The 57,671-nt window shown below is 57.4% G+C and carries 48 protein-coding genes, 1 tRNA gene and 2 pseudogenes (1 of these 51 running past the window's edge); 33 read left to right on the top strand and 18 right to left on the bottom strand.

Annotation, left to right across the window (positions count from 1 at the left end; all coding sequences use genetic code 11):
* Positions 1-280: 280 nt before the first annotated feature.
* Positions 281-604, bottom strand: coding sequence for a hypothetical protein (locus G6041_RS15595; protein WP_012125901.1), 324 nt, complete (start codon positions 602-604; stop codon positions 281-283).
* Between G6041_RS15595 and G6041_RS15590 the strand changes: the two genes are divergently transcribed.
* On the top strand, positions 584-1,036 hold the full coding sequence (locus tag G6041_RS15590) for a YhcH/YjgK/YiaL family protein (RefSeq protein ID WP_012125897.1): 453 nt from the start codon (positions 584-586) through the stop codon (positions 1,034-1,036). The two genes, G6041_RS15595 and G6041_RS15590, sit on opposite strands and share 21 nt — an antisense overlap.
* 334 nt (positions 1,037-1,370) lie before the next feature.
* On the opposite strand, the gene argF is transcribed toward G6041_RS15590, so the two are convergent.
* Complete coding sequence (gene argF, locus G6041_RS15585; protein ID WP_012125896.1) at positions 1,371-2,375, bottom strand: ornithine carbamoyltransferase; 1,005 nt, start codon at positions 2,373-2,375, stop codon at positions 1,371-1,373.
* 163 nt (positions 2,376-2,538) lie between these two features.
* On the opposite strand from argF, the gene rraB reads away from it, so the two are divergent.
* From rraB to G6041_RS15570, 3 genes are read left to right on the top strand one after another with little or no spacing between them, the layout of a single operon-like run.
* A complete protein-coding gene (rraB, locus tag G6041_RS15580) occupies positions 2,539-2,958 on the top strand; it encodes a ribonuclease E inhibitor RraB (protein WP_007854269.1) in 420 nt (139 codons plus the stop codon).
* Positions 2,959-3,005: 47 nt separating this feature from the next.
* Positions 3,006-3,770, top strand: coding sequence for a tRNA isopentenyl-2-thiomethyl-A-37 hydroxylase MiaE (gene miaE / locus G6041_RS15575; RefSeq protein ID WP_007854271.1), 765 nt, complete (start codon positions 3,006-3,008; stop codon positions 3,768-3,770).
* Positions 3,771-3,814: 44 nt separating this feature from the next.
* Entirely contained in the window at positions 3,815-4,621 is an 807-nt protein-coding gene (locus tag G6041_RS15570) for a hypothetical protein (protein ID WP_012125895.1), read from the top strand.
* 48 nt (positions 4,622-4,669) lie between these two features.
* On the opposite strand, the gene G6041_RS15565 is transcribed toward G6041_RS15570, so the two are convergent.
* Positions 4,670-5,173: a GNAT family N-acetyltransferase gene (locus tag G6041_RS15565; protein WP_015387054.1), complete on the bottom strand. Its 504-nt coding sequence runs from the start codon at positions 5,171-5,173 to the stop codon at positions 4,670-4,672.
* A 194-nt stretch (positions 5,174-5,367) separates the two neighbouring features.
* On the opposite strand from G6041_RS15565, the gene G6041_RS15560 reads away from it, so the two are divergent.
* On the top strand, positions 5,368-6,570 hold the full coding sequence (locus G6041_RS15560; protein WP_012125894.1) for a YjgN family protein: 1,203 nt from the start codon (positions 5,368-5,370) through the stop codon (positions 6,568-6,570).
* Between the two features lie 115 nt (positions 6,571-6,685).
* Here the strand turns inward: G6041_RS15560 and G6041_RS15555 are convergent, their stop codons facing one another.
* The 3 genes from G6041_RS15555 to pepA all read right to left on the bottom strand — a co-directional run bounded on the left by G6041_RS15555 (position 6,686) and on the right by pepA (position 11,698).
* Positions 6,686-9,541 (bottom strand): valine--tRNA ligase, encoded by a 2,856-nt coding sequence (locus G6041_RS15555; protein WP_007854281.1) that lies wholly within the window; start codon positions 9,539-9,541, stop codon positions 6,686-6,688.
* A 2-nt stretch (positions 9,542-9,543) separates the two neighbouring features.
* The gene (locus G6041_RS15550; protein ID WP_012125892.1) at positions 9,544-10,005 is read right to left on the bottom strand and encodes a DNA polymerase III subunit chi; all 462 of its coding nucleotides are present in this window, start codon (positions 10,003-10,005) and stop codon (positions 9,544-9,546) included.
* A gap of 181 nt (positions 10,006-10,186) precedes the next feature.
* A complete protein-coding gene (gene pepA, locus G6041_RS15545) occupies positions 10,187-11,698 on the bottom strand; it encodes a leucyl aminopeptidase (RefSeq protein ID WP_007780838.1) in 1,512 nt (503 codons plus the stop codon).
* 269 nt (positions 11,699-11,967) lie between these two features.
* On the opposite strand from pepA, the gene lptF reads away from it, so the two are divergent.
* The 5 genes from lptF (at position 11,968) to G6041_RS15520 (ending at position 18,629) form a co-directional block, all read left to right on the top strand.
* Positions 11,968-13,080 (top strand): LPS export ABC transporter permease LptF, encoded by a 1,113-nt coding sequence (gene lptF / locus G6041_RS15540; RefSeq protein WP_007891270.1) that lies wholly within the window; start codon positions 11,968-11,970, stop codon positions 13,078-13,080.
* Positions 13,067-14,149: an LPS export ABC transporter permease LptG gene (gene lptG / locus G6041_RS15535; protein WP_007891268.1), complete on the top strand. Its 1,083-nt coding sequence runs from the start codon at positions 13,067-13,069 to the stop codon at positions 14,147-14,149. Before lptF ends, lptG begins: the two co-directional genes overlap by 14 nt.
* 64 nt (positions 14,150-14,213) lie before the next feature.
* On the top strand, positions 14,214-14,681 hold the full coding sequence (locus tag G6041_RS15530; protein ID WP_012125891.1) for a hypothetical protein: 468 nt from the start codon (positions 14,214-14,216) through the stop codon (positions 14,679-14,681).
* 60 nt (positions 14,682-14,741) lie between these two features.
* Complete coding sequence (locus G6041_RS15525) at positions 14,742-16,385, top strand: dihydroxyacetone kinase subunit DhaK (RefSeq protein WP_166491670.1); 1,644 nt, start codon at positions 14,742-14,744, stop codon at positions 16,383-16,385.
* A 579-nt stretch (positions 16,386-16,964) separates the two neighbouring features.
* Entirely contained in the window at positions 16,965-18,629 is a 1,665-nt protein-coding gene (locus G6041_RS15520) for a DnaJ-like cysteine-rich domain-containing protein (RefSeq protein WP_012125888.1), read from the top strand.
* A 413-nt stretch (positions 18,630-19,042) separates the two neighbouring features.
* Here G6041_RS15520 and ahr read toward each other — a convergent pair whose 3' ends face one another.
* The 3 genes from ahr to G6041_RS15505 form a co-directional block, all read right to left on the bottom strand.
* Positions 19,043-20,062: an NADPH-dependent aldehyde reductase Ahr gene (gene ahr, locus G6041_RS15515; RefSeq protein WP_012125887.1), complete on the bottom strand. Its 1,020-nt coding sequence runs from the start codon at positions 20,060-20,062 to the stop codon at positions 19,043-19,045.
* A 108-nt stretch (positions 20,063-20,170) separates the two neighbouring features.
* Entirely contained in the window at positions 20,171-20,749 is a 579-nt protein-coding gene (locus G6041_RS15510) for a class I SAM-dependent methyltransferase (RefSeq protein WP_012125886.1), read from the bottom strand.
* Positions 20,749-21,765, bottom strand: coding sequence for an HNH endonuclease domain-containing protein (locus G6041_RS15505; RefSeq protein ID WP_012125885.1), 1,017 nt, complete (start codon positions 21,763-21,765; stop codon positions 20,749-20,751). Before G6041_RS15505 ends, G6041_RS15510 begins: the two co-directional genes overlap by 1 nt.
* Positions 21,766-22,024: 259 nt before the next feature.
* Here G6041_RS15505 and G6041_RS15500 point away from each other — a divergent pair.
* The 5 genes and pseudogenes from G6041_RS15500 (at position 22,025) to G6041_RS15480 (ending at position 24,688) form a co-directional block, all read left to right on the top strand.
* Positions 22,025-22,109, top strand: a tRNA-Leu gene (locus G6041_RS15500).
* Between the two features lie 531 nt (positions 22,110-22,640).
* The gene (locus tag G6041_RS15495; protein ID WP_012125884.1) at positions 22,641-23,339 is read left to right on the top strand and encodes a hypothetical protein; all 699 of its coding nucleotides are present in this window, start codon (positions 22,641-22,643) and stop codon (positions 23,337-23,339) included.
* A 2-nt stretch (positions 23,340-23,341) separates the two neighbouring features.
* Positions 23,342-23,767 (top strand): hypothetical protein, encoded by a 426-nt coding sequence (locus G6041_RS15490; RefSeq protein ID WP_012125883.1) that lies wholly within the window; start codon positions 23,342-23,344, stop codon positions 23,765-23,767.
* 346 nt (positions 23,768-24,113) lie between these two features.
* A pseudogene (locus tag G6041_RS15485) lies at positions 24,114-24,365 on the top strand (STM2901 family protein); the annotation flags it as partial.
* Positions 24,362-24,688: a DUF1493 family protein gene (locus tag G6041_RS15480; RefSeq protein WP_012125882.1), complete on the top strand. Its 327-nt coding sequence runs from the start codon at positions 24,362-24,364 to the stop codon at positions 24,686-24,688. The pseudogene G6041_RS15485 and the gene G6041_RS15480, both read left to right, overlap by 4 nt.
* Before the next feature lie 129 nt (positions 24,689-24,817).
* On the opposite strand, the pseudogene gldA reads toward G6041_RS15480, so the two are convergent.
* The 3 genes and pseudogenes from gldA to G6041_RS15465 all read right to left on the bottom strand — a co-directional run bounded on the left by gldA (position 24,818) and on the right by G6041_RS15465 (position 27,692).
* Positions 24,818-25,919: pseudogene (gene gldA, locus G6041_RS15475) on the bottom strand (bifunctional L-1,2-propanediol dehydrogenase/glycerol dehydrogenase).
* 193 nt (positions 25,920-26,112) lie between these two features.
* Positions 26,113-26,364, bottom strand: a complete 252-nt coding sequence (locus tag G6041_RS15470; RefSeq protein WP_012125881.1) for a hypothetical protein — start codon at positions 26,362-26,364, stop codon at positions 26,113-26,115.
* Between the two features lie 287 nt (positions 26,365-26,651).
* Positions 26,652-27,692, bottom strand: a complete 1,041-nt coding sequence (locus G6041_RS15465) for a hypothetical protein (protein ID WP_012125879.1) — start codon at positions 27,690-27,692, stop codon at positions 26,652-26,654.
* Positions 27,693-28,311: 619 nt separating this feature from the next.
* Here G6041_RS15465 and G6041_RS15460 point away from each other — a divergent pair.
* The gene (locus G6041_RS15460; protein ID WP_012125878.1) at positions 28,312-28,806 is read left to right on the top strand and encodes a DUF2569 domain-containing protein; all 495 of its coding nucleotides are present in this window, start codon (positions 28,312-28,314) and stop codon (positions 28,804-28,806) included.
* A gap of 7 nt (positions 28,807-28,813) precedes the next feature.
* Here G6041_RS15460 and G6041_RS15455 read toward each other — a convergent pair whose 3' ends face one another.
* A complete protein-coding gene (locus G6041_RS15455) occupies positions 28,814-30,079 on the bottom strand; it encodes a DUF445 domain-containing protein (RefSeq protein ID WP_012125877.1) in 1,266 nt (421 codons plus the stop codon).
* 53 nt (positions 30,080-30,132) lie between these two features.
* Entirely contained in the window at positions 30,133-31,551 is a 1,419-nt protein-coding gene (locus G6041_RS15450) for an aminotransferase-like domain-containing protein (protein WP_032988947.1), read from the bottom strand.
* Between the two features lie 176 nt (positions 31,552-31,727).
* Here G6041_RS15450 and G6041_RS15445 point away from each other — a divergent pair, with 176 nt between their 5' ends.
* The gene (locus G6041_RS15445; protein ID WP_012125875.1) at positions 31,728-31,892 is read left to right on the top strand and encodes a DUF1127 domain-containing protein; all 165 of its coding nucleotides are present in this window, start codon (positions 31,728-31,730) and stop codon (positions 31,890-31,892) included.
* 34 nt (positions 31,893-31,926) lie between these two features.
* Here the strand turns inward: G6041_RS15445 and symE are convergent, their stop codons facing one another.
* Together symE and G6041_RS15435 are read right to left on the bottom strand one after the other, a co-directional pair.
* On the bottom strand, positions 31,927-32,283 hold the full coding sequence (gene symE / locus G6041_RS15440) for an endoribonuclease SymE (protein WP_012125874.1): 357 nt from the start codon (positions 32,281-32,283) through the stop codon (positions 31,927-31,929).
* Positions 32,284-32,420: 137 nt separating this feature from the next.
* Positions 32,421-33,530, bottom strand: coding sequence for an ABC transporter ATP-binding protein (locus G6041_RS15435; RefSeq protein ID WP_012125873.1), 1,110 nt, complete (start codon positions 33,528-33,530; stop codon positions 32,421-32,423).
* A 359-nt stretch (positions 33,531-33,889) separates the two neighbouring features.
* On the opposite strand from G6041_RS15435, the gene G6041_RS15430 reads away from it, so the two are divergent.
* The 6 genes from G6041_RS15430 (at position 33,890) to G6041_RS15405 (ending at position 41,115) form a co-directional block, all read left to right on the top strand.
* The gene (locus G6041_RS15430; RefSeq protein ID WP_007889385.1) at positions 33,890-35,113 is read left to right on the top strand and encodes an extracellular solute-binding protein; all 1,224 of its coding nucleotides are present in this window, start codon (positions 33,890-33,892) and stop codon (positions 35,111-35,113) included.
* 109 nt (positions 35,114-35,222) lie between these two features.
* Positions 35,223-36,506, top strand: coding sequence for a carbohydrate ABC transporter permease (locus G6041_RS15425; RefSeq protein ID WP_012125871.1), 1,284 nt, complete (start codon positions 35,223-35,225; stop codon positions 36,504-36,506).
* A gap of 9 nt (positions 36,507-36,515) precedes the next feature.
* Complete coding sequence (locus G6041_RS15420; protein ID WP_012125870.1) at positions 36,516-37,367, top strand: sugar ABC transporter permease; 852 nt, start codon at positions 36,516-36,518, stop codon at positions 37,365-37,367.
* 4 nt (positions 37,368-37,371) lie between these two features.
* Complete coding sequence (locus G6041_RS15415; RefSeq protein WP_007705440.1) at positions 37,372-38,571, top strand: glycoside hydrolase family 53 protein; 1,200 nt, start codon at positions 37,372-37,374, stop codon at positions 38,569-38,571.
* Between the two features lie 96 nt (positions 38,572-38,667).
* Complete coding sequence (locus tag G6041_RS15410; protein ID WP_012125869.1) at positions 38,668-40,728, top strand: beta-galactosidase; 2,061 nt, start codon at positions 38,668-38,670, stop codon at positions 40,726-40,728.
* Positions 40,729-40,797: 69 nt separating this feature from the next.
* Positions 40,798-41,115: a glucose PTS transporter subunit EIIB gene (locus G6041_RS15405; RefSeq protein WP_007780949.1), complete on the top strand. Its 318-nt coding sequence runs from the start codon at positions 40,798-40,800 to the stop codon at positions 41,113-41,115.
* 205 nt (positions 41,116-41,320) lie between these two features.
* Here G6041_RS15405 and G6041_RS15400 read toward each other — a convergent pair whose 3' ends face one another.
* Positions 41,321-42,589, bottom strand: coding sequence for a maltoporin (locus G6041_RS15400; protein WP_004387099.1), 1,269 nt, complete (start codon positions 42,587-42,589; stop codon positions 41,321-41,323).
* A 272-nt stretch (positions 42,590-42,861) separates the two neighbouring features.
* Between G6041_RS15400 and G6041_RS15395 the strand changes: the two genes are divergently transcribed.
* From G6041_RS15395 to G6041_RS15375, 5 genes are all read left to right on the top strand, one after another.
* Positions 42,862-43,935: a LacI family DNA-binding transcriptional regulator gene (locus G6041_RS15395; protein WP_012125867.1), complete on the top strand. Its 1,074-nt coding sequence runs from the start codon at positions 42,862-42,864 to the stop codon at positions 43,933-43,935.
* A 139-nt stretch (positions 43,936-44,074) separates the two neighbouring features.
* On the top strand, positions 44,075-44,545 hold the full coding sequence (locus tag G6041_RS15390) for a MarR family winged helix-turn-helix transcriptional regulator (RefSeq protein WP_012125866.1): 471 nt from the start codon (positions 44,075-44,077) through the stop codon (positions 44,543-44,545).
* Positions 44,546-44,547: 2 nt separating this feature from the next.
* Positions 44,548-45,615 (top strand): HlyD family secretion protein, encoded by a 1,068-nt coding sequence (locus tag G6041_RS15385; RefSeq protein ID WP_007889362.1) that lies wholly within the window; start codon positions 44,548-44,550, stop codon positions 45,613-45,615.
* A 2-nt stretch (positions 45,616-45,617) separates the two neighbouring features.
* Complete coding sequence (locus G6041_RS15380; protein ID WP_004387096.1) at positions 45,618-46,688, top strand: DUF2955 domain-containing protein; 1,071 nt, start codon at positions 45,618-45,620, stop codon at positions 46,686-46,688.
* A gap of 107 nt (positions 46,689-46,795) precedes the next feature.
* Complete coding sequence (locus tag G6041_RS15375) at positions 46,796-47,197, top strand: putative T6SS immunity periplasmic lipoprotein (RefSeq protein ID WP_012125865.1); 402 nt, start codon at positions 46,796-46,798, stop codon at positions 47,195-47,197.
* Here the strand turns inward: G6041_RS15375 and G6041_RS15370 are convergent.
* Positions 47,179-48,201, bottom strand: a complete 1,023-nt coding sequence (locus tag G6041_RS15370; RefSeq protein ID WP_032988943.1) for a LacI family DNA-binding transcriptional regulator — start codon at positions 48,199-48,201, stop codon at positions 47,179-47,181. The two genes, G6041_RS15375 and G6041_RS15370, sit on opposite strands and share 19 nt — an antisense overlap.
* 310 nt (positions 48,202-48,511) lie before the next feature.
* Here G6041_RS15370 and ascF point away from each other — a divergent pair, with 310 nt between their 5' ends.
* The 5 genes from ascF to G6041_RS15345 all read left to right on the top strand — a co-directional run.
* Entirely contained in the window at positions 48,512-49,975 is a 1,464-nt protein-coding gene (gene ascF / locus G6041_RS15365; protein WP_004386503.1) for a PTS cellobiose/arbutin/salicin transporter subunit IIBC, read from the top strand.
* A gap of 13 nt (positions 49,976-49,988) precedes the next feature.
* A complete protein-coding gene (locus G6041_RS15360; RefSeq protein ID WP_012125862.1) occupies positions 49,989-51,419 on the top strand; it encodes a 6-phospho-beta-glucosidase in 1,431 nt (476 codons plus the stop codon).
* 224 nt (positions 51,420-51,643) lie between these two features.
* Positions 51,644-52,912, top strand: coding sequence for a cytosine permease (gene codB, locus G6041_RS15355; RefSeq protein ID WP_012125861.1), 1,269 nt, complete (start codon positions 51,644-51,646; stop codon positions 52,910-52,912).
* A gap of 33 nt (positions 52,913-52,945) precedes the next feature.
* Positions 52,946-54,181 (top strand): cytosine deaminase, encoded by a 1,236-nt coding sequence (codA, locus tag G6041_RS15350; protein WP_012125860.1) that lies wholly within the window; start codon positions 52,946-52,948, stop codon positions 54,179-54,181.
* A 667-nt stretch (positions 54,182-54,848) separates the two neighbouring features.
* Positions 54,849-57,671 carry the 5' portion of an autotransporter serine protease gene (locus G6041_RS15345; protein ID WP_012125859.1) on the top strand. It continues 225 nt past the right edge of the window, so only the first 2,823 of its 3,048 coding nucleotides appear in the window; it begins with the start codon at positions 54,849-54,851; the stop codon falls past the right edge of the window.

Raw genomic sequence — 57,671 nt, 5'->3', positions numbered from 1 at the left:
AAATAAATAGTAATGGAGCGCTGATTTGATTGTGTGATGAATATCACGAGCGATGCAGTGATTTTATTATTCCGCCGTAATAATGATTTATTTCATGGAAAGTTTAATTAATTTATCGGGCTATATGAATCACTACGCAGAATAGACGGCGCTTATTCCGTGTTGTTAAAAATCTGTTTTTGGACAACAAATAAGCAAATTATTAATTAATTGAAAATTAAGCGTTTTATTTTTTAAAAAAGATGATTATGCAGTTATGGCGCGCGTTTATTTTTGAAGCTCAGGAATAAAGCAAATAATTATGGTGCTGCTGTGCCTGTTTGTGAGGTAAACGAAACGTGATGGTGCCGTCTTTTTTCATTTTCTCGCTGATAAAACAAACACCTACAGCGATGCTGTCAATAGTATTCGCCAGGGTTATGCATAAAACCTGCATAAACGTCTGGCGGGGATTAACAAGCTGGTAACGCGCCGCACGATAACCATGCGCCAGAACAGATTTTACCGAGAAAGCAGTAGCGCCCCGGCACGATAGCTCGTATAACACAATAAAATGAAACGCTGTTTTATATAAGGAGAAGGCATGATTATCGGTAATATTCACGCGTTGGGCGAATGGCTGCCCGCGCCTTTTCGCGAGGCGATTGAGCAGGTGAAGCAGCAGGTAACGCCGCAGACCGCGCCGGGCAAGTACGAACTGGACGGCAATCGCCTCTTTTTTCTGCTTTCGGAAGACACAACCGAGCCGCTGGCGGACCGCCGCGCCGAGTATCACGCGCGTTATCTGGATATTCAGATTGTGCTGGCGGGCCGCGAAGGAATGACCTTCAGCACGTTACCGCCGGGCGCGCCCGACACCGACTGGCTGGCGGATAAAGATATCGCATTTCTGCCCGAAGGCGTGCAGGAGAAAACCGTGGTGCTGGAGGAGGGCGATTTCGTGATTTTCTGGCCGGGGGAAGTGCATAAGCCGCTGTGTGCGGTGGGCGATCCGGCCCCCGTGCGCAAAGCAGTCGTGAAGATGTTGATGGCGTGAGGGAGTTGTAGGGTGGGAACCCGCAGCGCCTTATTAACCACCATCAGCAAGGCGGGTGCGCGGTGCTTACCCGCCCTACGGTGAGCGTTGTTTTGTAGGGTGGGTAAGCGAAGCGCACCCACCGTTCAATTATCAGCAAGGCGGGTGCGCGAGGCTTACCCGCCCTACGGTAAGCATTGTTCTGTAGGGTGGGTAAGCGCAGTGCCTCCACCATTTAATTATCAGCAAGGCGGGTGCGCGGTGCTTACCCGCCCTACGGTGAGCGTTGTTCTGTAGGGTGGGTAAGCGAAGCGCACCCACCATCCAGCTTCTGGCAAGCCGCCTGCCCTGCAAGCTACTCAGACAGCGTCGCCACCATCACCGCTTTGATCGTATGCATCCGGTTTTCGGCCTGATCGAACACGATACTGTGCGCGGATTCAAACACCTCGTCGGTCACTTCCATGCCGCCTTTCAGGCCATACTCCTGCGCCATCTGCTCGCCGAGCGTGGTCTCGTCGTCGTGAAACGCCGGCAGACAGTGCAGGAATTTCACGTTCGGGTTGCCGGTCTGCATCAGCATCTGGCTGTTAACCTGATATGGCCGCAGCAGCGCGATACGCTCAGCCCACTTCTCTTTGGCTTCGCCCATCGACACCCAGACATCGGTATAGATGAAATCCGCGCCCTTCACACCTGCGGCGATATCCTCGGTAAGCATGATCCGCCCGCCGGTCTCTTTCGCCATTGCCTGGCATTCGGCGACAAGCTCGGCGGCAGGCCAGCAGCGCTCAGGCGCGACCAGACGCAAATCCAGCCCCATCAGCGCGGCGGCTTCCAGCATTGAATTGCCCATGTTGTTGCGCGCATCGCCTGCATACACCAGCGTCATCTCGTTAAACGCTTTGCCCGGCAGATGCTCCTGCATGGTCAGCAGATCTGCCAGGAGTTGCGTCGGGTGAAACTCATCGGTCAGTCCGTTCCACACCGGCACGCCTGCGTACTGCGCCAGCGTTTCGACGATTTCCTGGCCAAAACCGCGATACTGAATGCCGTCATACATGCGGCCCAGCACGCGGGCGGTATCCTTAATTGACTCTTTATGCCCAATCTGACTGCCGCTCGGGCCGAGATACGTGACGCGCGCGCCTTGATCATATGCGGCAACTTCGAAAGAGCATCGCGTGCGGGTTGAGTCTTTTTCGAAGATGAGCGCAATATTTTTTCCGGCAAGCTTTTGAACTTCAACGCCATTTTTCTTATCGCTTTTAAGCTTTGCGGAAAGCTCCAGCAGCAGGTGGATTTGAGCGGGCGTAAAATCGAGCAGTTTTAAAAACGATTTCTGGTACAACGCAGACATAATTTCCCTCGCTGGCTGACGCCACTTATTGAATTAATATTCAACATATATGTATGAATATTCATTTGCAACCCCCGATGTTAAAACTTTGCGGTGAAAGGTGGAGGCATTCCCGCGGGTGTGTGAAAATAGAAGGTATCTGCCACACACTGAGGAACGAGCCATGGCAAACCCGGAATTACTGGAAGAGCAGCGCGAAGAGACGCGTCTGATTATTGAAGAGCTGCTTGAAGATGGCAGCGATCCTGACGCGCTGTACACCATTGAACACCATTTCTCGGCAGACGATTTCGACACGCTGGAGAAACTGGCGGTGGAAGTGTTTAAGCTTGGCTATGAAGTGACGGACCCGGAAGAGCTGGAGCTGGAAGAGGGCGGTGAAACCGTCATCTGCTGCGACGCGCTGAGCGAGTGCGCGCTGAACGCCGAACTTATCGACGCCCAGGTTGAACAGCTGATGAACCTGGCGGAGAAGTTTAACGTCGAATATGACGGCTGGGGCACTTACTTTGAAGACCCGGACGGCGAAGAAGACGAAGACGACGACGGCATGGATGAAGACGACGACGGTGTTCGTCACTAAGTCGCAGTTTGCGGCAGCGCTGCGCTGCCGCATTTCAGGAACCCCGCATGAATTACGACGCACTCCTCCTCCCCGTTAAAAATTTCCTTCACTGCGCCACTCCGCAAGCCTGGATAGATGAAGCCAGAGCGCCGGAAAACTTACCGCTGCTGCTGACCGACCACATGATTTGCGAGTTAAAAGCCGCGCAAACCGCGATGCTGCTCATTCGGCGCTATGTGGCGGATAAAAGCGGTTCTGATGAGCTGCTCGGCTGGCTACAGCCCTATGAAGATTTCACCTATCGCGAAGGGCCGGAGCCCGATTTCCTGGCGCTGCATAAGCGCATCGGCAAGAGCGTGATGCCGCACACCGACGATCCGTGGGGCCAGACGCTGATCGATAGCATGGTGCTGCTTATCAAAGAAGAATTACACCACTTCTGGCAGGTGCGCGAAATGATGCAGGCGCGTAACATCCCGTATGTCAAAATCACCGCCAGCCGCTATGCGCGCGGGATGCGACGCGAAATGCGCACGTATGAGCCCGCCACGCTTGTCGACAAGCTGATTTGCGGCGCGTATATCGAAGCCCGCTCATGCGAGCGTTTCGCGGCGCTGGCGCCGTATCTGGACGACGATTTGCAGAAGTTTTACCTGTCGCTGCTGCGCTCGGAAGCGCGCCACTATCAGGATTATCTCTCGCTGGCGCAGCAGATTTCGCCCGAGGACATCGCGCCGCGCGTACAGGCGCTGGGCGAAGCGGAAGCGCGGCTGATTAATCAGCCTGATACCGAATTCCGTTTTCACAGCGGCGTACCGGTAAGCGCGTGAGCCGGCGGGCTTTATAAAAACTATCAATACCAAAGGGATAAAGGATGAACTGGAACCATGTCATGCTCTCCGCGCTGGTGGGCATTGTGCTCGCTGTGGTGGCGTCTGCGCTCTATAAAAAAGGCAAAGTGAATAAACTCGCGGCCGTCGCGATTTTTGTCGTCGGCATTGTGCTGTGGAATATCGCGGACATCGCGTGGCTGAGAAACGCGAACACGTCGCCGGAGCAGGGCTTTGACGAGGTGTTTAACAGCATGCCGTTGTATAAACTCATTAAAGAGAAAGATCCGGCGTTCTACGCGCGCCTGCGTGGTCAGGCGCTGGAAATGGCGAAGCAGGGCAAAACGCAGCAGGATATTATCGACGCGATGCAGGCGAATATGGCCGAGCTTGAGATGCAGCGCATCCAGTTCGCGCCGGATGAAGATGTGATCGCGTATATGCGCGTCAATATGGAACAGACCCGCGAAATGCAGCAGCACAGCGACGACGCCTGTTTCCGCTTCCTGATGCCGCAGGTGAAAGGCGGCGTGAACCCGGTTCAGATGCTGTCGAAAGACGTTATCGCGAAGCGTATGGATGTCGAAACGAAGCTGCTGTCGGCAAGTTACAGCCAGAACGCGCACAAGGTGACGCCGCAGGAGCAGAAAATGGCGGAAGAGACGCTGGCGCCGATTGGTCAGTCGCTGGCGGCGAAATATGGCGACACGATTGAGGTCTTTACCGATCCGCAAAAAGGCGTCGGTCAGGAAAAACAGGTCTGTAATATGGTGCAGGATCTCTGGCATGACGTGCTGGCGCTGCCGCCGGAAAAAGCCGGGCCGGTTATTCGTATCTCCATGCAGCAATAATAAAAAAGCCGGGTCAGCCCGGCTTTTTTATTTCGCGGTTTCACGCGCTCAGAGCGTTTTTAACATTCGCACTTCGCAATCCACATGGCCGGTGCAGCCGAGCGGCTCGGAAATATGCGCGAAGCCCAGGCGTTCATACAGCGCAATCGCCTCTTTTAAAAAGGCGGTCGTTTCGAGATAGCAGCGGCGATAGCCTTGCGAGCGGGCGAAATCCATCGCCTGTAACGCCAGTTTTTTCGCAAGCCCTCTGCCGCGCGCGACGGGCAGAAAATACATTTTTTGCAGCTCGCAGATGTCCGTTTCGCTACAGGCCAGCGGCGCAATACCGCCGCCGCCTACGACTTCACCGTCTAATTCAATCACCCAGTACGCATGGCCTGGCTTGCTGTATTGCGTATACAGCACGTCGAGATTGGGGTCTGCGACGGTGTAGCCTTTATCCGCCGTCAGGCCATATTCCGCGGAAACCTGGCGGATCACTCTGGCGACCGTCGCGTTATCCGCGGCCGTCATTCTGCGCATAATAATGTCTACCGGCGCCTCAACATTCATCATTTACTCTGATGTCATCTGTTCAACATAGTGTTGTGCTTAATACCACTACAGGAAGAGTGACGCAAGCCCAGGAATATTGGCTGCTATTATTCTTTCCGGGGCTTTATTACACTAAAGTACGCACTGGATTAACCCTAAGATATTAACGGTTATAACGGCGCTTTTTTCTTTTTTACAGAATAAGGATTGTTATGTCGGACGATAATAAATTCCTGGCAGGGAATAAGACACACGCATTCTCGTTTCAGGGCAGCGGCGGCGGATATTTCCCCGTCTGGCTGGTCAACATACTGTTAACGGTGTTCACCGCCGGGCTGTTTTTACCCTGGGCGATGGTGCGTGCACGCCGTTATTTTTACGAAAATACCGAACTGGCAGGCGCACGTTTTTCTTATCACGCCACAGGCGGCGCGATTTTCGTCGGCTGGATCTGCCTTGCGCTTCTCTACGTCGTATTTGTGATTAATGCAGTCTATGAAAATACCTTTTTAACCCTCTGCATGGTGCTGCTGTTTATCGCGTTTGCGCCGTTCCTTATTATGCAGGGCCTGCGCTACCAGCTGCTGATGACGAAGCTTAACGGCCTGCGTTTTAGCTTTAAAGCCAGCCCGCTGCGCGCCTGGTGGGTGATGCTCGGCTGCCCGCTGCTGATTGCGATTCTGGTGACAGCCGTGATGGGGCTGGTCTTTACGATTGCGGGTTCCAGCCAGAGTATGACCGGTATTATTGTCGGTATTGCGCTGTCGGTTCTGGTGGGGCTTGTGGGTACCGCGCTGATGCAGGGTATTTACGCCGCGCAGTGGTACGGCCTGCTGGTCAATAACCTGCAATATGGAAAACACCGTTTTGCGATTAACCTGAATGTAAAAACCTGCACCTTTATTTATCTCAAGGCGATGCTGCTGTTTGTGCCGTTTATCGCGGTAGCTTTGATTATGCTGGCGCCAGTGATGACTCAGATGTTGCATTACAGTGTATATGGTATGAATAGCCAGGAAGAAATGCTTAGCTTTTTGATATCGCTTATTATGAGCGTTTTACTGCCGTATTTCATTTATATGATCGGCATTCTGGTCTGCTTTAGCTTCGCGTTTGTGAAACTGCGTAACTACGCCTATCAGCAGATGTCGCTGGAAGGCGGGATTACTTTCCGCTCCACCGCGAGCGTCGGTTCTTTTGTCTGGATCATTCTGAGCAATTTCATGGTCTGCGGTATCACCTTTGGTCTGGCGTGGCCGTGGGCGAAAGTGCGCCTGACGCGCTACCTGCTGGAAAACACGCATGTTGACGGCGAGCTGGACAACCTGGCGCTGGTCGATCACGACGAACAGCCGCGTAACGATCCGGCAAGCGTGCTGGGCCGTGGTTTCTCCATTCTGCCTTTCGCACTCTGAAAATAAGCTCAGGGCTTCGGCCCGCTAAAAGCATAACGGCGCTCAGTTGAGCGCCGTTTTTTTGCGAAATACCGCCATAAAAAAGCCGGGTCGCCCCGGCTTTTATTCAACTGACTTACAGCGCGCTAATCACGCCCTGCTGTTCTATCAGTTTGGCTTTCGCCTCGTGATAGCCCGCCAGTTTTTCGCGCTCTTTGGCGATAACGGCTTCCGGCGCGCGGGCCACAAAGCCTTCGTTACCGAGTTTGCTTTCGATGCGGCCGATTTCGCCTTCGATTTTGGCCACTTCTTTCGCAAGACGCGCCAGCTCGGCGTCTTTATCAATCAGCCCAGCCATCGGGATCAGCAGCTCGGCACCGTCGATGATTTTGGTCACCGACACCGGGCCTTTGTCATCGGCAGGCAGCACGGTAATGCTTTCAAGGCGCGCCAGCGTCTGCAGGAAGCCGCGGTTGTCGTTAACACGACGCTGCGCGTCCTGGCTGCAACCGCGCAGCAGCAGCGCCAGCGGTTTGCCCGGCGCGATGTTCATCTCGGCGCGAATATTACGCACGGCGATGATAGCCTGCTTCAGCCACTCGGTATCCGCCAGCGCCGCGTCGTCCACGCGGGACGCGTCAAACGCCGGGAACGGCTGGAGCATAATGGTATCGGCGTCGATACCGGCGATAACCTTCACGCGCTGCCAGATGGTTTCCGTAATGAACGGGATGATCGGATGCGCGAGACGCAGCAGACCTTCCAGTACGGTCACCAGCGTGTTGCGGGTACCGCGCAGTTCAGCTTCTGAACCGCCGTTCATGACCGGCTTGGTCAGCTCCAGATACCAGTCGCAGAACTGGTTCCAGGTGAATTCATACAGGATGCCCGCCGCGATATCGAAGCGGAAGTTATCCAGCGCGTCGCGGTACGCTTTTACGGTCTGGTTGAATTCTGCCAGGATCCAGCGATCGGCCAGCGACAGCACTTTCTCGCCACCGTTAAAACCGCAATCCTGATCTTCGGTGTTCATCAGCACGAAACGGCTGGCGTTCCACAGCTTGTTACAGAAGTTGCGGTAGCCTTCGAGACGCTTCATGTCCCAGTTGATGTCGCGACCGGTAGAGGCCAGCGCCGCCAGCGTAAAGCGCAGGGCGTCGGTGCCGTGCGGCTCGATGCCTTCCGGGAACTGCTTCTCGGTGCGCTTGCGGATTTTCTCCGCCAGCTGCGGCTGCATCATGTTGCCGGTGCGTTTCTCCAGCAATTCTTCCAGCGTAATGCCGTCGACCATATCCAGCGGGTCAATTACGTTGCCCTTGGATTTGGACATCTTCTGGCCTTCGTCGTCGCGGATAAGACCGGTCATGTAGACGGTCTTGAACGGCACCTGCGGTTTGCCGTTTTCATCTTTGATGAAGTGCATGGTCATCATGATCATGCGGGCAATCCAGAAGAAGATGATGTCAAAGCCGGAGACCATGACGCTGGTCGGGTGGAACTGACGCAGCGCGTCGGTGTTTTCCGGCCAGCCGAGGGTCGAGAACGTCCAGAGAGCGGAGGAGAACCAGGTGTCCAGTACGTCGTCATCCTGGCGCAGCGCGACGTCCGCGGACAGGTTATTTTCCTGACGCACTTCCTCTTCGCTGCGGCCTACGTAGACGTTGCCTTCGGCATCGTACCAGGCCGGAATGCGGTGGCCCCACCAGAGCTGACGGGAGATACACCAGTCCTGAATATCGCGCATCCAGGAGAAATACATGTTTTCGTACTGCTTCGGTACGAACTGGATATCGCCGTTTTCTACCGCTTCCACCGCCGGTTTCGCCAGCACGTCGGCGCGGACGTACCACTGGTCGGTCAGCATCGGTTCGATAACCACGCCGCCGCGATCGCCGTAAGGCACGGTCAGATCGTGCGGTTTGATCTCTTCGAGCAGGCCGAGTTCATCCACGGCCGCCACGATCGCTTTACGCGCGGCGAAGCGTTCCATCTTCTGGAACTGCGCCGGGATCTCGTTTGAATAAACGTCAGATTCGTTGCCTTTGGTGTCGTAGACTTCCGCGCTTTCACGGATATCGCCGTCGAAAGTCAGGATGTTGATCATCGGCAGCTGATGACGACGACCCACTTCGTAGTCGTTGAAATCGTGCGCTGGCGTGATCTTCACGCAGCCGGTGCCTTTTTCCATATCGGCGTGTTCGTCGCCGACGATCGGGATGCGGCGGTTAACCAGCGGCAGCACGACATATTTGCCGATCAGATCTTTATAACGAGGATCTTCAGGGTTTACGGCAACGCCGGTATCGCCCAGCAGGGTTTCCGGACGCGTGGTGGCGACCACCAGGTAATCTTTGCCGTCGGCGGTTTTCGCGCCGTCCGCCAGCGGATAGCGGATATGCCACATCGAGCCTTTTGACTCGCGGTTTTCCACTTCCAGGTCAGAGATGGCGGTGCGCAGTTTCGGGTCCCAGTTCACGAGACGCTTGCCGCGATAGATCAGATCTTCTTTATAAAGACGGACGAACACCTCTTTCACCGCGTTGGAGAGGCCTTCATCCATGGTGAAGCGCTCGCGCTCCCAGTCCACCGAGTTACCCAGACGACGCATCTGGCGCGTGATGGTGCCGCCGGATTCCGCTTTCCACTCCCAGATTTTGTCGATGAAGGCGTCGCGGCCGTAGTCGTGGCGGGTTTTCCCTTCTTCAGCGGCGATTTTACGCTCGACGACCATCTGGGTCGCGATACCGGCGTGGTCGGTGCCGACCTGCCACAGGGTATTTTTACCCTGCATGCGCTGGTAGCGGATCATGGTGTCCATGATGGTTTGCTGGAAGGCGTGACCCATATGCAAACTGCCGGTGACGTTCGGCGGCGGGATCATGATGCAGAAGCTTTCCTGGCTCTCGTCGCCGTTGGGTTTGAAATAGCCCTGCTGCTCCCAGTGCTCGTAAAGCGGCTGTTCGATATCTTGGGGGTTATATGTCTTTTCCATTTCTACTGTGTCGTTCCGGGCGCCGTGAAGGTGGCCGTGGTCAAGTGGAAACCGGCGGCGCGATAGGCTTTGTAGCGTTCGCGCGCCAGTTGTTTCTGGGATTCGTCGTAAGGTACGAAGTCTACCACTTCATAGAAAGCAGTGGCAAAAGCTGCGAATTCCGGCAGCAGGCTTATCAGAAGCTCCCGCGGGCTGCTGCCGCGTTTTTGCGGCCAGGCTATTTCCACCGGCGCGCCGCCGCGCGGCCCTTCGCCCGCGAGATTGTGCGGCACGAAGCTGCCCGGGTCGCGCTTCCAGAGCGCTTCGTCAATGCGGGTGGCCTGGGCTTCGTCGACGCAGGCAATCAGGATGCGTTTCCCTGCGCGCCAGCGCGCAGCGGCAACGTCGCACACCAGTTGTTCGACGGCGCTCAGGCCGTCGGCGGTGTCGTCGTTGTCCAGCAGGTAAAACGTTGCGTTCTTCATAAGCGATACCCGTGGTGTTTCACGTTGCCTCGTTGTTGGCTGCAAACGTCGCCCTGATTCGGGTAGGGCGAGTCTTTTTAGCGGAATGGTGGTTTTTTGTAGGGTGGGTAAGCAAAGCGCACCCACCGTCTGTCAGCGCGTCGGGCGATTCCCTCTCCCCAACGGAGAGAGGGAGAGCGTCTTACTCTTCGCCGTTAAACCCGGCGCGGTTTAGCAGGAACTGTGACAGCAGCGCAACCGGGCGGCCGGTGGCCCCCTTCGCCTTGCCGGAGCGCCAGGCGGTGCCGGCGATATCCAGGTGCGCCCAGTTATATTTACGCGTAAAGCGCGACAGGAAGCACCCGGCGGTAATCGCGCCGCCAGGACGTCCACCGATATTCGCCATATCCGCGAAATTCGACTCCAGCTGCTCCTGGAACTCGTCCGCCAGCGGCAGACGCCAGGCGCGGTCGCCCGCCTGCTCGGACGCGCTGATAAGCTCATGCGCCAGCGGGTTGTGGTTCGACATCAGCCCGGTGATGTGATGGCCAAGCGCAATCACGCACGCGCCGGTCAGCGTCGCCACATCGATGACCACTTCCGGGTCGAAGCGCTCGACATACGTCAGCACATCGCACAGCACCAGACGGCCTTCAGCGTCGGTATTCAGCACTTCCACCGTCTGGCCGGACATGGTTGTCAGCACGTCGCCCGGACGATACGCGCGTCCGCCTGGCATGTTTTCACAGCCCGCCAGAATACCGGTCACGTTCACCGGCAGGTTCAGCTCAGCCACCATGCGCATCACGCCGTACACCGCCGCCGCGCCGCACATGTCATATTTCATCTCGTCCATCCCTTCGGACGGTTTAATCGAGATGCCGCCGGAGTCAAAGGTCAGCCCTTTGCCCACCAGCACAATCGGACGGGCGTCCGGCTCGCTGCTGCCTTTATATTCAATCACCGACATCAGGGATTCGTTCTGCGAGCCTTCGCCCACCGCCAGGTACGAATGCATGCCCAGCTCTTTCATCTGCTGTTCGCCAATCACGCGGGTGACGACGTTTTTGCTAAAGGAGTCGGCCAGCTGGCGCGCCTGAGAGGCGAGATACGCGGCATTACAGATGTTTGGCGGCATATTGCCCAGATCTTTAGCGGCTTTAATGCCGGAGGCGATTGCCAGACCGTGCTGAATCGCGCGCTCGCCGCTGGTGAGTTCACGGCGGGTCGGCACGTTGAACACCATTTTGCGCAGCGGACGACGCGGCTCGCTCTTGTTCGTCTTTAACTGATCGAAGCTGTAGAGCGTCTCTTTCGCCGTCTCTACCGCCTGGCGCACTTTCCAGTACGTGTTGCGGCCTTTGACGTGCAGCTCGGTCAGGAAACAAACCGCTTCCATCGATCCGGTATCATTCAGAGTATTGATGGTTTTCTGAATCACCTGCTTATACTGACGCTCATCCAGCTCGCGCTCTTTGCCGCAGCCGATAAGCAGGATACGTTCTGACAACACATTCGGAACGTGATGAAGCAACAAGGTCTGGCCCGGTTTGCCCTCCAGCTCACCGCGACGCAGCAAGGCGCTGATATAGCCGTCGCTGATTTTATCGAGTTGTTCGGCGATGGGAGAGAGACGGCGCGGCTCAAAGACGCCTACAACAATGCAGGCACTGCGCTGTTTTTCCGGGCTCCCGCTTTTTACACTGAACTCCATGCACTACGCTCCTGAATCTTAAAGACAACGGCGGCGGCTACAGATAGAATTGACCACTTCGTAACTCTTGCTCCGCTGTTGCGATGACTTCGTGTTAATCTTAACGAATGTTGTTTTGGTTTCGGCTCGTCAGCAACGCTTGAAGCGCGAAGCCGTTAAGATAAGTAATCTTAGCGATCTTTTCGACGACTCAAGAGAATAAATGACGTTTAAGCCATGAAACAAGCGATTTTCCTGCAAAAAGACTCGTATTCACAGGCGTATTTAATGTGATAATCATAAGATATCTGGTTCGGGAGACGCTCAAAAGCCAACTGGCGATTTTGTTCATCCTGCTGCTGATCTTCTTCTGCCAGAAACTGGTGAGAATTCTTGGCGCGGCGGTGGACGGCGATATTCCGACAAACCTCGTGCTTTCGCTCCTTGGCCTGGGCGTGCCCGAAATGGCGCAACTCATCCTGCCGTTAAGCTTGTTCCTCGCGCTATTGATGACGCTTGGCAGGCTCTATACCGAAAGTGAAATCACCGTCATGCACGCCTGCGGGCTGAGTAAAGCGGTGCTGGTGAAAGCCGCGATGGTGCTCGCGCTGCTGACCGGCATTGTCGCTGCGGTGAACGTGATGTGGGCGGGCCCGTGGTCGTCGCGTCATCAGGACGAAGTGCTCGCGGAGGCGAAAGCCAACCCCGGCATGGCGGCGCTCGCGCAGGGGCAGTTCCAGCAGGCGACCGACGGTAACGCGGTGCTGTTTATCGAAAGCGTGAACGGCAGCAAATTCAATGATGTCTTCCTGGCGCAGCTGCGCCCGAAAGGCAACGCACGTCCTTCTGTGGTCGTCGCCGATTCCGGCGAACTCTCGCAGCGTAAGGACGGCTCGCAGGTGGTGACGCTCAATCAGGGCACCCGCTTTGAAGGCACCGCGATGCTGCGCGATTTCCGTATCACCGATTTTAAAGATTATAAGGCGATCATTGGCCACCAGGCCGTCGCGCTGGACCCGGACGACGCCGAGCAGATGGACATGAAAACGCTCTGGCAGGCTAACTCCAAATCGGCGCGCGCCGAGTTTCACTGGCGTCTGACGCTGGTGTTCGCGGTCATCGTGATGGCGCTAATGGTCGTGCCGCTCTCGGTGGTCAACCCGCGTCAGGGCCGCGTGCTCTCGATGCTGCCCGCGATGCTGCTTTATCTTATCTTCTTCCTGCTCCAGACTTCGCTGCGCTCCAACGGCGCGAAAGGCAAGCTTGATCCGCTGATCTGGATGTGGGCCGTTAACCTGCTTTATCTGGCGCTGGCCGTGGCGCTGAACCTGTGGGACACGGTGCCAATGCGCCGCATCCGCGCCCGCTTTGCTCGTCGGGGAGTGATCGATGCTGGGATTTAGCGTTCTCGACCGGTATATCGGCAGAACAATTTTCAACACCATAATGATGACGCTGTTCATGCTGGTGTCGCTGTCGGGCATTATTAAATTCGTCGATCAGCTGAAAAAGACCGGCGAAGGCAGCTACACCGCGCTTGGCGCGGGGACATACACGCTGCTGAGCGTGCCGAAAGATATCCAGATCTTCTTCCCGATGGCCGCGCTGCTTGGCGCGCTGTTGGGGTTAGGGATGCTGGCGCAGCGTAGCGAGCTGGTCGTTATGCAGGCCTCCGGCTTTACCCGTATGCAGGTGGCCGCCTCCGTGATGAAAACCGCCATTCCGCTGGTTATCTTCACAATGGCTATCGGCGAATGGGTGGCACCGCAGGGCGAGCAGATGGCCCGCAACCTGCGCGCGCAGCAGATGTATGGCGGTTCGCTGCTCTCAACCCAGCAGGGGATGTGGGCAAAAGACGGCAATAATTTTGTGTATATCGAACGCGTAAAAGGCGAAAACGAGCTGGGCGGTATCAGCATCTACGCCTTTAACGATAAGCGCCGTCTGGAGTCGGTCCGCTACGCCGCCAACGCGAAGTTTGACGCCGAACACAAGCTGTGGCGTCTGTCGCAGGTGGATGAGTCAAACCTGAAAAACCCGCAGCAGATCACCGGCTCCCAGACGCTGACCGGCACCTGGAAAACTAACCTGACGCCGGACAAGCTCGGCGTCGTGGCGCTGGATCCAGACGCGCTGTCGATAAGCGGGCTGCGTAATTACGTCAAATATCTGAAGGCGAGCGGCCAGGATGCCAGCCGTTATCAGCTCAACATGTGGAGCAAAATCTTCCAGCCGCTCTCTGTGGCGGTGATGATGCTGATGGCGCTGTCGTTTATCTTCGGGCCGCTGCGCAGCGTGCCGATGGGCGTGCGCGTCGTAACGGGTATCAGCTTCGGCTTTATCTTCTACGTGCTGGACCAAATCTTCGGGCCGCTGAGCCTGGTGTACGGCATTCCGCCGATTATCGGCGCGCTGCTGCCGAGCGCCAGCTTCTTCCTGATAAGCCTCTGGCTGCTGATGAAACGCGCCTGATGCCTTGCGCACTCCCTCGCTCGGGGGAGTGCGGTTCCTCGCTTTTCACGTTTGCCGGGAAGCCATGAAAAGACTCGCCTCGCTGTTCCTCCTGTTCTTCGCCCATCTCGCCTTTGTGCCTGAGGCGCTGATTGTGATTCTGATAGTGGGCGCTTACTTTTATTTTCGCGATCCGCTGCCGTGGCTGGTCTTTGAGGGAGCCGTGTTCGCCGTGCAGGCGCTGCTTTTCACGCTGCTCGCGCGGCATGTGGATCGCCGCAGCCTGGCGGTGGGCGTGGTGACCGCCGGTTCCCCACAGGAGAAAGAGGCTGACGAGGTGCTGCGCCTGTTCTCGCTTGGCGAACACCTGCTTTTTGCAATAACCAGCGCCACGCTGCCGTATTTCATCCTGAGCTTTTTTATCTTCGACGGGCGTGTCGCCTTCTGGCTGCACACCGCGTTTCTGGCCGCCGTGTTAGTGGGCGTTCACTTTGCTGGCCGCTGGTTGGATCGCCTGCAAAAGCGGCGCGGTTACGGCGAATACGGCCTCTGACCGCCGCTTGCCTGCGAAACGGCTATGCTTTGCATACCGTTCACTGATTCGCAGGAAACCATGTCCAGATTCTTTTTTGACGACCGTAAACGCCTTATCAACGACGCCGTTGACGGGCTTATCCTCAGCGCCCGCCACCAGAACCTCACCCGCCTTGATATCGACCCGGCGATTCGCATCGTGGCACGCCGCGACTGGGATAAAAGCAAAGTCGCGGTGATCTCCGGCGGCGGCTCCGGCCATGAGCCCGCGCACGCAGGCTTTGTGGGTAAGGGAATGCTCACTGCCGCCGTCTGCGGCGATCTCTTTGCCTCGCCGAGCGTGGATGCCGTACTGAACGCCATTGTGGCGGTGACGGGCGACCACGGCTGTCTGCTCATCGTGAAAAACTACACCGGCGACCGGCTGAACTTCGGCCTGGCGGCGGAAAAAGCCAAACGCCACGGGCTGAAAGTGGAAATGGTGATCGTCTCTGACGACGTCGCGCTGCCGGATAACAAACAGCCGCGCGGCATCGCCGGCACGGCGCTGGTGCATAAAATCGCCGGTTTCGCCGCCGAACAGGGCAAATCGTTAAGCGACGTGCGCGCACTGGCGCAGCAGGCGAGCGACGCGGTGAAAAGCCTCGGCGTGGCGCTGCAGACCTGTAGTCTGCCGGGCAGCACCGAAGACGGGCGTATCAAACAGGGCGAGGCGGAACTGGGGCTTGGCATTCACGGCGAGCCCGGTGCCAGCACTATCGGCACCCAGAACAGCCGGGAAATTGTGGCGACGCTGGTGGAGCGCCTGATGGCACAAGTGCCCGCCGACGCGCGTCTCGCGGTGCTTATTAATAACCTCGGCGGCACGTCTGCGCTGGAGATGGCGCTGCTGACGCGCGAGCTGTCGCGCTCGGCCCTGAAAGACCGCATCGACTGGCTGATCGGCCCTGCGCCGCTCGTGAGCGCGCTTGATATGAAAGGATTTTCGCTCTCTCTGTTGCCGCTGAATGACATCTTTACAGAGGCGCTGAACGCGCCGGTGGAGACCGCAGGCTGGATGGTGCCGGTGGCGTTTGGCGAGCCGCACGCGCAGTCGCTCCCGCTGGTGCGTGACAGCGTGGAGGCCACGCCTTCCGATAATCCACACGTGCGCAGGCTTCTGGACCGCGCCACGGCCGCGCTTATCGCGCAGGAGGCGCACCTGAACGCGCTTGATGCGAAAGTGGGCGACGGCGATACCGGCTCCACCTTTGCCGAAAGCGCGCGGGATATCGCGCAGAAGCTTGCGAATAATCAGTTGCCGCTGAACGACGCCGCCGCGCTGTTGCAGCTCATCGGCGAGCGTCTTGCGACGGTGATGGGCGGCTCCAGCGGCGTGCTGATGTCGATTTTCTTTACCGCCGCCGGGCAGAAGGTTGCCGATGGCGCAGCGCTGCCCGACGCGCTGCTGGCGGGTCTTGCGCAGATGAAGCATTACGGCGGCGCGGCCCCAGGCGATCGGACGCTCATCGACGCCCTGCAACCGGCGCTGGAAGCGTTAAGAGACAAAGGGATTGCCGCCGCCGCGCAGGCCGCGGAGCAGGGCGCAAAAGCCACCGCGCAGATGGGCCAGGCCAGAGCCGGGCGCTCGTCCTATGTGGGGAGCGATAACCTCGCAGGAGTGGAAGATCCGGGCGCCGTGGCGGTCGCAGGCGTGTTTAAGGCGATAACCCAGGGTGAGTGAGTTTTCTGTAAGGCGGGTGTGGGCGTGGCGTTAAGGCGGGTGCGCTTCGCTTACCCGCCCTACGGTGAGCCCAAGGTTTTGTAGGGTGGGTAAGCTTCGCGCACCCACCATGAACCCACCACCACTTCCCGTGTAGGGTGGGTAAGCTTGCGCACCCACCATGAAACTCACCGCCACTTCCCGTGTAGGGTGGGTAAGCTTGCGCACCCACCATGAACCCACCGCCACTTCCCGTGTAGGGTGGGTAAGCTTACGCACCCACCATGAACCCACCGCCACTTCCCTTGTAGGGTGGGTAAACTTGCGCACCCACCATAAAACTCACCACCACTTCCCGTGTAGGGTGAGTAAGCTTGCGCTCCCACCATGAACCCATCGCCGCTACCCGTAGGGTGGGTAAGCTTGCGCACCCACCACCTCAATCCCCACCACCTCAATCCCTCTTCCCCACCAGAATCAGGAGCATAGCCTTGCGCCTCGCTATGCTACCATTCCGCCTCTTCCCCCTTAAAAAGCGACGAGCGGCCCACTCTGACGGCGGCCTGCATTTTGACGGGTCATTTCGCCTGAGGAGACATCATGAAAGACGCCTGGCTTGCCGCCTGCGATACCACCATCCAGAACTTCGTCCGCGACTCCACGCGCCTTGAGCCGGGTGAGCTTAGCGTCGTGCCTGTCGACTATATCGATTTCCACTACCAGATAAGCCTGCGGCTGATTTTTAATGTCCGCACCGACACGGCAACCCAGGCGGGGCGGGTCTCCGCGGGCCTTAATACTGATGTCTGCCACTCGCGCACGGAGTACGAGCGCGCCTTACAGGCGCAGACCAGCGCCATCCTCGCCCGCGACAAAACGCTGGATGACGCGCGGGCGTCGCTGCTCTCGCGGCCTTACGGCGACTGGAAAAGCGAAGAGGTGGTCTATCTTCACCCAATGCAGGTCTGCCTGACGGAAAACTGCAACAACTGTCACGGCAGCGGTTCGGTCAACTGCGGCCAGTGCCACGGTTCCGGAAAAACGTCCTGCTATGGTTGCGGCGGCAGCGGTCAGGTAATGCGCCAGCGCAGCTATTACGACCATTACACCAAACAAAACCGCACCGAAAACTACTACGAGAGCTGCCCCACCTGTTACGGCGGCAGAGTGACCTGTAACAGTTGCGGCGGCTCCGGCAACAAACAATGCTCACCGTGTAGCGGCACAGGGATGATTTCACACATTACGTCGCTGAAAGCGACCGCCACGCCGGACTACCAACTCGTTTACCCGCAGGCGGACGTGCCGGAGTATATCCGCGAGGGATTATACAAGGCAGGCGTACCGTCGCTCGGCAGTTACGGCCCCGTTGCGCTGATGGATAACGATGTCGATTACGCGCGCCGCGACGTGCATGTTCTCTATGACGCGAACGTGCCCTTTGGCCGAATGGAGAGCCCGCTGCCGGAAGCGGGCGAAGAGCCGATTCGCTGGATCCTCTACGGCGTGACGCCGCATATTTTCGACGCCGGGCACGTATTGCAGGCGCTGCTGAAAAACGATCTCGATATGCTGGTGCGCCAGGCGACGCCGGGCAAACGGCGCAACCCGCGGGTAGGGGCCGCCAGCCGTAAAACGGTGCAGACGTTTATGGAATCGGAAGCGCACCAGGCGATGCTTATCGAACATAGTCGCGGCAAGCGGGGCGACGCGCTGCGTGAAGCGCTCAACCGCGCCTTCGCCACGCCGTATCTTAACGAGGCGATCGAAAGCCTCGGCAGTCTGGTCAGCGCGGTACAGCGCTGGTCGCTGGCGAAGTGGAGTCTATTTACCGCGCTGATGATGTATCTGCTACTGCCGGTAGTAACGACCTGGCAGCGGCAGGGAATGATGAACTTCGATACCGGGCGCATTTACCTGACGGCACCTGGCCATATTAATGACGTGTGGAACGTGGAAGCCGGGCTAAAGGGTATCGCGATGGTGCATGGCATACCGATGCTGTGCATCGCGCTGGTGGGCACGCTGGTGGGGTATCTGTGGCGAAGCCACTGGTTGAACCGGCAGTTCGGCAAGCCGCTCACCGCGTGGGGCAAACAGCAAGGGCGGTTGCGCAGCCGCTGGCTGCTCGGCGCGGTGCTTTCGATGGTTATCGCCACCGCGCTGCTGCTGGTGGCTCCGGTCTGGATCTCGCAGGACGAGATGCTCTATGGCGTGGTGCCGGTGCATGAGTTGATTCAGAAAGTGGCGGAGTTAAGGCAGTAAGCGCGTTGCCGGCGGTGGGCATTAATGGCGGGTGCGCTGCGCTTACCCGCCCTACGAAGGACATGCGTGGGTTGGGTGGCGGGTGCGCGTTGCTTATCCGCCTTACGGAAAAACGTGCATGGGTTGGGTGGCGGGTGCGCTTTGCTTACCCGCCCTACGGAAAAACGTGCATGGGTTGGGTGGCGGGTGCGCGTTGCTTACCCGCCCTGCGGAGAAACGTGCATGGGTTGGGCGGCGGGTGCGCTACGCTTACCCGCCCTACGGTGAGGCCAGGGTTTTGTAGGGTGGGTAAGCGAAGCGCACCCACCATGAAATCCGCAGCCACACCCACCCTGGAAAATCTCTCGCGAACCCACTATCTACAACGGTTAAAAAAGGCGCCCTGCGGCGCCTTTGCTTTTTACTCTTACTAGTCAGAAATCCGCTTTCAGCACCACGCGGTAGCGCGCTTTACCATCGCGCACGTGTTGCAGCGCCTCGTTGATACGGGACATCGGGAACTCTTCGGTTTGCGGTGCCACTTTGGCGCGCGCCGCCAGCTTCATCAGCGAGCGCAGCTCGTGCGGCGAGCCGGTCGCGGAGCCGGTGACGCTGCGATCGCCCATAATGAGCGAAAACGCCGGTACTTCGAACGGCTTCATCACCGCGCCGACGGTGTGGAAATTCCCGCCCCAGGCCAGCGCCTGGAAATACGGCATCCAGTCGAGCGACACATTCACCGTGTTGATAATCAGATCGAACTGACCGGCCAGTGCCTGAAGCGCTTGCGGATCGCGGCTATTCACCACTTTATCCGCGCCCATCGCCAGGATCTCTTGCTCTTTCGACGGATTCGAGCTGAACGCCGTCACTTCACAGCCCATCGCGCGCAGCAGCTTGATAGCGATATGGCCGAGACCACCGATGCCGATCACGCCGACGCGGCTGGTGGCAGTGATGTGATGCATCAGCAACGGTTTAAACACCGTGATGCCGCCGCACAGCAGCGGACCGGCGGACGCGGCGTCGATGCCTTCCGGCATCGGGATCACCCACTGCCAGTTTGCGCGAATCTTATCAGCGAAGCCGCCGCGGTTCAGAATGGTCGGCACGCTGCCGTGCTGACAGTTCACCTGGTTGCCGCTGATACAGGCGTCGCAGTGCTCACAGCTTGACGCCGTCCAGCCGATACCGACGCGCTGGCCCACTTTCAGGCCCTTGTTCTGCGCGCTGCCACCCAGTGCACTGACGCGGCCAATCACCTCGTGGCCCGCAATCAGCGGATACGCCGAAATGCCCCATTCGTTATCGATCATCGAGAGATCGGAGTGGCAGATGCCGCAGTACTCAACCTCAACCTCCACATCCTCAGGCTTCAGCTCGCCTGCGTCGTACTCATAGAGCTCAAGCTCTGCGCCAGCTTTATGCGCGGCGTAACTTTTGATGATGGTCATCGCGGTTTCCTTTGTTGTGGATATCCCGGAGATTGTAGAACATTCAGGTTACAGAGGCCGTTCACGCACTGAGCATGGCTCAAAGTGTGAAAGGGGATAAGGGCAGGGTTAGCGCTTTACAAGCAGCCCGTTGAGCCACTGCTCGCGGCGCTCCGGGCGTTTATCCTGCGTCACCCATAATGCCTGCGGCGACAACTCAGGAAAGGCGGCCAGCAGCGTCATCAGGCGGGCTTCGTTCATATCGGTAAAGCGCCGCCCCTGCTGTTCGCGCTCGCCCTCGCCATATTTAAACGAGAGATACCAGACGCCGCCGGGCTTCAGCGCGGCCGACAGCTTTTGCATGGCAGCGGGCAGTTCGTCATGCGAGAGATGCAGCAGCGACGCGCAGCACCAGATGCCGTCGTAGCGTTCAACCGCATCAAGCTCGCTAAACGTCATCTCCTTTACCGGCAGGCCGCTGTGCGCCCGCGCCAGCGCGACCAGTTCGCCGCAGGCGTCGAACGCCTCAATCTCGTAGCCCATCTGACGGAACGCGAGCGCATCGCGCCCGGAGCCGCAGCCTGCGTCCAGAACACGCGCGCCCGCAGGCAGGTGCGGGGTGAATGCGTCATATAACGAGGACATATCGACCGCGACGGTGCCCTCGAAAAATTCATGCGCGTGGGCCTGGTAATAGTTCTGCGTCATCAGAAAATCAGCTCCTGTTGTGGCTCAGGCGCCCACTGCCTCAGACGGTTCGCAAAGGCGGCGTTCCAGGCATCCTGCAAAAAGGTTTTACGCTGGCGCTCATTATTACCCGTCTGGTTAATGATTGCCTCATGCAGCGGCAGGCGGCTGTTAATAAAGTATTCGTTACGGGCGTGCAGCCGTGCCAGTAGCGCAAGCGTCGGGACGCGGGCGGATTTGCCGTTTTCGCCGCGGTTACAGCTGCGACACGCAAGCACCAGATTCCAGACGCCGTTGAGATTCACGCCCGGCAGTTGAGCGGCAAGCGGCAGAAAGTGGTCGACATCGGCAAGCGTCGGGTGATGTTTCTCAAGGCTGATGGGCGCGTTGCAGTAAAAACAGTGGCCTTTCTGGTAGCCGTTCAGGCTGTTGCGACAGCTCGTCAGCGCAATGCGCGATGAGCTTAAGCGGGTGAAGAGGGTTTCCTGCTCGGGGTCGTAATGGACATCCAGCAACTGCGGCGGCAGGTTCATCTGCCAGGCTTTTTCGACCAGCCGCCAGCGGGCGTCGGTTTCCTGCGTAAGATTCGCGAACTGTGTGGTTTCCGTGAGGCGATAAAAGTCATCCGTCAGGCGAATGGCCTTGTGGGCGCGCGGTTCGTTGATGAAAAACGGTTTCGCGATCGGCCCGCCGCTGACATTGTGAAACGCCTTCAGCACGACGTTAAACCCGTGCCTGACCGTCGCCTCGATAAGCTGCCCCTGCGTTATCTCCTGCTGGTTAAACTGCTGACAGGCAAGGATGAACTGACCAGGACGCTTTATATTGAGGATTTGCTTAGGCGCTTCTCTGAGGTGAGCGCAGATATGCGTGCTGAACGGCAGCGCCAGATCTTCCAGCTTCACGAGGCTGTTTTCGCGCTTCACCTCATACAGCGCCTGCGCCAGCGCGAACTTGTACGTCGCGAAGTTGTTTCCAAAAAGGATCACGCCGCGCCAGTAGTTTTCCGGCGTGGGATCTTTCTCGAAAAAATCCATATGTTGTCCTGTCAGGGGAGGAGAGGGCGAGCCGCATGGGTAGTGAAGCCCGTTACAGGATCACATAACAAATGAAAGGTGATGTAAACCTGCAAATGATTGTTTTGATGAATTTGTGAGCGGGAAGAAGACGGAAAGGATGGAGAAAGGAGGATGCGTTATGCTGAAATTTTCAGCACTCGACAGGACGGCGCAAGAGCGCTGCTTGCATGGCGGCCCCTGACAGGTATAATCCCAACGTTTTCCGCATCCCTTCCGTGCCGGAGTGGCGAAATCGGTAGACGCAGTTGATTCAAAATCAACCGTAGAAATACGTGCCGGTTCGAGTCCGGCCTTCGGCACCAAGTCGCTAAATTCCTTACAATACAGCTAGTTAGACAATAAAATCTGTCTCTTTTGCCTGTAAGAAATGCTCTGTTAGGTCCCTTGAAAAAGCCGCTGTGGTTGATAGTGGTAATTGGGATGTTTACTCATAGCGGCGTGTAGTTCCAGGCGTCAAACACTTACTGACTCAACTTGAAAGCTATGACGTAGCCACCGTCTCTAAACAATCCCAAAAACTTTTAGTGAAGCACATTTTAGCCCGATGCCCCCGTTCTGTCGCCGTCGCGAGACGCCGCAGGGGATAAACAGGTTTATGGTGGTCACGGTACTTGCAGACCATATGCAAGCTCTGCCAGCGGTTCGGCCTCGCTCCCCTTGGGTACATGGTCATCCTGATAAGCCTCACTAACTGACATAACCCTGATGAAGTCGCCAGAGGCTCCGCTTGTCTGTACCACCAACGGGGCTTATAAGCGGTATTGTCAGCTGTCTGGACTGGCTTAAAAATAGGCTATAACATTGGCAACAAAATCTACCAAGGAGGTGGAAGGATGAGCACCAGAGCGGAAATACAGGATGGGGTGCAGTTCGACGTTTTGCGTAGGGGTATTGTTTATACTGAGGTGCTTGGCTGGGTTGACATGGGGCATGCTCGTGGTAGTGATATCATGGAGCTTAAAAGCCAGTTCATCGCGGGGGAGCGTAGCGGCAAGCCTTCCTACATAGTGATGTATCGGCAGGATATGCACTTTGTGAAATTCAACTCACAATTCGGAGTAGGCAAATTCTCCCGCTGGGAAATTAAGCGCGGGCGGAGTACCGAAGATATTAACAGAATCATGCTGGCGATGATGATGAGCACAGCAGCTCGATTTGAAGGGTTGCAAAGCTTGCGGGCTTTCTCTTGGTACACCGATAGCGGTTTCAGTGGTGAGGATTTAGTTTCTGACCTGTTCGGATTCCACCGAGCTATCATGCCGGGGCGTTATGGTTATCGCCTTAAACCTGTGAGTTACGATTCCGCTGTTCGCCGTTGGGATCATTACGGTGCTATAGGCTCCCATAAAAACCGTGGTTTCCGTCCGATTCTGTTCCCTGACCCGGATGATCCGTGCGTGCGTCACCAGTCGTACACAGGGAATCTCCCGCATTTTATGACATCGTTGAGGCCGTGGGACGATTTTACATCTGGGATTGTTAAAGTTATTACAGACAATGGGACGTCACTTGGTTACACAGGGGTGAAGTGATAATGCGTAAATTCTTTAAATGGAGCATCCTTGTATTAATTACGGTTGTTATCCTCTGCTGGTTATTTATCTATTTTATTGCCTCTGGTATCAATGAAACGACCACGTACACTGAAAAGGACTTTTTCAATTATCACTCCCTGACTGATAAAGATATTGCGAAGGCTCCGCGCATATCGAAAGATTATTACTTTGAATCACATCCCGGAGATGGATACGCCCCATCAAACACAATCATTTTTAGGGGAGTATCTGACGTCGAGCCGTTGAGAGCTTATTTGACTAAGCTGGGTTATACCAGACAGAAAGGCGGTTCGAGGAAGGCGGAGATATGGACGAAGCCAGAGCAGATGAATAGTGATCTCTTTTACCTACGCTCTAATGTTACCACTGGTGAAGTAGAACTAACCAAGGAATTGAATAATTGAGGGCTACTCGGTCGTTTCCATTGAGCTGACTTCTTCTGCAATCCCTGCCACACTCGGCTCTTAGGAACTTGTGCGCGTGGAGTAATGCGGTGGTACTGGGTATGTGCGCACAACCCTCTACAAGCCGCATTCTACCGTGAGCCTATAGCTGAATCCCCGGCTTGAAAAATTGCATGTTTTATAGTTCGGACTCCCTCAACTGTATAGCTCGCCCGCGCCCCCGTGCGTGCCCGCGCGTCAGGGGGCGCTGAGAAAACCCTAAGATTTTGCTCATCCGAGACAACCGTTGCAGGCGCGTGTTGCCGAGGGCACACTGCTAGTGTTTGATGGTGTCATCAATCGTTCATTTTATGCATCCAGAGCAGCAAGAAAGGTTTTTAAGAAGGCCAGGTTCCCGTTTGGTATAAAATTACCTACATGGTTAGGTGGTTATATACCATGGACAGCGCGTCGGGTAATGGTTCGCAATATCACGCCTTTTATTGGCCGGACTATTTCTTTGCTCGGTATTATTATTTTGTCGGCAGATGTCTCACAAATTATTTTCTGTACGATACGCGATTACAACACTATCGCCAGAGGAGATGACAAAATATGGCAGACAACCTCGAAAAGCAGATTTACAAACTCATTCGGCCTTACGCCGGTACGTATCTCTTCACGGGGAAGGAAGTCCCGTTGACGCCGGAAACGGATTTAGATACCGATCTGCAAATAGACGAGGCTGAAATAGAAGATTTGATGGATGCCTTTTTTACGACATTTAACGTTGATCGCGCCGGGTTTACGATTAAAACCTATTTTCCTGATTCACCTTTCTCATGGAATTTTTTTAAAAAACCGGAACCCATTCCGGTGCCGGATTTTACTATTGGGATGTTGATCGCCTCTGCTAGAGCTGGCCGCTGGTTGTATGATTAAACGAAAAATAGGTTCTTTCTTAAATCAGAAATAATTAATACTGTCTCCTTGTTCTGCACTCCATAAAAATCCCCGCCGCAGCGGGGATTTCCAGGTAAACACATTTCAAAACACAACTACTCGCCGCGCTTACTCCCACTCCTGCAAAAAGCGCTGGCCGTACTGGTCGGCGACCAGCAGCGCGGCATACACCTGCTCCGGCGACCCGCCACCCGGCATATTGTGAATGGTTTCGCCCTCCGCGCACGCCGCCTGCGCCACCAGGCGCATTTTGGTTTGCACATCCTCTTTAATATCAAGCTGCGCGAGCGTGATGGGCAGCCCGATGCTGTGGCAAAGCGCGGCAACCCTTTCTATCTCCTCTGACGGCGCATTTTCCAGCACCAGCTGGGTGAGCGTGCCGAAGGCGACTTTCTCGCCGTGGTAGTAATGATGCGCGTCCGGAATGGCGGTCAGCCCGTTGTGGATAGCATGAGCTGCCGCCAGGCCGCCGCTCTCGAAGCCCACGCCGCTCAGGTACGTGTTGGCTTCGATAATGCGCTCAAGCGCCGGGGTGACGACATGCTGTTCGGCGGCCAGCATCGCTTTTTCTCCCTGCTCAAGCAGCGTGTTGTAGCACAGCTCGGCAAGCGCCAGCGCGGCCTGAGTGCATTTGCCGCCCGCCATGGTGGTGGCACCGCTACGCGAGCAGGCGCGCTTCAAACCAGGTGGCCAGCGCATCGCCAATGCCGGACGCCAGCAGGCGCGCCGGGGCCCCCGCGACAACCTGCGTGTCGACGATAACAATATTCGGGTTGTGGGGCAGCATCAGGTAGCGGTCGAACTCGCCGTCGTCGGTATAAATCACCGAAAGCGCGCTGCACGGCGCGTCGGTGGAGGCGATGGTCGGCGCGATAGCGACCGGCACCGCCATAAAATGCGCCAGCGCTTTTGCGGTATCGAGCGTTTTACCGCCGCCAATGCCCAGCACAGCGGTACAGCTGGCGCTGTCGGCTAGCTTACGCAGCCGGTCGATTTCATTTTGCGAGCACTCGCCAGCGAAGGGCGCGATTTCGACGCTAAGCTCCGCCTTTTTAAAACTCTGGCGCAGCGTCTCTTCTGCAAACCCGAGCACGAATTTATCCCCGACGACCAGCCAGCGTTCGGCCAGCGGTTTTAAATAGTCGCCGATGCGGGAGATCACGCCTGCGCCCTGAATGTATTTACCAGGTGACTGAATAATGCGATCCATAACATTCCTCCTTCAGAGAGTGAGTTAACCTGCTGTGTTTCCTTGTCTTGCTCAGACTTCTCAGCTTCTGACTCTACCGCTGGGGGAGTGCGCATTTATTGCGCTATATCTAAAGGAGGCGCAATAGTTATACTTGGTCCATTTCACATCATCTCTTGACGCCAAAAGCGCCAGAATATTGAATTCAGCCTCGTTAATTATTATTGTTTTCCCTTAATAACTGGTGACCTTGTTCTGATACGCGATAACGGGGCTTCGAGGCGTTTTCGATATACACAGCCTCAACCATCCCATTATTAACAAGGCTGGCGACAATATTCGCAACATTGCTAAATCCTTCAATGCCACGAATGGCAAGAGCGCGATCCAGCATTATCCACATCCAGTCGATTTCTTTTTCTGCCATGACTCTCAGGACATTAAGCTCCGTGTTGGTTAATTTCATTTCAGTGCGTCCGGATGGAGCAATATGCCATTGCAGTTAAATATTTTGCTTCTGGATTTGTTTAAGAAGCCGTATGCCTTGCGCTGAAATATGGTAGTAATCCATGCCAGCAGGAGTTGAGGGTGTTATGTCGACTAATCCGGCTTCATGTAAATTCCTTACAAGCCTGGCGACATTACCCACGCCCTCCATTTTTCGCAGTGACATTGCGCGATCAAGACTATACCAAGTCCATTTCACATCGTCTCTTGACGCTAAGAGCGTAAGAATGTTGAATTCAGCATTATTTACCATAATGGTGCATCCGGGTGATAAAGGTCATCACCAGTTATTCTGTAATCTTCCAGTGTAGCCGTATGCGTATTATTCCATAAATCATAAGCCTTTGCATCATCGGCTGGTCTTCCTGTTTCCCAACCTAAATTACAATAACGTTGATATTCCCGACACTCATGAGTGTAGTAATTTAGGTCTACTTTTTCTGCTGATAATTCACCGTCAGCAATTTTTCTTAATCTGATCATCATAAAATCGTTACCTGGATCGGGGGCGAATCGGGACAAATGTTTTTCCACAATTTTAATCCCTTCATGAGTGATTTCCACGCCATCCGTTGTCAGATTTTCAATCGGCCCGCCAGCCAGTTCAGGCTCAAATTGTCTGCCTGACGAAACGCCTCTGGCACCAAAATGCTTAAGCTCCTCTAATTCAGGGAATCGCATCCTTCCCAGTGATAATCCGACGGTAACAGACGCCCCTGCAATGAGTAACCCTCTGTTAGCCATGATCTGGTTATAACCGTCTGGAGCCTCGCCGCCGAGATCTTCTGCTGTCTTCCTGAACCCTTCGCTATTACCGTTATAAATACCACCTGCGGCCAAAAGTCGGCCTGCACCTTTGCTGTTGAGCGTTTTTGTGGTCTGGGCATGCTGTACGGGAACCGCGGATGTTATGCCATTTAACTGATGCGATATCAGGTAACTAAGCCGGGATTGCAGCAACAAAGGGAGGTCATGCCGCAGGTTTCCGGAGGCGGTAAGGACGCCGGTAATAGTATTTTCGAGGAGACTTTGTCTCAGCAAAACGACTTTACCGGATTTGATATATTCCAACACATCCCGATACGCCATCCATGGATATTGGTAATGAAACTGGCGACACGAATTCACGAACTGGCTATAGCCTATGGGAAGATCCCAAACCCTGATTAACTGGTTCGGCTTTGCAGTAAAGGCAAGCTCATGTACTGCCGAATCCGGATGCAGGATATGGCAGATATCTTCGTAGCAAAGATTATCGGCAGAAGTTGCCTGATAGCGATGAAGCATAATATCCCTTTTAGCAACACCGTTGAGTTTTAATTAAATAGTTAAAATATGATCGACTTTTTACTATTAATGATCACCCGCATGGGTGAGTGTTATTTGTTAAATGATAAAGCTCAGTGATAATGGTCTTCTCTGTAACAGGTTCTTAGTGGCTGAAAAATAATACGCCCGGATTGCTCTCATTGAAAATTAAAAGTGTCGACGTAACGGCGATATCGAGTGCTCAAGGTCGGAATTTATCTTTGTAATAGACACTTCATTAATACGCTTAATTAAAAGAGACTTCATTGATTAATTGATTGATTATATTAAAAATAATATGCTGTGAATTTCAGTCAATGCATGACTATATGCAGTTAATTATTATATCGACTAATTCTTTTTCTGAAATTGATGTTGTCGACTGAAACGTCTGTAAAATGAGTGAGGGCTGGAACAGAGTGTCTACTCAATCCTTTCTCCGATGCTTCTTACTTAAGAATAAAAATAATGGCTGCGTGATGACTGGCTATTAATCGTTCCTCCCATGAATTCCCTTCGCTATAGGCCCTTCTTACGTTATTCTGGGCGTCTGCGGCTGACCATTTTTTAATTTAAGTGAAATTAACAGGGAAAGAAAATGAAGTGCATTCAGTGCAATGAAAACGAGCCGAACAAAGAGTCGGGGTTATGTGACGCTTGCGAAAAAGCGGAAGCCAGTAAAATTAACGGGTTGCTCTACCTGCCAGCTGCCGGACTTATTTTCAGTCTGATCTTTCTGCCGGTGGAGTTTTTTGATCTGATCAGTGCGATAAGCGCGTACTTCAGCCGCTCGGGCATTATTACGTGGTATGCCGCAGGCGCGGTGGTGCTGTTAGTGGCGCTTATTGGCATCACGGCGTATGCGAGCTGGCATTTCTTTCAGCGTAAGCGGCACACGCCCCGCGCGATGGTTATCTACTATCTGGCGGGGGTGGTAAGCGCGCTGTGGTTCGCCGTACTGCCGGTGAGCCTGTTTGGCGCGAGCTGGGATAACAGCAGCATTCGCAGCGTCCTGTCGGCGTTTATCGGCGTCACATGCTGGCTTCCGTACTTTTTAAAATCCCGGCGAATCGCGCAGGTGTTCGTACGGTAATAAAGGTTCAGAGCAGGCGGGGTATCTGCGACAACAGATACAGCACCAGCCCGATGGTGCCGCCGACCAGCGTGCCGTTGATGCGGATAAACTGTAAATCTTTGCCGATGTTGAGCTCTATCTGCTGCGACATGTCGCGCGCGTCCCAGCTTTTTACCGTGTCGCTGATGTGGCGCGTCAGGAACGTGGCAAACTCGGGCGCGACGGTGGTCGCGGCCTGTTCGAGATGTTCGTTGAACGAGGCGCGCAGGGCGCTGTCGGCCATCAGCGATTCGCCGAACCACTGCCCGGCATCGGCGATGCGCTGGCGGGTGCGGGAATCCTCCGCCTGCATGTCGTTCTTCAGCCAGCCGCGCACGTCACCCCACAGCTCCGCCAGGTAGCGGTTAAACGCCTCGTCCTCTTTCAGATACGCCTTGATGCCGTCGGCGCGCTCGGCCATCTCCGGGTCGCTTTTCAGCTTCTCGATGAAATCCACGGTGATGCGGTCAAAGGCCTGGCGCAACTGGTGCGCCTGGTCGTGGCTGATGTCGTCGAGCATGGAATTGACGGCGCTGGAAACCAGCTCGGCGCTGTGTTCGCCGAGCCACTCGGTAGGCAGGATTTTCGCTTTACGCGGGTGCTCGGTCTTCAGCCAGTGGACAATCTGGCGGGCGATAAAATCGCGCGTGCTCTGCTTCTGCACCAGGCGAATCAGTTTGCCGATAAGCGCATCCAGCAGCACCTGATGGCGGTTGTTTTTGGTCATGCTCTCCAGCATCAGCGCGCTGGTCTGGGTAAGATCGACCTTATCAATCGCCTTGTGTACGGCGCGCTTTAATAACCCCTGAATGCGGCTGTCGTCGGTGAGTTCCAGAAAACCGCTCATCACCTGCACCAGGTTCTGGCCCACGCGCTGCGCGTTGGCAGGCTGACTGAGCCACTGGCCGAGCAACTGCGCCGGTTCGTGGCGGCGGATCAGCGCGACCAGCGAATCGGTATCCAGGAATTTTTCCTGCACAAACTGCCCGAGGTTCTCGCCGATGCGGTCTTTTTTACGGGGAATAATCGCGGTGTGGCGCGAGATAAAAGGAATAGGCACACGGCGAAACAGCGCCACCACGGCGAACCAGTCCGCCAGCGCGCCCACCATCGCGGCTTCCGCGATAGCCTTAACGCCGCTTACCCAGAAACCAGGCGGTAAAAACAGCGTGGTAACAAATGTCGCCGCCGCCGTCAGCAGCAGGCCGAGCGCCAGGCGCTTGGCGCGCTTTAATTCAGCTAATTTTTCCATGCGTTAAGCATATAACCCATGCGGCGGTTGCGACAGGGGATAACTCCGGAGTCTCAGCTCTCTTCCATGGCGTGATGCAGCGCTTCGCCAATCTGTTGCAGCGCCTCACGGTAATGCTCGCTGGCAGGAAGCGCGCAGTTGATGCGCAGGCAGTTGCGGTATTTGCCCGAGGCGGAAAAGAGCGAGCCGGGGGCGACACGAATTTCAAGGCGCGTTAGCTGACGCGCCACGCAGACGATATCGACGCTCTCCGGCAGTTCTATCCAGAGCATAAACCCGCCTTTAGGGCGCGTGACGCAGATGCCGCACGGGAAATATTCACGCACCCAGCAGGTGTAGGTCTCCATCTGGCGCTGATAGTGCTGGCGCATCCGGCGCAGGTGACGGTGATAGTGGCCGTCGCGGATAAACGCCGCTACCGCGAGCTGCGTGGCAGGCACGTTGGTGCCGCTGGCGGCGTATTTCATCTGCAGCACACGCTCGTGATAACGCCCCGGCGCTATCCAGCCCACCCGCAGGCCGGGGGCGAGCGTTTTCGTCACCGAGCTGCACAGTATGACGCGCCCGTCGATATCCCAGGATTTGATGGTGCGGGGGCGCGGGTATTCGGTTGCTAGCTCGCCATAGATATCGTCTTCAAAAAGGATGATGTCGTGGCGCTGGGCCAGCGCCAGCACCGCGCGTTTGCGGGCATCGGGCATGATAAAGCCGAGCGGGTTATTGCAGTTCGGCACCAGGATCACGCCTTTAATCGGCCACTGTTCCAGCGCCAGCTCAAGCGCTTCGACGCTGATGCCGGTCTGCGAATCGGTCGGGATCTCAATGGCTTTGATATCGAGGCTTCGCAGCAGCTGCATGGTGCCGTAGTAACAGGGCGATTCCACGGCGACGATATCGCCGGGCTTGCAGACGGCCAGCAGAGCGACAGAGAGCGCGTTGTGGCAGCCGCTGGTGATGATAAGTTCGTCAGCGTTGATGTTCGCGCCGCCATCCAGCATCAGGCGGGCTACCTGCTGGCGCAGTTCCGGGCGGCCCGCCAGATCGTCATAGCTAAAAACGTCCAGCTGATTGTGTTGCACCACGCGGCTCATCTCGCGCCAGAGCGGTTTAAGCGTAGGGTGGGTGATATCCGGCGCGCCGCCGCCAAATGTGGTCAGGCTTTTATTGCCGCGCCCGTCAAGGAGCGTCATTACTTCATCCCATTGCGTCACCTCAACCGGGCGCTGTACCGGGCGCGTCATCGCAGGCACCGGAGGCTGCATTTTACGCGGCGCGACAAAATACCCCGAGCGCGGGCGCGGCACGATGAGCTGCTGATTCTCCAGCACCAGATACGCCTGCTGTACGGTGCTGATGCTGACGCCGTGCTCCTGGCTCAGGCTGCGCACCGACGGCAGTCTTTCACCGTGGCGATAAAGGCCCTGTTCGATACGCTCCGCCAGCAGGCAGGCGAGGTGCTGATAACGCGTCATGCTGTATGCTCCATTAATACAGTACAGATCACAAAACCGGTACAGATAACGGCACAATACGCCTTTCAGCCGCATCTGTCGCGCTTCTGTATGGTTAACAAATAGATTTTGTGAATCTGTATTGTTACCGGCGATCCCGGCCATCATAAGGCTCAGCCTGATACAGGAGAGCGACGATGGAATTTCACGAGAACCGACCCCGCAGACCGTTTATTGGCTTCATACTGATCTGGCGCGCCTGGAAAGCCTGGCGGCTGCGCGCGCAGACCCGAAAAGTGCTCAGCAGAATGAACGAGGCGCAGCTGCGCGATGTCGGGCTGCAACGCGACGATACGTATTAAACGCCGGCGCGGGCGGCGTGTTGCCCGCGCGCATTCACACCCGCTTTTTACGCTTGCCGGCGATCACCTCGATAAACTCCTGCACTTGCTGTTGCTTGCGCACCGACAGCTTGCAGACGCGGCGCAGGGATTTCAGTAGCGGCGGATCTTCCGGCTCCGGCGCGCGCGCTGTGATGACAATACAGCCGGGCATCACCCGCACATCCGCATCGGTGCCGGTAGGGAAACCGGCTTCCTCCAGCCATTTGCCGCGAAGCGTCAGCGCGGCAAGGCTCACGCCGTCATGAAAGCGGCTGGCGTAGCTCACGCGGATGCGGCGCGGCTCGGTCAGCGCGGCGGGCGCGGGGAGCGCCTCGGGTAAAACTTCAGGGAGCACGGATAACATCGACATAGTTCCTCCTTAAACGGCAGCAAAGCCAGCCTGCAAAATACTGGTATTATATACAGTAATTAGGGGAGGGAACCTTTGTGTAATCCGAAAAGCGGCGGGAAAATCGTCGGCCCGCCCTGGGCCGACGCAGGAGAACATTAGTGCGCGTGCGGGACGTCCGTTTCGGCGCTGATGCGCAGGCCGTCGGCGTCAAACACCATACAGTCACGCGGGTTAAAGCCCACTTCCACCGCCTGCCACGGGCTGAAATGCACGTCGCCCGGCAGCAGAATTTTCACGTTGTCATGCCCGTAACACTGGCCGAACAGGTAGGTGTTGTTGCCAAGGCGCTCCACCACTTCACAGTTAAACGTTAACGAGGCTTCCGCCTGCGCGCCGGTGGAGAGGTGCTCCGGGCGAATACCCAGCGTCACCGCATCGCCTTGCTTCAGCGGCGCGGTGTGAATGGCGAGCCGCAGCGTTTTGCCCTGCGAGAGCGTGACGTCCAGCGCGCCTTCTTCCCAGCGCGCCACGGTGGCTGGCAGGAAATTCATCTTCGGCGAGCCGATAAACCCGGCCACGAATTTATTGACCGGGTTGTAGTAAAGCGCCATCGGCGAGCCCATCTGCTCCACTTTGCCGTAGTTCATCACCACGATTTTATCGGCGAGCGTCATCGCCTCGACCTGATCGTGCGTGACATACACCATCGTGGTTTTCAGCTCCTGGTGGAGCCTCGCGATATGCAGGCGCATCTCAACGCGCAGTTCGGCGTCAAGGTTGGAGAGCGGTTCGTCGAACATAAACACCTGCGGGTTACGCACAATCGCGCGGCCAATCGCCACGCGCTGGCGCTGGCCGCCAGAGAGCTGTTTGGGTTTGCGATCCAACAGGTGCGAGAGTTGCAGCGTCTTCGCCACCATTTCCACCTGATGACGGATCTGATCTTTCGGCACTTTATTGACCTTCAGCCCGTAGCCCATGTTCTCCGCCACCGTCATGTGCGGATAGAGCGCGTAGGACTGAAAGACCATCGCCACGCCGCGGTGCGCAGGCGCGACATCGTTCATCACCTCATCGCCAATCAGCACCTCGCCGTCGCTCACCTCTTCAAGGCCCGCGATCATGCGCAGCAGCGTGGACTTTCCGCAGCCGGACGGCCCGACGAACACCGCAAATTCGCCGTCGGCAATATCGAGATTGATATTGTGCAGGGTTTCGGTTTTCCCGAACCGTTTGGTGACATTCCTCAGTCTTATGCTGGACATCAGGGTTCCTCGAAAGTGTAAGCCGTGGTGGCCGCGGGCGTTTCTGACGGGCGCTGAACCTTATTTTGTATTACGTATAACAATTCAGCGGAGTGATACGCAACGGCTTTAAATCAGTGTCATGACTATAACTTCCCCGGATTTCGCCCCCTATCGCCGGTTTTCATTTCTGTAACGACGATCACACAACGCACAGTTTTTTGTAGAGTTATCAGGGTTGGCAGCGTAGCGTATAACAAAATGGAAACGCGCTGAGTGGGCTTTCGCAGGCTGCGTGGTTACAGCGGTTGAGTTTTAAAACAGAAGCGAAGCACCAAATAAAAACAACGTAATTGTTATACCTTCACATGAGGTTGATAATGAAAAAGAACATCCTTACCGCCCTGGTTCTCTCCGCCCTGATGGTCAGCGCTGGTGCCAGCGCGGCGACCCGACAGCTTAACGTGTGGGAAGACATTAAAAAATCCGCCGGAATTAAGGATGCCGTGGCGGCATTTGAAAAGCAGTACGACGTGAAAGTGAACATGCAGGAAATGCCGTTCGCCCAGCAGCTGGAAAAACTGCGTCTCGACGGCCCGGCGGGGATCGGCCCGGATGTGCTGGTGATCCCAAACGATCAGCTGGGCGGCGCGGTGGTGCAGGGGCTGTTATCGCCGCTGACGCTTGATAAAGCGCAGACCGACGCCTTTACGCCATCTTCCATTGCGGCGTTCCGCATGGATAACGCCCAGTACGGCGTGCCGAAAGCCGTTGAAACGCTGGTGCTTATCTACAACAAAGATCTGGTGGAAAAGCCGTTCGACAGCCTGCAGGCCTGGTATGACTTCTCCAAAGCGCAGCGCGCGAAAAACCAGTACGGCCTGCTCGCCAAGTTTGACCAGATTTACTACAGCTGGGGTGCCATCGGCCCGATGGGCGGCTACATCTTCGGGAAAAACGACAAAGGCGGCTTTAACCCGCTGGATGTCGGCCTCAACAAGCCCGGCGCGGTGGAAGCCGTCACCTTCCTGAAAAAATTCTATGCCGACGGCGTCTTCCCGGCGGGGATCATCGGCGATAACGGCCTGAACGCTATCGATTCGCTGTTTACCGAGAAGAAGGCGGCGGCGGTGATTAACGGCCCGTGGGCGTTCCAGCCTTACGAAGCCGCAGGCATTAACTACGGCGTGGCGCCGCTGCCGACGCTGCCGGACGGCAAACCGATGAGCTCGTTCCTCGGCGTGAAGGGCTACGTGGTCTCCACCTGGAGCAAAGACAAAGCCCTGGCACAGCAGTTTATCGAGTTCATCAACCAGCCGCAGTATGTGAAAACGCGCTACATCGCGACCCGCGAGATCCCGCCGCTGGTGGCGCTGATGGACGATCCGGTCATTAAAGGCGACCAGAAAGCGAGTGCGGTGGCCGTGCAGGCGGCGCGCGCCAGCGCGATGCCGGGCATACCTGAAATGGGCGAAGTGTGGGCACCTGCCAACGCGGCGCTGGAGCTGAGCGTCACCGGCAAGCAGGAGCCGAAAACCGCGCTCGATAACGCGGTGAAACAGATAACCATGCAGATCGAAGCGATGCAGGCCAGTAATCAGTAAGCCGTACCCGGCGGCGTCTGCGGGCGTCGCCGGATGAACCGTTAAAAGCGGGAGGGACACCTCCCGTTTTCAGAAGGAGCCGTGTGTGATTATCAGTCCCAGCGAAAAGATGCCCGTTGCCCGAGGGGCGGGCCGACACGCCTGGTGCGCGCTGCTCTGCGCTCTGTTGCCGGGCGTGGGCCAGTTTTATAACCGTCAGTGGCTAAAAGGCGTCACCTTTCTGGTGTTGCTGGCAAGCTTTCTCGGGGTATTTCACGATTTCCTGCGTGTGGGGCTGTGGGGGCTCTATACGCTCGGTGAAGAGGTGTCGCGCGACAATTCCATCTTCCTGCTGGCGGAGGGCATTCTGAGCCTGCTGGTGGTGGGCTTTGGGCTGACGGTCTATTACTTCTCGCTGCGTGACGCGTGGGTGAACGGCAAGCGCCGCGACGAAGGGCTGACGCTTAACAGCGTGCGTAAACAGTACCAGCTGCTGCTCTCGGACGGCTTTCCGTATCTGATGATTGCGCCCGGCTTTATTCTGCTGGTCTTCCTGGTCGTATTCCCGATCCTCTTTGGTTTCGCCATCGCGTTCACCAACTACAACCTTTACCACACGCCGCCTGCGAAGCTGGTGGACTGGGTGGGGCTTAAGAATTTCGTCAATATTTTCACGCTCTCCATCTGGCGCTCGACATTCTTTGACGTGTTGCAGTGGACTGTGGTCTGGACCCTGCTCGCCACCACATTCCAGTGCACCGTGGGTGTGCTGCTGGCGATTCTGGTGAACCAGAAAGATCTGCGCTTTAAGCCGCTTATCCGCACCATTTTCATTCTGCCGTGGGCGGTGCCGGGCTTTGTCACCATTCTGGTGTTCGCCGGGATGTTTAACGACAGCTTCGGGGTGATTAACAACGCGATCCTGGCATTTTTCAACATCGCGCCGAAACCCTGGATGACCGATCCGTTCTGGACCAAAACCGCGCTCATCATGATGCAGACGTGGCTTGGCTTCCCGTTTGTGTTCGCGATGACCACCGGCGTGCTGCAGGCGATCCCGGATGATTTGTATGAGGCCGCAAAAATGGACGGGGCCAGCACCTGGACGCGCCTGCGCACCATTACGCTGCCGCTGGTGCTCTACGCGATTGCGCCCATCATCATCACGCAATACACGTTCAACTTTAACAACTTCAACATCATCTACCTGTTTAACAACGGCGGGCCTGCGGTGGCCGGCTCCAACGCGGGCGGCACTGATATTCTGGTCTCGTGGATCTACAAGCTGACGATGTCTTCGTCCCAGTACGCCATCGCCGCGACGATAACCATTCTGCTCTCCATTTTTGTGGTGGGGCTGGCGCTGTGGCAGTTCCGCGCCACGAAGTCGTTCAAAAATGACGAGACGGCATAAGGAGACACCATGGCTAAAAGACAAAGCATGAAACAGGAAAAGTGGCTGCGGCTCTCGCTGTCGTGGCTGCTGATCCTGACAGTCAGCACGATCATTATTTATCCGCTGATCTGGACGGTGGGCGCGTCGCTGAACGCGGGCAACAGCCTGCTCAGCAGCTCGATAATTCCGGAAAACCTCTCGTTCCAGCACTACGCCGATCTCTTCAACGGCCAGGTGAATTACGTCACCTGGTACTGGAACTCGATGAAAATCAGCTTTATGACGATGGTGCTGACGTTAATCAGCGTCAGCTTCACCGCCTATGCGTTCTCGCGCTTTCGCTTTAAGGGCCGCCAGAACGGGCTAATGCTGTTCCTGCTGTTGCAGATGATCCCGCAGTTTTCCGCGCTGATCGCCATTTTCGTGCTCTCGCAACTGCTCGGGCTGATTAACAGCCATCTGGCGCTGGTGCTGATTTACGTCGCCGGGATGATCCCGATGAACACGTACCTGATGAAAGGCTATCTGGACGCTATTCCGAAAGACCTCGACGAATCCGCGCGCATGGACGGTGCCAGCAACTTCCGGATTTTCATCGAAATCATCATGCCGCTCTCTAAACCGATTGTGGCGGTGGTGGCACTGTTCTCTTTTACCGGGCCGCTTGGGGATTTCATTCTCTCCAGCACCATTTTGCGCACGCCGGATAAATACACGCTGCCGATCGGGCTTTATAACCTGGTCGCGCAGAAGATGGGCGCGAGCTACACCACCTACGCCGCGGGCGCGGTGCTGATTGCGGTGCCGGTCGCGATTCTCTATCTGGCCTTACAAAAATACTTCGTCTCCGGTCTGACCTCCGGCAGTACCAAAGGATAATCTGATGAAACTGTGTAAACCCGCACTGCTTGCTGTCTCGCTGGCCTGCTGTTTTTCCGCTTTCGCCGCCAACATGACGCAGATAACGCCAAAACCGCTTAACCTCCCGGCGGATTTTATCAAGGGCGCGGATATCTCCACGCTGCCGGAGCTGGAGCGCCAGGGCGCGAAATTCTACGACGCTGACCACAAGCAACAGGACGCGCTGACCATTCTGCGCGAGAACGGCGTGAACTACGTGCGCCTGCGCCTGTGGGTTGACCCGAAAGACAGCGCGGGCGCGCCTTACGGCGGCGGCACCAACGATCTCGCCACCACGCTTGCGCTGGCAAAACGCGTGAAAGCGCAGGGGATGCGCCTGTTGCTCGATTTCCACTACAGCGATTTCTGGACCGACCCCGGCAAGCAGTTCAAGCCGAAAGCCTGGGAAAACCAGAACTACGACCAGCTCAAAACCACGATCCACGACTACACCCGCGACACCATCGCCGAATTCAAAAAAGCGGGCGTGCTGCCGGATATGGTGCAGATCGGCAATGAAATTAACGGCGGCATTCTGTGGCCGGAAGGCAAAAGCTGGGGGCAGGGCGGCGGCGAGTTTGATCGTCTCGCGGGCCTGCTGAACGCCGCTATCAGCGGCCTGCGCGAAAACCTGACCCAGGGCGAGCAGGTCAAAATCATGCTGCATCTCGCCGAAGGCACCAAAAACGACACCTTCCGCTGGTGGTTCGATGAAATCACCAAACGCCAGGTGCCGTTCGATGTCATCGGCCTTTCGATGTACACCTACTGGAACGGCCCCATCAGCGCGCTGAAAGCCAATATGGACGACATCAGCAAGCGCTACAACAAAGATGTGATTGTGGTGGAAGCCGCCTATGCGTACACGCTGGAGAACTGCGACAACGCCGAAAACAGCTTCCAGCAGAAAGAGGAAAAAGAGGGCGGCTACCCGGCGACAGTGCAGGGCCAGTACGACTACGTGCATGACCTGATGCAGAGCGTGGCGAACGTCGAAAACCATCGCGGCAAAGGCATTTTTTACTGGGAGCCGGCCTGGATTGCCGTACCGGGGAACACCTGGGCGACGCCTGCGGGCATGAAATATATCCATGACGAATGGAAAACCGGCAACGCCCGCGAAAACCAGGCGTTTTTCGATTGCCACGGCAACGTGCTGCCATCGGTAAAAGTCTTTAATTAATCCTTTTTATTCCATTTATACCCTGATGCTTTACCCGGCAGGCTGCGCGCCCGCCGGGTGACGCCGGACGGGTATGCCGTATCAGGAAGCCTGTAAATGAACAAATTTGCGCCTTTAAGTCCGAAGGTCAGCGCCCTTTTGCACGGTGCGGACTATAACCCGGAGCAATGGGAGAACTACCCCGGCACGGTAGAGAGCGATATCGCCATGATGCAGCAGGCGAAATGCAACGTGATGTCGGTGGGCATTTTTAGCTGGGCGAAGCTTGAGCCTGAAGAAGGCATGTTTCGCTTCGAGTGGCTCGACGAGATTATCGACAAGCTGTATCAGGGCGGCATTCACGTGTTTCTCGCCACGCCGAGCGGCGCGCGTCCGGCCTGGATGTCGCAGAAGTATCCGCAGGTGCTGCGCGTCGGGCGCGACCGCGTTCCGGCGCTGCATGGCGGCCGTCATAACCACTGCATGAGTTCGCCGGTCTATCGCGACAAAACCGCCACCATCAACCGCCTGCTGGCGGAGCGTTACGCGCACCATCCGGCGGTGCTCGGCTGGCATATCTCCAACGAATATGGCGGCGAGTGTCATTGCGATTTGTGCCAGGAGAATTTCCGCGGCTGGCTGAAAGCGCGCTACGGCACGCTCGATAAACTCAACGAGGCGTGGTGGAGCACTTTCTGGAGCCACACCTTTACCGACTGGTCGCAGATTGAATCCCCGGCGCCGCAGGGCGAAAACTCCATTCACGGTCTGAATCTCGACTGGCGGCGCTTTAATACCGCGCAGGTCACTGACTTCTGCCGTCACGAACTGGCCCCGCTGAAGGCGGTGAACCCGGAATTACCGGCCACCACCAACTTCATGGAGTATTTCTACGATTACGACTACTGGCAGCTTGCCGAACCGCTCGACTTTATCTCCTGGGACAGCTACCCGATGTGGCACCGCGATAAAGACGAAACCGAGCTTGCCTGCTACACCGCGATGTACCACGACCTGATGCGCACCTTAAAGCACGGCAAACCGTTTGTGCTGATGGAATCGACGCCGGGTACGACCAACTGGCAGCCCACCAGCAAGCTGAAAAAGCCGGGCATGCATATTCTCTCTTCGCTCCAGGCGGTGGCGCACGGCGCGGATTCGGTGCAGTACTTCCAGTGGCGCAAGAGCCGCGGCTCGGTGGAGAAATTCCACGGCGCGGTGGTGGATCACGTCGGTCATATCGACACCCGCATCGGACGCGAAGTGGCGCAGCTTGGCGATATCTTAAGCCAGCTTGATCCGGTGGTCGGCGCGCGCGTGGACGCGCAGGTGGCGGTGATTTTCGACTGGGAAAGCCGCTGGGCGATGGATGACGCGCAGGGGCCGCGCAACCTGGGGCTGGAATATGAAAAGACCGTCGCCGAGCATTACCGGCCGTTCTGGGAGCTGGGGATCGCGGTCGATATCATTAACGCCGACGCCGATCTGAGCGGCTATAAACTGGTTATCGCGCCGATGCTCTACATGGTGCGTGACGGGTTTGCGCAGCGCGCCGAAGCCTTTGTCGAACAGGGCGGCCACTTCGTGACCACCTACTGGAGTGGCATCGTCAACGAGACCGATCTTTGCCATCTCGGCGGTTTCCCCGGCCCGCTGCGTAAGCTGCTGGGCATCTGGGCGGAAGAGATTGACTGCCTTGCCGACGGCGAACGCAACCTGATTCAGGGGCTCGCGGGCAACGAGGCGGGCTTACAGGGGCCGTATCAGGTGCGCCATCTGTGCGATCTCATCCACACCGAAGGCGCGACGGCGCTTGCCACCTATCGCGACGATTTCTATGCCGGACGCGCGGCGGTGACGGTGAACGCGTTTGGCGCGGGCAAAGCCTGGTATGTGGCCTCGCGTAACGATCTCGCCTTCCAGCGCGATTTCTTCGGCAACATCATTAGCGAGCTGTCGCTTGCGCGCGCGCTGGAGGCGGATTTCCCGCCGGGCGTCACCGCGCATGCCCGCCACGATGGCGAATCCGCGTTTATCTTCGTTGAAAACTACACCGGCGCGCCGCAGTCGGTGACGCTGCCGGAGGGCTGCGCCGATATGCTGACCGGCGACGCGCTGAGCGGCAGGCTGTCGCTCGCCCCCTGGGGCTGTCGCATTCTGCGCCGCCGCCTCGCCTGAGTTGTTCCCTGCGCGCCCGTTCACCCGAACGGGCGCTTTTTTATTATCTGGTCTGAAAAAGGAGCCGCTATGGTTAGCCTGAAATCGTTTCTGCACCACGTCACCCGCCCGCAGCCCGCCACTACCCAGACGTTAACCGAAGAGGAGCGCGAGCAGATCGCGCGTCTGGTGGCGGATTTCGGCGGGCAGGAGAATATTGAGAGCGTGGACGCCTGCATGACGCGTCTGCGCGTCAAAGTCAAAGAGCTGACCCGCGTCGATACCGAGGCGTTGCAGTCGGAAGGGGCATTAGGCGTGATTATTCTCGGCCAGGAAGTCCATGCGATTTTCGGCAAGCAATCCGACGCGCTGCGCAAACTGCTGGATGAGCGTTTCAGAAACGCGTGATAAAAAAGCGGGATAACCCTGCATAAAAGGTTATCCCGCAAAAGGCAACGAGGGTGCATCAGCGGCAGTGACGCCTTGATGGCAGTGCCATAACTCAGAGATACAACGCTTACTCTGCGTGTCTGCATCAGACAACGCCTGCGGGCAGCGGTTTCGGGCCGCCGCCCGCACAGCCTGACGCGTGGTTAGCGCCAGGGACTGCTTCTTACCACCAGGCTTCAACCTGAACGCCGAAGTTCCAGGTGTCGTCCGCCGTGCCGTCCTGCAGGGATTTACCGTTCTGTGAATCGTTCAGATAAGAGGCAAACACGCGCAGTTCCGGGCGTGACATAAATTCCGGGCCATCGGCGAGGCCAAGCGCGATAGTGTATTTTTCACCGCTCTGCTTGTAATCCGTGCCGTTGTTATAGGTGTCTTTCTGCCAGAATCCGCCCACTTCCCCGATGAGGCGCACATACTGCGTGAACTGGTACTGGCCGCGGCCTACCAGCGAGAGCAGGCGTGATTTATCGGTCGTGGCGGTGATGTCGTCCGCCGAGCCCCAGGTCAGCACATGGTTAAACGAGAACTTGTCGGTGATCGGAATCAGGCCGGTGTTGATTACGCGATAGCCGGTAGCGTCGTTAACGTAGTTCCACATGTCATACCAGCCGCCGCCCTGCGACACCATGTTCTGCGCGAGGCCCTTGTTGGCGTACTGCAACACCAGTTTGTTATAGCCGCCGAGCATGTCCTGGCTGATTTCGCCGGTCAGCATCACGCCGTTGTCGGCTTCATACAGGCCGCCGTACTCTTTCTGTTTGTCGGTCGGGTTTGGCATGGCGTAATCGATGCCAAATTCCGTCCAGGCGCCTGCCCACGGCTTCCAGCCTGCGTAACGCAGATCCAGATAGTTGATGTTAACGTCGTTATCGCCATCGACGCGGTAGTCGAGATCGTTGGCGTCGCCGCGGATCCACGCGAAGGAGATCGCGCCCGGGCCTAAGGTGTAGTTTTCGATCCCGGCGCCGGAGCCGGAGATGTTCCAGTATTTAGTATCGATGATGTGCAGATCGTGGCGCTGGTAGTAGCGCTTGCCGCCCCAGATAACCGCGTTCGGATCGCCCGGGATCAGCCCTTTAATTTGCAGGTTTAACTGGCGCAGGCCGAACTGGGCATCGTCGTTAAGCGTGCTTTCGTTGTCGTTAGAGCCGTCGGACACCATGCTGACCATGCTGTCGACATAAAAGCTGACTTCGTCTTTTTTGTAGACCTCAGAGCCCAGTTCAACTTCGCCGTAAGTGTCGGTTTCGTTACCCAGACGCCCCAGCTTGTTTTTCTGCCACTCTTCCTGCCCACCATCCTGCGAGACGCCCACGCCGCCACGCAAATAGCCATGAAAATCAATAGGTACAGAAGATGAAGCGGCCAGCAGACAAGGTGAAGTCAGCGCGGCAGCTAACGCAACGGCCACTGTGCGTAGCGTAGTGTTCATAGTAACCTCTTTTATTGTTTTGTATTACGTTCACATAACCGAGGCCATAAAACGCCTTTGCAGAATTTCAGGCAATTTTGATCTTAATTAATTGTGACTCAGTGCAAATAAATCAGGCATTTTTGTAACGAACGGTGATGTTTCTCACGAGTTTTATGTATTGTGAACGTAATACTTGGTTAAGCGGGTGGCTAACGGGGATTTAGGCAGAAAAGGCTTTTCCGGCTGGTGCCTGTTACAATCAGCGCAGCCCATGAAAAAGGAACCGGAACATGAAGTCTAAAAGCGCCACACTGGAAGACGTCGCCCGCCATGCGGGGGTTTCCTACCAGACGGTGTCTCGTGTTTTGAATAAGTCTGCGAATGTCTCTGAAGCCACGCGTCGCAAGGTGGAAGAGGCGATCGCGCATCTGCGTTATGTGCCTAACCGGCTGGCGCAGCAGTTGGTCGGCAAGCAGAGCATGACGCTTGGCCTGGTCACCACGTCGCTTGCACTCCATGCGCCGTCACAGGTGGCGGCGGCGGTGAAACGTTACGCAAATCTGGATGGCTACCAGGTATTGATCTCGATGATCGATGAGAACGTCTGCCAGGGGATTCAGGATTCCATCAACGAACTCAAGTCCCAGCTGGTGGATAAGGTTATCATCAACGTGCCGCTGGAGACCCAGGAAGCGGAGAAAATCGCCGCCGATAACGACGACATCCTGTGTTTATTCCTCGATGTGGACCCGTACAGCTCGGTGTTTAACGTCTCTTTTAATCCGGCGGACGGCACGCGCGCGAGCGTGAAGTATTTATACGAACTCGGGCATCGCGATATCGCGCTGCTGGCGGGCCCGGAGTGCTCGGTGTCCGCGCGGCTGCGCCTCAAAAGCTGGCTTGAGACGCTGGAGAGCTACGGCCTGACGCCAGTGACGGTGCTGCATGGCAACTGGGACGCGCAAAGCGGCTACGCGGGCGCGCTGCAAATGTTGCGCGAGGCGCCGCATTTCACCGCCGTGCTGGTGGCGAACGACCAGATGGCGCTTGGCGTGCTGAGCGCGTTTCATCAGCAGCAGCTCTCCATTCCGGGGCAGAAATCGGTGATTGGCTATGACGACACCTACGAAAGCTCGTTTTTCTACCCGGCGCTGACCACCGTCTCGCTCGATCTCGACATGCAGGGCAAAGAGGCGGTGCGCAGATTGCTGGAAGCGAGCGAAAGCGACGCCTCGCGGCTTTCTTCCATTCTCCCGGCGCGGCTGGTGATCCGCCACTCCACCGGCCCGCGTGAAGACGACGCGCCGGATATGCGCAAAATCGCCGATGAGCTGCGGCTTATCGCAAGCCGTCTCAGCCAGTAATCACGCCTGACCATCACGGGCCGCGCAGCTTATGCCGCGGCCCGCGCCTTTCGCAATCCATGCTTTTCTGCCGCCCGTTTCTTGATACTTACCCTGATAAGTATTAATTTGCCCTCCCGCTAACTGAAGGGAGCCCCCAATGACTGAAGATGAACGGTTCGCCCGCCGTCCGATGGGCATGCGCATGGCGATGATAGTGCGTCAGTGGCGCGCCATTATTGATAGTGCGATTACCGATACCGGCCTGACGCAGTCTGGCTGGACGGTGCTGATGCAGCTCGATCAGCAGGGGGATAATCTTTCGGTTAGCGAACTGGCGCAGGTGCAGGGCATTGAACTGCCGCCGCTGATGCGCACGCTGGCGTGCCTTGAAAGTAAAGGTTTGCTGGTGCGCACTACGTCACCCTGGGACAAACGCATTCGCCTGGTTTCGCTCACCGACGACGGCCGGGCGATGCTCGCCACGCTTAACACGGTGATTGCGCGCTACCAGGCGCGCGTGTCACACAATATTCCCGCGCAGGATATGGACATCTTCAGCGACACCTTAAACCAGATCGCGCGTAATCTGCGCACGATCCGCGACGAAGACGCTAACAACGCACAATAACTATGATGACTCCGGAACAAAAATTTGCCCGCTGGGTAAGGGTGAGTATTGCCACTTTCCTGGCGATGTTCGTTTACTTCATTCTCGCCGATATCTGGATCCCGCTGACGCCGGATTCCACCGTGATGCGTGTGGTGACGCCCGTCTCCTCGCGCGTGTCGGGCTACGTGGCGGCGGTGCATGTCGCCAACAACAGCCACGTGAAAAAGGGCGATCTGCTGTTTGAGCTGGATGCCGCGCCGTTTACCAACCGCGTCGAGGCGGCGGAAATCGCGCTGCGCCAGGCGCGGCTTGCCAACGAGCAACTGGACGCGCAGATCGTCGCCGCTAGGGCGAATCTCAACACCGCCCGCCTGACGGCGCGCAACGATAAAGTCACTTTTGACCGCTATCAGCGCCTGAGCACGATGCAAAACGTCTCGCAGCAGGATCTCGACAAAGTACGCACCACCTGGCAGACCAGCGAACAGGCGGTGGCGCAGCTGGAGGCGAAAATCAACGAACTGACCATCGAGCGCGGCGAACGTGACGACAACCGCAACGTGACGCTGCAGAAATACCGCAACGCGCTACAGGACGCGCAGCTTAATCTCGGCTGGACGCAGATCCGCGCCGAAGCCGACGGCACCGTCAGCAACCTGCAGTTAAGCCCCGGCTGGTTTGCTGCCGCCGGCACGCCCGCGCTGGCGCTGGTGAGCGAGCACACCGATATCGTGGCCGATTTTCGCGAGAAGAGCCTGCGGCACACGCACGCGGGCACCGACGCCGCCGTGGTGTTCGACGCGCTGCCAGGCCAGGTGTTCCACGCGCACGTCACCAGCCACGACGCCGGGATACTGGCGGGCCAGCAGGCGGTGAATGGCCAGCTCTCGCAGCCGGAGGAGTCGAACCGCTGGGTGCGCGACGCGCGGCGTATGCGCATTCACGTGGCGCTGGATGAGCCGTTGCCTGCGACGCTGCCGACCGGCGCGCGCGCCACTGTGCAGCTCTACAACAGCGAAGGTCCGTTCGCCCGCTTCTTCTCGGGCGTACAGATCCACCTGATAAGCCTGCTGCACTATGTGTATTAACCATGTCCATTAATACCCTGGCGCGGGTCTTTACCCCGCACGGCAACATCGTCTATACGGCGAACGATTTCCGCCAGACGCTACGCATCATGCTGGCGGGCGTCATCGCGCTCAGCATTTCGAGTTTCTACAACACCAGTTACGGCGTCTTTTTTGTTATCTACCCGATCATGCTGCTGTCGCTGGTGCCGGTATTTAACCGCCACGTCGCAAAGCAGTTTATCTTCAGCGCCGCGCTGAACTGCGTCGAAATGGTGATTATTGTCGGTTATCTGTCGCAATGGCCGGTGATCATGACCGGCGTGGTGTTTGCGCTCTACGTCATGCGTTTTCGCTTTATGAGCAAAGGCCCGCTGTTTCTCTTCGGCTCGATGGGCGTCGTCTGCCAGAGCGTGATGCTCAACTTTATGAGCTACCCGACCAGCGACTGGCACACGCTGCTCTTTTCCAATATGGAAGCGAGCGTGATGGCCGTGGGCCTAAGCGCGCTGATGCACTATCTGTTGCCGGATGTCGAACCGCGCAAGCCGCCGCCGCTGATTGAAAAAGACGCCGCGCGGGTGCGCCATGAATATTTGCTTTCCGGCACGGTCGCGACGCTGAATTTCGTGGTGTTTCAGATGGCGGATTTAAGCGATTCGCTCTCGGCGCTGATGGCGGGCATCCTGATCCTCTTTCCCATGCACTATCGCGGCGCGGTGTTAAGCTCGCTGTGGCGCGTGGTGGGCGTGGTGATTGGCTGTCTCTATGTGCTGCTGGTGCAGCTGGTGCTCTACGATCACAGCAGCCATATGGTGCTGATGATGCCGCTTATCGCGCTCGGTTTCGCCTTCAGCGCCCGCCTGCATGTGATGGAAAAAGTCGGCGCGGGCGTCGGGTTCGCCAGTATCACCACGCTCGGCATCATGTTCGGGCAGAATCTTCACCCTGATACCGATCTCGTTTTCAGCGATCTCTACCGCATCAGCTCCGTCACCGTGTCGCTGCTTATCACGCTGACGATGGTGTTTTTAGTGCACCTGATTTTAAACCGCTTCTCCGCTACGCGTTACGTGGTGAAAAGCGAGCCGTAGGGCGTCTTGTGCAAATCTGAAAACGGTCATTTTTCGGCGCGTCGACAGGCGCGCCCGCAAGCAACGCGATACTCTCGCATACCTGGGAATGCGAAAGGAAAGGGAAGATGAAACGCCTGCTTGTCGTGATGCTAACCGGTTTACTGACGGGGTGTCCGTCCGGTGCGGACAGGATATCTCTTGAAGAGCCAGCCGCGGTAATGGCGCGCGGCGATACGGTCTGTTTACTGGTGGCGAATCAACCTGATGAGGTCATCCGTTCGGTTGAGATATACAGCGAGAAGGGAGAGTCCTTAATGGAATCGCAGTTGCCTGAGGCGAAACGCCACGTGGCGCGCGGGCAGTGTTTACCCGATTTGGGATTCAGTTACCGCCCCGGCAACCGCTATTCGGCGTACTACTATTTCCAGAGCCTTAAAGGCGGCCCGCTCCGTTTATTCGCCGCGCATTTCGCGACGGCGGAGACTTTCCCGTTAAAAATCAGCGCCACTTACGAGCGGGCGCAGTAAGGCCCATTCCCTACCGAATCGCGCAGGATAAGCTCTGAAACGAACAGGTTATCGCGCGAGAGATAGCCGCCGTCGAGCATCGCAATCAGGCGGTTTATCGTTTCATGCACCATATCCGTGACGGGGTCTTTCACGCTGGCGAGCGCCGGGCTTAGAAAGGGCGCGGTGGGGCTGTTGTCAAAGCCTATCAGTGACACCTGCTGCGGCACCGGAATGCCTGCGTCCGTCAGCGCTTTCAGCGCGCCGACCGCCATATCGTCGTTACTGGCGATAAGCCCGCTAAATGAAGCGCCGCTTTCCAGCAGCGTCTTTACCGCCTGCGCGCCGCTTGCGGGCGTCCATTTGCCTTCCACAATCAGCGACGCTGCCGGCGTAATGCCGTGCTGGCGCAGCGCCTCTTTGTAACCTGCCAGACGCTCCAGCGCGGTAGGGGAATCAGGCGATCCGGTGATAAACGCGATCTCGCGATGCCCGCGCTCCAGCAGCGCGCGGGTGGCGTTAAAGCTTGCGGTTTTATGATCGCAGCAAACGCAGTGGCTCTGGTGTTTACGCAGCTTGCGGTTCACCACCATCACCGGCTGGCGGGTCTGGCTGATGATCTCGTCAATCTCGTCAACGCCGAGAAAACGCGGATAAAGGATGATGGCGTCGCAGCGTAAATCGAGCAGAAACTCAATCGCCTCGCGCTCTTCGCGGGCGCTGTGTTTACCGTCCACCAGAATCAACTGGCGGCCATTTTCTTCCAGCTTTTTCGCCGCGCGCGAGAGGATTTCGCTGAAGTAGCTGCCGCTGTAGAGCGTGTTGGTGACGACCATCCCGATGCACTGGGAGGTGTTGGTCGCGAGATTGCGCGCCAGCAGATTGGGCCGGTAGCCGGTCGCGTCGATGGCTTCGAACACCTGCTTGCGCGTCTCTTCGCTCACATACCCTTTGCCGGAGAGCACGCGAGACACGGTGGCCTTAGAGACGCCCGCTTTTTTGGCCACTTCCTGCATTGTCGACATGTTATCCCTCCGGCTCGGCTGATGTGCCGCACATTCTACACATTTCCCGGTAAGGCGGCAGGAGATCGCGCACGCTTACGCGCGCCTCATGGCGATCCGCATCACAGATTTTAAAGCCCGATTAAATTTCAGTTGATCTGTTTTATGACCGCAACCACTCTAATGTGGAACCGGTTACCTATTACATCATCCTGTCAGCGCGACGCGGCGTTTAGCGCCATAACGCATGGCAAGTACCTGAATTTAAAATAATAAACGCGCAGAGGCGGTTCTGGTGCCACGGCGTGTGATAACGAGAGAGTTCACCATCATGTCAAAGAATTACGTAGCGCTGGCAGGCGCGGTCGTCGAGGCGATTGGCGGTGGCGGTAACGTGGCGGCGGTCACACACTGCATGACGCGCCTGCGCTTTGTGCTGAACGATGACAGCGCCGTGGACGCGGCGCGCCTTAAGGCCATTCCCGGCGTGCTCGGCGTGGTGCGCAATGAGAACCAGTGCCAGGTCATCATCGGCAACACGGTGTCGCAGGCGTATGCCGAAGTCCTGAAACTGCTGCCGGAAGGCGCGCGGGTTGAACGCGCGCTGCCGCGTAACGACAAAATCACCCTGCGGCGCATCGGCGCGGGCATTCTCGACGCGCTGATCGGCACCATGTCGCCGCTGATCCCGGCTATCATCGGCGGTTCGATGGTCAAACTGCTGGCGATGGTGCTGGAGATGTCGGGCGTGGTGGAGAAGGGCGCGCCGACGCTCACCCTTCTCAACGTGATTGGCGATGGCGCGTTTTTCTTCCTGCCAATCATGGTGGCCGCCTCGGCCGCGATTAAATTCAAAACCAATATGTCGCTGGCGATAGCCATTGCGGGCGTGCTGGTGCACCCGAACTTCGTTGACCTGATGGCCAAAGCCGCGCAGGGGCAACCGGTGGATTTCATTGGCATTCCGGTCACCGCGGTAAAATATACCTATACCGTGATCCCGGCGCTCTGCATGACCTGGATACTCTCCTATATTGAACGTTGGGTGGACAAAATCACGCCAGCGGTGACCAAAAACTTCCTGAAACCGATGCTGATTGTGCTGATCGCCGCGCCCATCGCCATCATGCTGATTGGCCCGATTGGTATCTGGATTGGCAGCGGCATTTCGTCGGTGGTGTACACCATCCACAGCTATCTGGGCTGGCTGTCGGTAGCGATTATGGGCGCGCTCTGGCCGCTGTTAGTCATTACCGGAATGCACCGCGTGTTTACGCCGACCATCATCCAGACCATCGCCGAAACCGGCAAAGAGGGCATGGTGATGCCGTCGGAGATCGGGGCCAACCTGTCGCTCGGTGGGTCGTCGCTGGCGGTCGCGTGGCGCACCCGCAACCCGGAACTGCGCCAGACGGCGCTGGCCGCGGCGGCATCCGCGATTGTGGCGGGCATTTCAGAGCCGGCGCTGTACGGCGTGGCGGTGCGGCTGAAGCGCCCGCTGGTGGCGAGCCTGATTAGCGGCTTCGTCTGCGGCGCGGTGGCGGGCCTGGCCGGGCTTGCGAGCCACTCGATGGCCGCGCCGGGGCTGTTTACCAGCGTGCAGTTTTTCGATCCGGCCAACCCGATGACGATTGTCTGGGTCTTTGGGGTGATGGCGCTGGCGGTGGTGCTGTCGTTTATCCTGACGCTGGTGCTGGGCTTTGAGGATATTCCCGTCGAAGCGCCCGAACCCGCCCGCGATAACCCGCAGCCTGCGGCTTTCACCGCGCAGGCGCCCGCAGTAAAACCGAATTAATCAGAGGACACGTATGGATAACAACACTTTTCCCGAAGGATTTTTATGGGGCGGCGCGATTGCGGCAAACCAGGCGGAAGGCGCGTGGCGCGAGGGCGGCAAAGGGCCAGCTACGGTTGATATGCTGCCGCACGGCCCGAATCGTCTGGCGGTAAAGCTTGGGCTGGATAAGCGCACCGGCTGGCGCGACGATGAATTTTACCCAAGCCACGAGGCGATCGATTTTTATCACCGCTATAAAGAGGATATCGCGCTGATGGCCGAGATGGGCTTTACGGTGTTTCGCACGTCGATCGCCTGGAGCCGCCTCTACCCGAACGGCGATGAACAGACGCCGAACGAAGAGGGCATTGCGTTTTACCGCGCGCTGTTCAGCGAGTGCAAAAAATACAACATCGAGCCGCTGGTGACGCTGTGCCATTTTGACGTGCCGATGCACCTGGTGACCGAATATGGCTCCTGGCGCAGCCGTAAAATGGTGGAGTTTTTCACCCGCTACGCGCGCACCTGTTTTGAAGCGTTCGACGGGCTGGTGAAATACTGGCTCACGTTCAACGAAATCAACATCCTGCTGCACAGCCCGTTCTCCGGCGCGGGCCTGGCGTTTGAGCCGGGCGAAAATCATGAACAGGTGAAATACCAGGCCGCGCATCATGAGCTTATTGCCAGCGCTATCGCCACCCGCATCGCGCATGAAGTGAACCCGCAAAACCAGGTGGGTTGTATGCTGGCGGGCGGCAATTTCTACCCTTACTCCTGCAAGCCGGAAGATGTCTGGGCGGCGCTGGAGAAAGACCGCGAAAACCTGTTTTTCATCGACGTGCAGGCGCGCGGCGCGTACCCGGCCTACACGCAGCGCCTGTTCCGTGAAAAAGGCATCGTGATTGAAAAAGCGCCGGAAGATGATGAGATCCTTAAAGATACCGTCGATTTCGTCTCTTTTAGCTACTACGCCTCGCGCTGCGCCTCGGCGGATATGAATAACCAGGTGACGAGTGCGGCGAACATCGTGAAATCGCTCAAAAACCCGTATATCGAGGCGAGCGAATGGGGCTGGGGGATCGATCCTCTGGGGCTGCGCATCACCATGAACATGATGTATGACCGCTACCAGAAACCGCTGTTCCTGGTGGAGAACGGCCTCGGCGCGAAAGACGCGTTTAATGAAAACGGCGAAATCGAAGATGACTACCGCATCAGTTATCTGCGCGAGCATATCCGCGCGATGCGCGAAGCCATCGAAGACGGCATTCCGGTGATGGGCTACACCACCTGGGGTTGCATCGATCTGGTGTCGGCCTCCACCGGCGAGATGAGCAAGCGCTACGGTTTTGTCTGGGTGGATCGCGACGACCAGGGCCGCGGCACGCTGGAGCGCAAACGTAAGAAATCGTTCTGGTGGTATAAAAAAGTGATCGCCAGCAACGGGGCCGATCTCGACTGATCCCGCCAGCCATTGTAACGCGCGTCGCCGTCCTGAGCGGCGCGCGTCTGTTTCTGCTCCTGCGCGTCTCCCGCCAACAGTGCAAACCGCGCCGCGTTGCACAATCGCAGGGCGTGGTTTCTCTGCTGATGGCGGATATATCCGTCATTTCGCCCGCCGATTCCTGGCACATAACTTGCTGAATCTCTGTCCACCCGCGTTTTATCTTTCGCAGAGGAGTCGTTATGTCAGCCAACACCGAATTCCCGTTAAGCGAGGCACCCGCCGCCGGGCGCAAAGGCCTGCTCTCCATTTCTATGGTGCTGTTCAGCTTTACCTTTTTCACCGGCACGATGTTCGCAGGCGGCAAGCTCGGCGTCGCGTTTCCGATTGTCGAGATGCTCTGGATAGCCACTATCGGCAACCTGTTGCTGGCGCTCTATGCGGCGGCGCTTGCCTGGATAGCCGCCCGCAGCGGGCTTAACACGGTGCTGATGGGCCGCTTCTGTTTTGGTGAGAAGGGCAGCAAGATCTCCGATTTCCTGCTCGGCTTCGCGGAACTGGGCTGGTACGCGTGGGGCACCGCCACGGTCGCCATCACGCTTGTTAAATTGCTGGCGCTGCCGGAATGGCTCACCACGCCGCTGATGGTGTTCTTCGGCCTCGCGTTTTGCGTCACGGCGCTGGTGGGCTACCGCGGACTGGATCTGCTCTCGCGTGTTTCGGTGCCGCTGATGTTTATTCTGCTGGTGGTCTCGATGTGGATTGCGACCCGCCACGCGGGCGGCTGGCAGGCGATGCAGCGCATTGAACCCACCGAAACCCTGGGCTGGTCGGCGGCCATCACGATGGTGTTTGGTACGTTTGCGAGCGGCGCGACCCAGGCCACCAACTGGACGCGCATGGCGCGCAGCAGCGGCACCGCCATTACCGGCAGCCTGATTAGCTTTCTCATTGGCAACGGGCTGATGGTGGTGGCCGGGGCGTGGTGCGCGGTGGTCTATCAGCAGGCCGATATCGTGGCGGTCATGACGCTGCAGGGGCTGTCGGTGGCGGCGGTTATCATGTTGTGTCTGAATCTGTGGACCATTCAGGGGCCGACGATTTATAACGTTTCTGCTGCCGCCTGCCATTTACTGCGCAGCGAGCGTCGCCGCACGCTCACCGTCGCGAGCGCGGGCATCGGCATTTTGCTGGCTATCGGCGGGATGTATGAGCTGCTGATCCCGTTTCTGGTGCTGCTCGGCAGCATTATTCCGCCGGTCGGCGGGGTGATTATCGCCGACTATGTGTTTCACCGCCGCGGGCGTTACCCGGCGCTCAGCGAGGCCCGCCTGCCGCGCTTTAACTATGCCGGGCTTGCCGCTTATTCGCTCGGCGCGCTGACCGCGTACTTTTCACCGTGGGTCGCCCCGCTGGTGGGTATCGCGGTGTCGGCGGCGAGCTATCTTCTGTTTGTGCGCCTGGCGCGCGGGCGGGAGCAGCGCCGCGCGCTGGCACAGCCGCAGCCGTGAGCCACACTCACCGTCTTACTCAAAGGAGCCGTTATGAATATCGTTAATGCCCGTTTACGCCGCCGCGAAGGCTGGTTCACGCTCGTGCTGGATGACGGGATCATTAAAGCCATTACGCCGCAGTCGGCGATGCTGGCACCCCATGAAGGCGACCTGGACGCGCAGGGCGGGCTGGTTATTCCGCCGCTGGTGGAGCCGCATATTCATCTGGACGCCACCCTGACGGCGGGCGAGCCTGCGTGGAACATGAGCGGCACGCTGTTTGAAGGCATTGAGCGCTGGGGCCAGCGCAAAGCCACCATCACTCATGAGGACACTAAACGCCGCGCGCACGCGACCATCGGCATGCTGCGCGACCACGGCATTCAGCACGTGCGCACCCATGTGGATGTGACCGACCCGACGCTCGCCGCGCTGAAAGCGATGCTGGAAGTGAAAGACGAGGCGCGCCATCTTATCGATCTGCAAATCGTGGCGTTTCCGCAGGAGGGCATTGAGTCCTTCCCGCAGGGCAGGGCGCTGATGGAGCAGGCGGTGGAGATGGGCGCGGATGTGGTCGGCGGCATTCCGCATTTTGAAAACACCCGCGAGCAGGGCGTCAGCTCGGTGAAATTCCTGATGGATCTGGCCGAGCGCACCGGCTGCCTGGTGGACGTGCATTGCGATGAAACCGACGACGCGCAGTCGCGCTTCCTGGAAGTGCTGGCGGAGGAGACGCGCGTGCGCGGCATGGGCGCACGGGTGACGGCGAGCCACACGGTGGCGATGGGCTCTTATGATAACGCCTACTGCTCAAAGCTGTTCCGTCTGCTCAAACGCGCTGGCTTAAGCTTCGTCTCCTGCCCGACGGAAAGCATTCATCTGCAGGGGCGTTTCGACACCTGGCCGAAGCGGCGCGGCGTGACGCGCGTGGCGGAGCTGGATCGCGCTGGCCTGAATGTCTGCTTCGGGCAGGATTCGATTAAAGATCCGTGGTATCCGCTCGGCAACGGCAACATTCTGCGCGTGCTCGACGCCGGGCTGCATATCTGTCACATGATGGGCTATGAGGATCTCAAGCGCAGCCTGGATTTTGTCACCGATAACAGCGCGCTTGCCATGAACCTCGGCGATAACTACGGCCTCTGTGAAGGGCGTCCGGCGAATCTGGTGGTGCTCGACGCGCCGGATGATTACGAAGTGGTGCGCCGCCAGGCGAAGGCGCGTTATTCCGTGCGCCACGGCAAGGTGATTCTGCGCCGGGAGCCGGAAACGCTGCATTATGCGTAAAAGGATCTCTGCCCGGCAGTGCCGGTCACGATCTCTTCATTTCATTAGCGCCTGCGGGCGCTTTTTTATTGCTTACGGCTGGCATTAATATGAATAAATACAAGTTGGTTATTTTTCGATCTTTTTAAGAAACATCCTAAAACGCTGAAAATGCGCCATAGGCTTTTTTGATTTTTATTTAAGCATAATTAAGAAATGCGTCGTAAATATTATGTCTGGTAGTTTTATGTGTTTATATTTTCATCAAAATACTATTTATCTGCTTATAGTTCATTGGTGGTAATCGGTTAATTTTACATGGGTTTCTGGAAAACGGAGAAATAAGCGAAGCGGCAAAATTTGCCGATATTCGGTGAGTTGATGCGCACCGCGATTTTTTAACTGCCTGAAACCACAAAACCGATAGAAAAATAGTATGACGTAGCTCACCTTTTTAAATTTTGACCCTCTTTATTGGCACTGGCGCAAATAAATAAATTCTGCTTAACATTGATATTCGCAGCGGCCGCCGTGGCCGCGCGCAATACCTATGACAATAAGGGCTGGCGCGTCTGGCCCCTTGCAAACTCACAATCAATGGACGGTCTCTGGGATGATTAACAGAAGCAGAGCAGCAGAACCTGTTCAGGCGGGATATTCGCCTGTGCGGGGCGGGCGTCGTATTCGCATGAGCGCGGTAGCGATAGCGTTAGGTCTGGCCGGTATCGGGCAGGCGGCGGCGAGTAATTATATTGAGCAGGGCAAAGCGGGCGATGCCGCCAGCTGGCGCAGCAGCGAATTTAATGCGGAGTGGGGGCTTGGCGCTATTCACGCCGATGAAGCCTACGCGGCGGGATATACCGGGAAAGGCATTAAGCTCGGTATTTTCGATCAGCCGGTTTATGCAAAGCACCCGGAATTCTCCGGCACCGATAAAGTCATTAACCTCGTCACCGAAGGGATCCGCGAATATACCGACCCGTATATTCCGGTGAAAAAAGGCGACCCTTTCCGCTATGACGGTACGCCGTCTGTGGATTCCGATGGCGAGCTGGGCGCGCACGGCACCCACGTTGGCGGTATTGCGGCAGGCAGCCGCGATGGCGGGCCGATGCACGGCGTCGCATTTAACGCCCAAATTATCAGTGCTGAAAACGGCGACCCTGGCCCGGAAGACGGGATTATTCTCGGCAACGACGGGGCGGTGTATGAGGCGGGCTGGCATGCGCTGATGGACAGCGGCGCGCGCATTATTAACAACAGCTGGGGCATCGGCATCACCGAGAAATTCGATCAGGGCGGGAAAGATCCGGCCTATCCGCACTTCACCGTGTCTGACGCGCAGGCGCAGTTCAATCAGATCAAACAGATCCTCGGCACCAAACCGGGCGGCGCGTATCAGGGCGCTATCGACGCGGCCCGCAGCGGCATCGTCACCATTTTCGCCGCCGGTAACGACTACAACCTCAACAACCCGGACGCGATGGCGGGCCTCGCTTACTTTGTGCCGGATATCGCGCCGAACTGGCTCTCTGTCGCGAGCGTGATGAAAGATCCGGCCTCCGCCAACAGCGTGCCGTACACCATCAGTACGTTCTCCTCCCGCTGTGGCTACACCGCAAGTTTCTGCGTTTCGGCACCGGGCAGCCGGATTTACAGCTCGGTGATTGAGGGCAACAGCCTGGAGACGCTGACCACCGATTACGCCAACTACAGCGGCACCTCAATGGCCGCCCCGCACGTGGCGGGCAGCGTGGCGGTGCTGATGGAGCGCTTCCCGTACATGACGGGCGAGCAGATAGCCCAGGTGCTGAAAACCACGACCGTGGATATGGGCGATCCGGGCATCGATGCGCTTTACGGCTGGGGGATGATCGATCTCAGCAAGGCGATCCACGGGCCGGGCATGTTCTACACCGTGGAAGATATTCCTGAAGAATTCCGCGTGCCGGACCCGGATGGCGTTGCCTACGGCTCCTCGCAATTTATCGCCGATATTCCGGGCATTGGCGAGGAAGTCGAAGCAGGTACCAAACTGGCGCGCACCTGTAGCGATATTCAGTGCGCGATGGATGTCTGGTCGAACGATATCTCCGGCCACGGCGGCCTGACCAAACAGGGCGCGGGCGCGCTGTGGCTCACCGGCACCAGCACCTATTCCGGCCCGACGCTGGTCAACGACGGCCTGCTGGTGGTTAACGGCTCCGTGACCTCTGACGTCACCGTGCAGCAGCAGGGCGTGCTGGCGGGTAACGGTACGGTCGGCTCGCTGACGGCGGCGCGCGGCGGTACGGTTGCGCCGGGTAACTCCATCGGCACGCTGAATGTGAATGGCGACGTGACGTTCCAGCCAGGCTCGCGCTACGCGGTGGAAGTGTCGCCGGACGGGCGCAGCGATGTGATTAACGCCACGGGCGCAATTGCGCTGAACGGCGGTGAAGTCGCGGTATCGCTTGAGAACAGCAGCAATCTGCTAAGCCTGGCGGAAGTACGCAGCCTGCTCGGCCAGCAGTACAACATCCTGTCGGCGGCGGACGGCATTACCGGCCAGTTCGACAGCGTGGCGCCGGATTATCTGTTCCTCGGTACTTCGCTCGGCTATACGGGTGGCCAGGTGACGCTGGATGTGGCGCGTAACGACACCACGTTCGCGAGCATCGCGGATACCGCCAACGGCCGCGCGGTCGCTGGCGCGCTGGAAACGCTCGGCGCGGGCAACCCGCTGTATGAGAGCCTGCTCTCGACCGGTTCGGTAGCGCAGGCGCGTCAGGCGTTCCGCCAGTTAGGCGGGCAGATCCACGCGGATATCGCCTCGGCGCAGATCAACGACAGCCGCTACCTGCGCGATACGCTGAACGAGCGTCTGCGTCAGGCCGAAGGGCTGACCAGCGTTTCGCCGGTGGCTGCCGATGATGGCGGCGCGTGGGCGAAGCTGTTAGGCGCGTGGGATCACGCCTCCGGCGATGAAAGCGCCACGGGGTATCAGGCATCGACCTACGGCGTGCTGCTGGGGCTCGATTCCGCTTACGCCGACGACTGGCGCATGGGCGTGGCGACCGGCTACACCCGCACGTCGCTTGACGGCGGTTATGGCTCCAGTGCGGACAGCGACAACTACCATCTGGCGGTCTACGGCGGCAAACAGCTCGGCGAGCTGGCGCTGCGTGCAGGCGCGGGCTACACCTGGCACCGTTTCGACACCAGCCGTTCCGTCCGCTTTGGTTCGCAGTCTGACCGTGCTGACGCGAAATATAACGCGCGTACCGAGCAGTTCTTCGCCGAGGCGGGTTATCAGCTGGCGGCGGGTATGGTAAACGTCGAGCCGTTTGCGAATGTCTCTTACGTGAACTTTGAGAACAACCGCATCAACGAGCAGGGCGGTGCGACGGCGCTGCATGGCGACAAGCAGCATACCGACGCCACGTTCTCCACGCTGGGCCTGCGCTCCGGGCTTGAGTGGGATGCCACCGCAGAAACGACTGTGGCGCTGCGCGGCGAAGTGGGCTGGCAG

Source organism: Cronobacter sp. HA18003, from assembly GCF_011605905.1.
Taxonomy (GTDB): domain Bacteria; phylum Pseudomonadota; class Gammaproteobacteria; order Enterobacterales; family Enterobacteriaceae; genus Cronobacter; species Cronobacter sakazakii.
This window is presented reverse-complemented; position numbering and strand designations above follow the sequence as displayed.

Excerpts from the sequence above, each read along its gene's own strand:
- G6041_RS15590 (WP_012125897.1), top strand. The coding sequence starts at position 584 with ATGATTATCGGTAATATTCACGCGTTGGGCGAATGGCTGCCCGCGCCT.
- argF (WP_012125896.1), bottom strand. The coding sequence starts at position 2,375 with ATGTCTGCGTTGTACCAGAAATCGTTTTTAAAACTGCTCGATTTTACG.
- rraB (WP_007854269.1), top strand. The coding sequence starts at position 2,539 with ATGGCAAACCCGGAATTACTGGAAGAGCAGCGCGAAGAGACGCGTCTG.
- miaE (WP_007854271.1), top strand. The coding sequence starts at position 3,006 with ATGAATTACGACGCACTCCTCCTCCCCGTTAAAAATTTCCTTCACTGC.
- G6041_RS15570 (WP_012125895.1), top strand. The coding sequence starts at position 3,815 with ATGAACTGGAACCATGTCATGCTCTCCGCGCTGGTGGGCATTGTGCTC.
- G6041_RS15565 (WP_015387054.1), bottom strand. The coding sequence starts at position 5,173 with ATGAATGTTGAGGCGCCGGTAGACATTATTATGCGCAGAATGACGGCC.
- G6041_RS15560 (WP_012125894.1), top strand. The coding sequence starts at position 5,368 with ATGTCGGACGATAATAAATTCCTGGCAGGGAATAAGACACACGCATTC.
- G6041_RS15555 (WP_007854281.1), bottom strand. The coding sequence starts at position 9,541 with ATGGAAAAGACATATAACCCCCAAGATATCGAACAGCCGCTTTACGAG.
- G6041_RS15550 (WP_012125892.1), bottom strand. The coding sequence starts at position 10,005 with ATGAAGAACGCAACGTTTTACCTGCTGGACAACGACGACACCGCCGAC.
- pepA (WP_007780838.1), bottom strand. The coding sequence starts at position 11,698 with ATGGAGTTCAGTGTAAAAAGCGGGAGCCCGGAAAAACAGCGCAGTGCC.
- lptG (WP_007891268.1), top strand. The coding sequence starts at position 13,067 with ATGCTGGGATTTAGCGTTCTCGACCGGTATATCGGCAGAACAATTTTC.
- G6041_RS15530 (WP_012125891.1), top strand. The coding sequence starts at position 14,214 with ATGAAAAGACTCGCCTCGCTGTTCCTCCTGTTCTTCGCCCATCTCGCC.
- G6041_RS15525 (WP_166491670.1), top strand. The coding sequence starts at position 14,742 with ATGTCCAGATTCTTTTTTGACGACCGTAAACGCCTTATCAACGACGCC.
- G6041_RS15520 (WP_012125888.1), top strand. The coding sequence starts at position 16,965 with ATGAAAGACGCCTGGCTTGCCGCCTGCGATACCACCATCCAGAACTTC.
- ahr (WP_012125887.1), bottom strand. The coding sequence starts at position 20,062 with ATGACCATCATCAAAAGTTACGCCGCGCATAAAGCTGGCGCAGAGCTT.
- G6041_RS15510 (WP_012125886.1), bottom strand. The coding sequence starts at position 20,749 with ATGACGCAGAACTATTACCAGGCCCACGCGCATGAATTTTTCGAGGGC.
- G6041_RS15505 (WP_012125885.1), bottom strand. The coding sequence starts at position 21,765 with ATGGATTTTTTCGAGAAAGATCCCACGCCGGAAAACTACTGGCGCGGC.
- G6041_RS15495 (WP_012125884.1), top strand. The coding sequence starts at position 22,641 with ATGAGCACCAGAGCGGAAATACAGGATGGGGTGCAGTTCGACGTTTTG.
- G6041_RS15490 (WP_012125883.1), top strand. The coding sequence starts at position 23,342 with ATGCGTAAATTCTTTAAATGGAGCATCCTTGTATTAATTACGGTTGTT.
- G6041_RS15480 (WP_012125882.1), top strand. The coding sequence starts at position 24,362 with ATGGCAGACAACCTCGAAAAGCAGATTTACAAACTCATTCGGCCTTAC.
- G6041_RS15470 (WP_012125881.1), bottom strand. The coding sequence starts at position 26,364 with ATGAAATTAACCAACACGGAGCTTAATGTCCTGAGAGTCATGGCAGAA.
- G6041_RS15465 (WP_012125879.1), bottom strand. The coding sequence starts at position 27,692 with ATGCTTCATCGCTATCAGGCAACTTCTGCCGATAATCTTTGCTACGAA.
- G6041_RS15460 (WP_012125878.1), top strand. The coding sequence starts at position 28,312 with ATGAAGTGCATTCAGTGCAATGAAAACGAGCCGAACAAAGAGTCGGGG.
- G6041_RS15455 (WP_012125877.1), bottom strand. The coding sequence starts at position 30,079 with ATGGAAAAATTAGCTGAATTAAAGCGCGCCAAGCGCCTGGCGCTCGGC.
- G6041_RS15450 (WP_032988947.1), bottom strand. The coding sequence starts at position 31,551 with ATGACGCGTTATCAGCACCTCGCCTGCCTGCTGGCGGAGCGTATCGAA.
- G6041_RS15445 (WP_012125875.1), top strand. The coding sequence starts at position 31,728 with ATGGAATTTCACGAGAACCGACCCCGCAGACCGTTTATTGGCTTCATA.
- symE (WP_012125874.1), bottom strand. The coding sequence starts at position 32,283 with ATGTCGATGTTATCCGTGCTCCCTGAAGTTTTACCCGAGGCGCTCCCC.
- G6041_RS15435 (WP_012125873.1), bottom strand. The coding sequence starts at position 33,530 with ATGTCCAGCATAAGACTGAGGAATGTCACCAAACGGTTCGGGAAAACC.
- G6041_RS15430 (WP_007889385.1), top strand. The coding sequence starts at position 33,890 with ATGAAAAAGAACATCCTTACCGCCCTGGTTCTCTCCGCCCTGATGGTC.
- G6041_RS15425 (WP_012125871.1), top strand. The coding sequence starts at position 35,223 with ATGCCCGTTGCCCGAGGGGCGGGCCGACACGCCTGGTGCGCGCTGCTC.
- G6041_RS15420 (WP_012125870.1), top strand. The coding sequence starts at position 36,516 with ATGGCTAAAAGACAAAGCATGAAACAGGAAAAGTGGCTGCGGCTCTCG.
- G6041_RS15415 (WP_007705440.1), top strand. The coding sequence starts at position 37,372 with ATGAAACTGTGTAAACCCGCACTGCTTGCTGTCTCGCTGGCCTGCTGT.
- G6041_RS15410 (WP_012125869.1), top strand. The coding sequence starts at position 38,668 with ATGAACAAATTTGCGCCTTTAAGTCCGAAGGTCAGCGCCCTTTTGCAC.
- G6041_RS15405 (WP_007780949.1), top strand. The coding sequence starts at position 40,798 with ATGGTTAGCCTGAAATCGTTTCTGCACCACGTCACCCGCCCGCAGCCC.
- G6041_RS15400 (WP_004387099.1), bottom strand. The coding sequence starts at position 42,589 with ATGAACACTACGCTACGCACAGTGGCCGTTGCGTTAGCTGCCGCGCTG.
- G6041_RS15395 (WP_012125867.1), top strand. The coding sequence starts at position 42,862 with ATGAAGTCTAAAAGCGCCACACTGGAAGACGTCGCCCGCCATGCGGGG.
- G6041_RS15390 (WP_012125866.1), top strand. The coding sequence starts at position 44,075 with ATGACTGAAGATGAACGGTTCGCCCGCCGTCCGATGGGCATGCGCATG.
- G6041_RS15385 (WP_007889362.1), top strand. The coding sequence starts at position 44,548 with ATGATGACTCCGGAACAAAAATTTGCCCGCTGGGTAAGGGTGAGTATT.
- G6041_RS15380 (WP_004387096.1), top strand. The coding sequence starts at position 45,618 with ATGTCCATTAATACCCTGGCGCGGGTCTTTACCCCGCACGGCAACATC.
- G6041_RS15375 (WP_012125865.1), top strand. The coding sequence starts at position 46,796 with ATGAAACGCCTGCTTGTCGTGATGCTAACCGGTTTACTGACGGGGTGT.
- G6041_RS15370 (WP_032988943.1), bottom strand. The coding sequence starts at position 48,201 with ATGTCGACAATGCAGGAAGTGGCCAAAAAAGCGGGCGTCTCTAAGGCC.
- ascF (WP_004386503.1), top strand. The coding sequence starts at position 48,512 with ATGTCAAAGAATTACGTAGCGCTGGCAGGCGCGGTCGTCGAGGCGATT.
- G6041_RS15360 (WP_012125862.1), top strand. The coding sequence starts at position 49,989 with ATGGATAACAACACTTTTCCCGAAGGATTTTTATGGGGCGGCGCGATT.
- codB (WP_012125861.1), top strand. The coding sequence starts at position 51,644 with ATGTCAGCCAACACCGAATTCCCGTTAAGCGAGGCACCCGCCGCCGGG.
- codA (WP_012125860.1), top strand. The coding sequence starts at position 52,946 with ATGAATATCGTTAATGCCCGTTTACGCCGCCGCGAAGGCTGGTTCACG.